Source organism: Streptomyces sp. NPDC018031 (genome assembly GCF_044327625.1).
Classification (GTDB): Bacteria; Actinomycetota; Actinomycetes; order Streptomycetales; family Streptomycetaceae; genus Streptomyces.
Window position 1 is genome coordinate 171,845 of sequence record NZ_JBIRFT010000004.1, and the last position, 56,464, is coordinate 228,308.

General features: G+C 72.7%; 48 protein-coding genes and 1 tRNA gene (2 of these 49 cut by a window edge). 18 read left to right on the plus strand and 31 right to left on the minus strand.

All coding sequences use genetic code 11. The features are described from left to right. Positions 1-1,783, minus strand: the 5' portion of a protein-coding gene (clpB, locus tag ACH4B3_RS13080) for an ATP-dependent chaperone ClpB (RefSeq protein WP_398462888.1). It extends 821 nt beyond the left edge of the window; only the first 1,783 of its 2,604 coding nucleotides appear in the window; its start codon is at positions 1,781-1,783; its stop codon lies off the left edge, out of view. A 222-nt stretch (positions 1,784-2,005) separates the two neighbouring features. Between clpB and ACH4B3_RS13085 the strand changes: the two genes are divergently transcribed. Beyond that, positions 2,006-2,431, plus strand: a complete 426-nt coding sequence (locus tag ACH4B3_RS13085) for a pyridoxamine 5'-phosphate oxidase family protein (RefSeq protein ID WP_398462889.1) — start codon at positions 2,006-2,008, stop codon at positions 2,429-2,431. A 60-nt stretch (positions 2,432-2,491) separates the two neighbouring features. Here the strand turns inward: ACH4B3_RS13085 and ACH4B3_RS13090 are convergent, their stop codons facing one another. After that, positions 2,492-2,785, minus strand: a complete 294-nt coding sequence (locus ACH4B3_RS13090) for a hypothetical protein (protein WP_398462890.1) — start codon at positions 2,783-2,785, stop codon at positions 2,492-2,494. Between the two features lie 3 nt (positions 2,786-2,788). Further along, complete coding sequence (locus ACH4B3_RS13095; RefSeq protein ID WP_398462891.1) at positions 2,789-3,148, minus strand: cupin domain-containing protein; 360 nt, start codon at positions 3,146-3,148, stop codon at positions 2,789-2,791. Positions 3,149-3,502: 354 nt separating this feature from the next. Here ACH4B3_RS13095 and ACH4B3_RS13100 point away from each other — a divergent pair, with 354 nt between their 5' ends. Next, positions 3,503-4,171 (plus strand): hypothetical protein, encoded by a 669-nt coding sequence (locus ACH4B3_RS13100; RefSeq protein WP_398462892.1) that lies wholly within the window; start codon positions 3,503-3,505, stop codon positions 4,169-4,171. Positions 4,172-4,459: 288 nt separating this feature from the next. Here ACH4B3_RS13100 and ACH4B3_RS13105 read toward each other — a convergent pair whose 3' ends face one another. The 4 genes from ACH4B3_RS13105 to dnaK all read right to left on the minus strand — a co-directional run bounded on the left by ACH4B3_RS13105 (position 4,460) and on the right by dnaK (position 8,671). Further along, positions 4,460-4,924, minus strand: a complete 465-nt coding sequence (locus ACH4B3_RS13105; protein WP_398462893.1) for a heat shock protein transcriptional repressor HspR — start codon at positions 4,922-4,924, stop codon at positions 4,460-4,462. A 4-nt stretch (positions 4,925-4,928) separates the two neighbouring features. Further along, complete coding sequence (dnaJ, locus tag ACH4B3_RS13110; protein WP_398462894.1) at positions 4,929-6,098, minus strand: molecular chaperone DnaJ; 1,170 nt, start codon at positions 6,096-6,098, stop codon at positions 4,929-4,931. Positions 6,099-6,167: 69 nt separating this feature from the next. After that, positions 6,168-6,818: a nucleotide exchange factor GrpE gene (gene grpE / locus ACH4B3_RS13115; protein WP_398462895.1), complete on the minus strand. Its 651-nt coding sequence runs from the start codon at positions 6,816-6,818 to the stop codon at positions 6,168-6,170. Further along, complete coding sequence (gene dnaK, locus ACH4B3_RS13120; RefSeq protein WP_398462896.1) at positions 6,815-8,671, minus strand: molecular chaperone DnaK; 1,857 nt, start codon at positions 8,669-8,671, stop codon at positions 6,815-6,817. The genes grpE and dnaK overlap by 4 nt, the downstream gene beginning before the upstream one ends. 312 nt (positions 8,672-8,983) lie before the next feature. Here dnaK and ACH4B3_RS13125 point away from each other — a divergent pair, with 312 nt between their 5' ends. Further along, a complete protein-coding gene (locus ACH4B3_RS13125; RefSeq protein WP_398462897.1) occupies positions 8,984-11,251 on the plus strand; it encodes a (Fe-S)-binding protein in 2,268 nt (755 codons plus the stop codon). 85 nt (positions 11,252-11,336) lie between these two features. On the opposite strand, the gene ACH4B3_RS13130 is transcribed toward ACH4B3_RS13125, so the two are convergent. After that, positions 11,337-14,309 (minus strand): SpoIIE family protein phosphatase, encoded by a 2,973-nt coding sequence (locus ACH4B3_RS13130; protein ID WP_398462898.1) that lies wholly within the window; start codon positions 14,307-14,309, stop codon positions 11,337-11,339. 567 nt (positions 14,310-14,876) lie between these two features. On the opposite strand from ACH4B3_RS13130, the gene ACH4B3_RS13135 reads away from it, so the two are divergent. Then, on the plus strand, positions 14,877-15,893 hold the full coding sequence (locus ACH4B3_RS13135) for a YIP1 family protein (protein WP_398462899.1): 1,017 nt from the start codon (positions 14,877-14,879) through the stop codon (positions 15,891-15,893). A gap of 399 nt (positions 15,894-16,292) precedes the next feature. On the opposite strand, the gene ACH4B3_RS13140 is transcribed toward ACH4B3_RS13135, so the two are convergent. From ACH4B3_RS13140 to ACH4B3_RS13150, 3 genes are read right to left on the minus strand one after another with little or no spacing between them, the layout of a single operon-like run. Continuing rightward, entirely contained in the window at positions 16,293-16,712 is a 420-nt protein-coding gene (locus tag ACH4B3_RS13140) for an arsenate reductase ArsC (RefSeq protein WP_398462900.1), read from the minus strand. Continuing rightward, positions 16,709-17,482: an aquaporin gene (locus ACH4B3_RS13145; protein WP_398463164.1), complete on the minus strand. Its 774-nt coding sequence runs from the start codon at positions 17,480-17,482 to the stop codon at positions 16,709-16,711. Before ACH4B3_RS13145 ends, ACH4B3_RS13140 begins: the two co-directional genes overlap by 4 nt. After that, a complete protein-coding gene (locus ACH4B3_RS13150; RefSeq protein WP_398462901.1) occupies positions 17,482-17,937 on the minus strand; it encodes an ArsR/SmtB family transcription factor in 456 nt (151 codons plus the stop codon). The genes ACH4B3_RS13145 and ACH4B3_RS13150 overlap by 1 nt, the downstream gene beginning before the upstream one ends. Positions 17,938-18,028: 91 nt before the next feature. On the opposite strand from ACH4B3_RS13150, the gene ACH4B3_RS13155 reads away from it, so the two are divergent. Next, entirely contained in the window at positions 18,029-18,538 is a 510-nt protein-coding gene (locus ACH4B3_RS13155) for an ArsI/CadI family heavy metal resistance metalloenzyme (protein WP_398462902.1), read from the plus strand. A 79-nt stretch (positions 18,539-18,617) separates the two neighbouring features. Here ACH4B3_RS13155 and ACH4B3_RS13160 read toward each other — a convergent pair whose 3' ends face one another. The 3 genes from ACH4B3_RS13160 to ACH4B3_RS13170 all read right to left on the minus strand — a co-directional run bounded on the left by ACH4B3_RS13160 (position 18,618) and on the right by ACH4B3_RS13170 (position 20,125). Continuing rightward, positions 18,618-19,127, minus strand: coding sequence for a phosphoribosyltransferase (locus ACH4B3_RS13160; RefSeq protein WP_398462903.1), 510 nt, complete (start codon positions 19,125-19,127; stop codon positions 18,618-18,620). A 2-nt stretch (positions 19,128-19,129) separates the two neighbouring features. Further along, positions 19,130-19,705, minus strand: coding sequence for a dCTP deaminase (gene dcd, locus ACH4B3_RS13165; RefSeq protein ID WP_398462904.1), 576 nt, complete (start codon positions 19,703-19,705; stop codon positions 19,130-19,132). Between the two features lie 255 nt (positions 19,706-19,960). Next, positions 19,961-20,125, minus strand: coding sequence for a hypothetical protein (locus ACH4B3_RS13170; protein ID WP_398462905.1), 165 nt, complete (start codon positions 20,123-20,125; stop codon positions 19,961-19,963). 221 nt (positions 20,126-20,346) lie between these two features. Between ACH4B3_RS13170 and ACH4B3_RS13175 the strand changes: the two genes are divergently transcribed. Next, positions 20,347-20,420 (plus strand) — tRNA-Gly (locus tag ACH4B3_RS13175). 1,403 nt (positions 20,421-21,823) lie between these two features. On the opposite strand, the gene ACH4B3_RS13180 is transcribed toward ACH4B3_RS13175, so the two are convergent. Then, a complete protein-coding gene (locus ACH4B3_RS13180) occupies positions 21,824-22,333 on the minus strand; it encodes a DUF5994 family protein (RefSeq protein ID WP_398462906.1) in 510 nt (169 codons plus the stop codon). A 305-nt stretch (positions 22,334-22,638) separates the two neighbouring features. Between ACH4B3_RS13180 and ACH4B3_RS13185 the strand changes: the two genes are divergently transcribed. The 4 genes from ACH4B3_RS13185 to ACH4B3_RS13200 all read left to right on the plus strand — a co-directional run bounded on the left by ACH4B3_RS13185 (position 22,639) and on the right by ACH4B3_RS13200 (position 24,495). Continuing rightward, positions 22,639-23,202, plus strand: a complete 564-nt coding sequence (locus ACH4B3_RS13185; protein ID WP_398462907.1) for a DUF5994 family protein — start codon at positions 22,639-22,641, stop codon at positions 23,200-23,202. Between the two features lie 5 nt (positions 23,203-23,207). Then, positions 23,208-23,411, plus strand: a complete 204-nt coding sequence (locus ACH4B3_RS13190; RefSeq protein WP_398462908.1) for a hypothetical protein — start codon at positions 23,208-23,210, stop codon at positions 23,409-23,411. 106 nt (positions 23,412-23,517) lie between these two features. Beyond that, positions 23,518-23,781, plus strand: coding sequence for a hypothetical protein (locus tag ACH4B3_RS13195; RefSeq protein WP_398462909.1), 264 nt, complete (start codon positions 23,518-23,520; stop codon positions 23,779-23,781). Between the two features lie 507 nt (positions 23,782-24,288). Next, the gene (locus tag ACH4B3_RS13200) at positions 24,289-24,495 is read left to right on the plus strand and encodes a hypothetical protein (RefSeq protein ID WP_398462910.1); all 207 of its coding nucleotides are present in this window, start codon (positions 24,289-24,291) and stop codon (positions 24,493-24,495) included. A gap of 173 nt (positions 24,496-24,668) precedes the next feature. Here ACH4B3_RS13200 and ACH4B3_RS13205 read toward each other — a convergent pair whose 3' ends face one another. Next, entirely contained in the window at positions 24,669-25,118 is a 450-nt protein-coding gene (locus tag ACH4B3_RS13205) for a DUF5994 family protein (RefSeq protein WP_398463165.1), read from the minus strand. 30 nt (positions 25,119-25,148) lie between these two features. On the opposite strand from ACH4B3_RS13205, the gene ACH4B3_RS13210 reads away from it, so the two are divergent. Further along, a complete protein-coding gene (locus tag ACH4B3_RS13210) occupies positions 25,149-25,301 on the plus strand; it encodes a hypothetical protein (protein ID WP_398462911.1) in 153 nt (50 codons plus the stop codon). On the opposite strand, the gene ACH4B3_RS13215 is transcribed toward ACH4B3_RS13210, so the two are convergent. The 3 genes from ACH4B3_RS13215 to ACH4B3_RS13225 form a co-directional block, all read right to left on the minus strand. Beyond that, the gene (locus ACH4B3_RS13215) at positions 25,298-26,566 is read right to left on the minus strand and encodes an ATP-binding protein (protein ID WP_398462912.1); all 1,269 of its coding nucleotides are present in this window, start codon (positions 26,564-26,566) and stop codon (positions 25,298-25,300) included. The genes ACH4B3_RS13210 and ACH4B3_RS13215 overlap by 4 nt on opposite strands. Before the next feature lie 477 nt (positions 26,567-27,043). Next, positions 27,044-27,217, minus strand: coding sequence for a hypothetical protein (locus ACH4B3_RS13220; protein WP_398462913.1), 174 nt, complete (start codon positions 27,215-27,217; stop codon positions 27,044-27,046). Positions 27,218-27,459: 242 nt separating this feature from the next. Further along, positions 27,460-28,227 carry a GNAT family N-acetyltransferase gene (locus ACH4B3_RS13225; protein ID WP_398462914.1) on the minus strand — a complete coding sequence of 256 codons (768 nt, stop codon included), beginning with the start codon at positions 28,225-28,227 and terminating at the stop codon, positions 27,460-27,462. A gap of 1,071 nt (positions 28,228-29,298) precedes the next feature. Here ACH4B3_RS13225 and ACH4B3_RS13230 point away from each other — a divergent pair. The 3 genes from ACH4B3_RS13230 to ACH4B3_RS13240 all read left to right on the plus strand — a co-directional run bounded on the left by ACH4B3_RS13230 (position 29,299) and on the right by ACH4B3_RS13240 (position 34,405). Further along, positions 29,299-31,512 (plus strand): protein kinase, encoded by a 2,214-nt coding sequence (locus ACH4B3_RS13230; protein WP_398462915.1) that lies wholly within the window; start codon positions 29,299-29,301, stop codon positions 31,510-31,512. A gap of 683 nt (positions 31,513-32,195) precedes the next feature. Beyond that, complete coding sequence (locus ACH4B3_RS13235; protein ID WP_398462916.1) at positions 32,196-33,116, plus strand: aquaporin; 921 nt, start codon at positions 32,196-32,198, stop codon at positions 33,114-33,116. A 548-nt stretch (positions 33,117-33,664) separates the two neighbouring features. Beyond that, positions 33,665-34,405: a PP2C family protein-serine/threonine phosphatase gene (locus tag ACH4B3_RS13240; protein WP_398462917.1), complete on the plus strand. Its 741-nt coding sequence runs from the start codon at positions 33,665-33,667 to the stop codon at positions 34,403-34,405. A gap of 232 nt (positions 34,406-34,637) precedes the next feature. Here the strand turns inward: ACH4B3_RS13240 and ACH4B3_RS13245 are convergent, their stop codons facing one another. Both ACH4B3_RS13245 and ACH4B3_RS13250 read right to left on the minus strand, forming a co-directional pair. Then, positions 34,638-35,084, minus strand: a complete 447-nt coding sequence (locus ACH4B3_RS13245; protein WP_398462918.1) for a putative quinol monooxygenase — start codon at positions 35,082-35,084, stop codon at positions 34,638-34,640. Between the two features lie 123 nt (positions 35,085-35,207). Further along, a complete protein-coding gene (locus ACH4B3_RS13250; protein ID WP_398462919.1) occupies positions 35,208-36,350 on the minus strand; it encodes an amidase domain-containing protein in 1,143 nt (380 codons plus the stop codon). A gap of 189 nt (positions 36,351-36,539) precedes the next feature. On the opposite strand from ACH4B3_RS13250, the gene ACH4B3_RS13255 reads away from it, so the two are divergent. Beyond that, complete coding sequence (locus ACH4B3_RS13255) at positions 36,540-37,091, plus strand: helix-turn-helix domain-containing protein (protein ID WP_398462920.1); 552 nt, start codon at positions 36,540-36,542, stop codon at positions 37,089-37,091. A 372-nt stretch (positions 37,092-37,463) separates the two neighbouring features. Here the strand turns inward: ACH4B3_RS13255 and ACH4B3_RS13260 are convergent, their stop codons facing one another. The 4 genes from ACH4B3_RS13260 to ACH4B3_RS13275 form a co-directional block, all read right to left on the minus strand. After that, on the minus strand, positions 37,464-38,066 hold the full coding sequence (locus ACH4B3_RS13260; protein WP_398462921.1) for a ClpP family protease: 603 nt from the start codon (positions 38,064-38,066) through the stop codon (positions 37,464-37,466). Position 38,067: 1 nt separating this feature from the next. Next, on the minus strand, positions 38,068-38,721 hold the full coding sequence (locus ACH4B3_RS13265; protein ID WP_398462922.1) for an ATP-dependent Clp protease proteolytic subunit: 654 nt from the start codon (positions 38,719-38,721) through the stop codon (positions 38,068-38,070). A gap of 70 nt (positions 38,722-38,791) precedes the next feature. After that, positions 38,792-40,504, minus strand: a complete 1,713-nt coding sequence (locus ACH4B3_RS13270) for a long-chain fatty acid--CoA ligase (RefSeq protein ID WP_398462923.1) — start codon at positions 40,502-40,504, stop codon at positions 38,792-38,794. After that, positions 40,501-42,087 (minus strand): class I adenylate-forming enzyme family protein, encoded by a 1,587-nt coding sequence (locus ACH4B3_RS13275; protein WP_398462924.1) that lies wholly within the window; start codon positions 42,085-42,087, stop codon positions 40,501-40,503. Before ACH4B3_RS13275 ends, ACH4B3_RS13270 begins: the two co-directional genes overlap by 4 nt. 333 nt (positions 42,088-42,420) lie before the next feature. Between ACH4B3_RS13275 and hemA the strand changes: the two genes are divergently transcribed. Continuing rightward, positions 42,421-43,659 (plus strand): 5-aminolevulinate synthase, encoded by a 1,239-nt coding sequence (gene hemA / locus ACH4B3_RS13280; RefSeq protein WP_398462925.1) that lies wholly within the window; start codon positions 42,421-42,423, stop codon positions 43,657-43,659. A 153-nt stretch (positions 43,660-43,812) separates the two neighbouring features. Here the strand turns inward: hemA and ACH4B3_RS13285 are convergent, their stop codons facing one another. Continuing rightward, the gene (locus tag ACH4B3_RS13285; protein WP_398462926.1) at positions 43,813-45,258 is read right to left on the minus strand and encodes an MFS transporter; all 1,446 of its coding nucleotides are present in this window, start codon (positions 45,256-45,258) and stop codon (positions 43,813-43,815) included. A 492-nt stretch (positions 45,259-45,750) separates the two neighbouring features. On the opposite strand from ACH4B3_RS13285, the gene ACH4B3_RS13290 reads away from it, so the two are divergent. Further along, positions 45,751-46,197 (plus strand): DUF4396 domain-containing protein, encoded by a 447-nt coding sequence (locus ACH4B3_RS13290; protein ID WP_398462927.1) that lies wholly within the window; start codon positions 45,751-45,753, stop codon positions 46,195-46,197. Between the two features lie 194 nt (positions 46,198-46,391). Here ACH4B3_RS13290 and ACH4B3_RS13295 read toward each other — a convergent pair whose 3' ends face one another. After that, a complete protein-coding gene (locus tag ACH4B3_RS13295; RefSeq protein ID WP_398462928.1) occupies positions 46,392-47,192 on the minus strand; it encodes a VOC family protein in 801 nt (266 codons plus the stop codon). Positions 47,193-47,488: 296 nt separating this feature from the next. Between ACH4B3_RS13295 and ACH4B3_RS13300 the strand changes: the two genes are divergently transcribed. Next, positions 47,489-48,238 carry a flavodoxin family protein gene (locus ACH4B3_RS13300; RefSeq protein ID WP_398462929.1) on the plus strand — a complete coding sequence of 250 codons (750 nt, stop codon included), beginning with the start codon at positions 47,489-47,491 and terminating at the stop codon, positions 48,236-48,238. A 285-nt stretch (positions 48,239-48,523) separates the two neighbouring features. Here ACH4B3_RS13300 and ACH4B3_RS13305 read toward each other — a convergent pair whose 3' ends face one another. The 4 genes from ACH4B3_RS13305 to ACH4B3_RS13320 form a co-directional block, all read right to left on the minus strand. Continuing rightward, entirely contained in the window at positions 48,524-52,033 is a 3,510-nt protein-coding gene (locus ACH4B3_RS13305; RefSeq protein WP_398462930.1) for a M28 family peptidase, read from the minus strand. Positions 52,034-52,711: 678 nt separating this feature from the next. After that, entirely contained in the window at positions 52,712-54,166 is a 1,455-nt protein-coding gene (locus tag ACH4B3_RS13310; protein ID WP_398462931.1) for a multiprotein-bridging factor 1 family protein, read from the minus strand. 526 nt (positions 54,167-54,692) lie between these two features. Further along, on the minus strand, positions 54,693-55,832 hold the full coding sequence (locus tag ACH4B3_RS13315) for a 2-dehydropantoate 2-reductase (RefSeq protein WP_398462932.1): 1,140 nt from the start codon (positions 55,830-55,832) through the stop codon (positions 54,693-54,695). 286 nt (positions 55,833-56,118) lie between these two features. Continuing rightward, positions 56,119-56,464, minus strand: the 3' end of a protein-coding gene (locus tag ACH4B3_RS13320) for an MFS transporter (protein ID WP_398462933.1). The gene runs 1,094 nt beyond the window's last position; only the last 346 of its 1,440 coding nucleotides appear in the window; its start codon lies off the right edge, out of view — the gene reads right to left on this strand; it ends in the stop codon at positions 56,119-56,121.

The window sequence follows — 56,464 nt, forward strand, 5'->3', positions numbered from 1 at the left end:
GGGTGCGGCGCACCGCGTCCGACACCGCCCGGACCGCCTCGCTCTGGCCGATCAGCCGCTTGCCCAGCTCGTCCTCCATGCGCAGCAGCTTCTGGGTCTCGCCCTCCAGCAGCCGGCCGGCCGGGATGCCGGTCCAGGAGGCGACCACGTCGGCGACGTCGTCCGGGCCGACCTCCTCCTTGACCATGGTCTCCTTCTTGGCCTCCTTGGCCTCCGCCTCGGCCTCCGAGGCGGCCTCCAGCTCCCGCTCCAGGCCGGGGATCTCGCCGTACAGCAGCTTGGACGCGGTGTCGAAGTCGCCGTCGCGCTGGGCGCGCTCGGCCTGGCCGCGCAGGTCGTCCAGGCGCTCCTTGAGCTCACCGACCCGGTTCAGGCCCTGCTTCTCCTTCTCCCAGCGGGCGGTCAGGCCGCGCAGCTCCTCCTCCTTGTCGGCGAGGTCGCGGCGGAGCTTGTCCAGTCGCTGCTTGCTGGCCTCGTCCGACTCGTTCTTCAGCGCCAGCTCCTCCATCTTCAGCCGGTCCACGGCACGCTGGAGCTCGTCGATCTCCACCGGGGAGGAGTCGATCTCCATCCGCAGCCGGGAGGCGGCCTCGTCGACCAGGTCGATGGCCTTGTCGGGGAGGAAGCGGGAGGTGATGTACCGGTCGGACAGGGTCGCCGCGGCCACCAGCGCGCCGTCCGCGATCTGCACCTTGTGGTGGGCCTCGTAGCGGCCCTTGAGGCCGCGCAGGATGGCGACGGTGTCCTCCACGGTCGGCTCCGCCACCAGCACCTGCTGGAAGCGGCGCTCCAGCGCCGGGTCCTTCTCGATCCGCTCGCGGTACTCGTCCAGGGTGGTGGCGCCGACCATGCGCAGTTCGCCGCGGGCCAGCATGGGCTTGAGCATGTTGCCGGCGTCCATCGCGGAGTCACCGCCGGCCCCGGTGCCGACCACGGTGTGCAGTTCGTCGATGAAGGTGATGATCTGGCCGTCGCTGGACTTGATCTCGGCGAGGACGGTCTTCAGCCGCTCCTCGAACTCGCCCCGGTACTTGGCGCCGGCGACCATCGCGCCCAGGTCCAGCGCCACCAGGCGCTTGTTCCGCAGCGACTCGGGCACGTCGCCCTTGACGATGCGCTGGGCCAGCCCCTCCACCACGGCGGTCTTGCCGACGCCCGGCTCGCCGATGAGCACCGGGTTGTTCTTGGTGCGGCGGGAGAGCACCTGCACCACCCGCCGGATCTCCTGGTCCCGGCCGATGACCGGGTCGAGCTTGCCGTCCCGGGCGGCGGCGGTGAAGTCGGTGCCGAACTTCTCCAGCGCCTTGTAGGTGCCCTCCGGGTCCTCGCTGGTGACCCGCTGGGCGCCGCGCCGCTCGCCGAACGCGTCCAGCAGCTTCTTCACCGACGCGCCCTGCTGGTCCAGCAGCTCACCGGCGCGGCCGCCCCGGGCGGCGACGCCGATCAGCAGGTGCTCGGTGGAGACGTAGTCGTCGCCCAGCTTGCGGGCGCGCTCCGCGGCGTCGGCGATCACCGCGAGCAGCTCGCGGTTGGGCTGCGGCGGCGCCACCGTCGTCCCCTGCACGCTGGGCAGCCCGCCGAGCAGCCGCTCCACGCCGGAGCGGACCGCGGCGGCGTCCGCCTCCACGGCGGCGAGCAGGTCCATCAGGTTCTCGTTGTCCTGGCCCTGGAGCAGGGCGAGCAGCAGATGGGCGGGGGTGAGGTCGGCGTGTCCGGCGGACACCGCCCGGTCGTTGGCGGCGCTCAGCGCCTCCCGGCTCTTGTTGGTCAGCTCGGCGTCCACGTCTTGCTGCTCCTCCTCGCGCTCTCGGCAACGGAAACGATCCGCACGGCGGGCCGGACCGGGCGGCCCCGGGGGTGTCCGGGACCGGTCCCCGGGCGGAGTGTGCCCGGCTCGCGTACCCGGGCACCGCCATGGACCAATCCTGCCCTGTTCAACCTCCGATAAGTTGAGTCTATTCCACTCAAGGTTCGCGCGGACAGAGGCCCGGCATAGATTCCCCGCATGGCGATCGACCCCCGGCACCCCGACCCCGCGTACCTCGGCTTCTGGCGCGAGCGTCATGTGTGCACCCTGACCACGCTCCGCCCGGACGGCACCCCGCACGTCGTCCCGGTGGGCGTCACCTACGACCCGGAGGCGGGCCTCGCCCGCGTCATCAGCAGCCGGACCAGCCGCAAGGTCCGCAACGTGCTGGCGGCCGGCGCGGCGGGCGCGCCGACCTCGGTCTGCCAGCTGGCCGACAAGCGGTGGGCCACCCTGGAGGGCCGGGCGCGGGTCCGCACCGAACCGGAGCAGGTCGCCGACGCGGTACGCCGCTACGCCGAGCGCTACGGGCGCACCCCGGCACCCAACCCCGACCGGGTACTGATCGAGATCTCCCTCACCCGCGCCATGGGCCGGGTGACGCCGCCCCGCCCCCGCTCCTGACCGGGCCGGGGCCCCACGGACCGGCAGCCGGATCCGGAAGGGCCCCGGCCGCCCCGCCGGTCACGGCTCCTCGTCGATGACCTCCAGGTTCACGAAACGCGGCTCCCCGTCGCACAGCGCCCGGAACCTCTCGGCGACGCGCACCGTCTCCGGCAGCGCGTTGTTCATCATGGCCTGCTCGTAGGACGGGAACTCCACGATGTCCACGAAGTGGTTCGACTTCTCCCGGTCCCGCGTGTGGTACTCCCGCGTCACCGTCCGCCGCCCCTCGGTGGCCATCATCCACTCGTCCATGAGCTTGGACATCTCCGCTTCCTTGGCGGTCTCGTACTCGATGACCTGTACGAACTTCATGGGTCAGCCTTCCTTGGCGTACTCCTTGGCCATGGCCCCCGCGAAGTCGTACACGACCACCTGCTCGTCGCCGACCACCCACGCGTCGTGACCGGGCGACACCACGAACACGTCGCCGGGCCCGACCTCGGTCTCGCCGCCGTCGTCCATCCGGATGCGCAGCCGCCCGGCGACCACGACACCGTTGTGGTGGACCTCGCAGGTGGCGGTGCCCGCGATCGGTGCCACGGACTCGGTCCACCGCCAGCCCGGCTCGAAGGTGCCCACGGCGAAGTCCAGCCCGCTCAGGTGCAGGGCTTCTAGGTGGCCTCCGGGAAAATCGCGCCGCTCGTCGGGCTTCTCGACCGTCTTGACTTCCAGCATGGCGGTACCTCCTCTGCCGTACTTCCATGGTGCGCCCGGCAGCATCGGCGGTGCACGGCGAACGACCCGCCCGGCCCGGCGGCCGACGCGGTGAACGGGCCGGACCGGCACGGCCTACGCCCGGGCGGGTGCCCCGGACAGGCGAGACGGGCCGGCTCCGGCGGCCGGTCCCGCCGTGGACGAAGGGCATCCCGTCCGCCGGGCCGACAGCCGGGATCCGTCACCCTGGGTGATGGGCCCTTCGCCGAAAATCAGCGAGAAGTCGGGAAAAGTGCCGGGAACCGACGTGATGTTGCCGTACGTCAAGGATCACGTCTGCCCATACGGGTAGTTCCGACCAAGGGGGGAATCACCATGCGTCACGTCCGCCGACGTTCCAGAGCCGGTGCCGTCACCGCCATCGCAGCCGTCGTGCTGCTGGCGGTGACCGGCTGCAACAAGAACGGAGGCAGCACCGACCCGACGGGTTCCGCCACCACCGCCTCGCCGAGCACCACGGACTCCGCCGGACCGTCCGCCGACCCGTCCGCCGGTCCCTCGGGCGAGCCGGACGGCCGGCGGCGGGTCGTGGAGGCCTCGCCGGCCGGCGGCCTGCCCAGACTGACCGGTGACGGGGCACTCTCCGACGTCCCGGTCGACCCCGGGGAGATGCGCGACGGCATGACCCTGGTCGCCGCCCACTACGCCGCGCCCGGCGCCGCCGAGCCGGTGCTCTTCATGGGGGTGGACAACGTGCCCGAGGACACCGGCAAGCGCCGCGAACACCTGTGGCGGGGGATGCTCGACCACGCCGGGTGGGACCACGAGCTGGGGCAGCCCCAGGCGGAGCCGGTCGCCGACGCCGGTGAGCTGGGCGGATCGGTGGAGTGCATGCTCGCCTCGCTGAGCGAGAGCGGCAACGTCATCTGCGGCTGGGCCGACGACGGCACCGCCGGTGTGGCGCTGTTCCCCGACACCACGCTGCCCGAGGCGGGCGAGCTGTTCGTGCGGATGCGGGCCGATCTGGAGAAGACGGGCGGCTGACGCGGCTGACCGGGCCGCGGGCCGCCGGTGGCGGTCCGGCGGCCTGACCGCCGGGGAGGAGACACCCCCGGCCGTCGCGGCACGCGGAGGAACCGCACACGCCCCGCCAGGACCGAAGGCACCGCGCCCCCGCCCCGCCAGGCCGAAGACACCGCGTCCACGTCCCGCCAGGACCGAAGGCACCGCGCCTCCGTCCCGCCGGTGCCGAAGAGACCGCGTCCCCGGCACCGAGGAGCGGGGCCGGGGACGTGCGGAGCCGTTGCCCGAAAGCGGTGTGGGCGGTGGCCGTTATTCGGCGGGCCGCTTGGGCCGCCAGACCACCAGCGCGCTCGCCTGCTGCACGTCCTGGTAGGGGACCAGGTCGCGGCGGTAGGAGGCGTGCACCGCGGCCTCGCGCTGCCGCATCGCCACCGCCGCGCCCTCCACCGCCTGCTGGAGTTCGGCGACCCGCGCCTGGAGCGCGGCCACCTGGTTCTCCAGTTCGATGATGCGCTTGATCCCGGCGAGGTTGATGCCCTCGTCCTGCGACAACTGCTGCACCTGGCGGAGCAGTTCGATGTCGCGGGCCGAGTAGCGGCGGCCACGGCCGGCCGTACGGTCCGGCGAGACCAGGCCCAGACGGTCGTACTGGCGCAGGGTCTGCGGGTGCAGACCCGAGAGCTGCGCCGCCACCGAGATGACGTACACCGGCGTCTCGTCCGTCAGCTCGTAGTACGGGTTGCGCCGCCGTCCGTCCCTGTTCGTCGGGTCCATGGGGTCATGCTCCCTTCGCGGCCTGGAACAGCTCCGCCCGCGGGTCCTCACCCGCGGTGGCCTCACGATAGGACTCCAGCGCCTCGCGGGCCTGGTCGCTGAGGTCCCGGGGAACGGCGATCTCGATGGTGACCAGCAGGTCGCCATGGGTGCCGTCCTTGCGCACCGCGCCCTTGCCCCGGGCGCGCATGGTCCGGCCGCTCGGGGTACCGGCCGGCAGCTTCAAGGTCACCGGCGGGCCGCCCAGGGTCGGCACCTTCACCTCGCCGCCGAGCGCGGCCTCGGTGAACGAGACCGGCACGGTGACGGTGAGGTTGTCGTCCTTGCGGCCGAAGACCGGATGCGCTTCGACATGGACCACGACGTAGAGGTCGCCGGCCGGTCCGCCGGTCTCCCCCGGCCCGCCCTTGCCGCGCAGCCGGATCCGCTGGCCGTCGCTGACGCCCGCCGGGATCCGGACCTGCATGGTGCGCGAGGAGCGGGCGCGCCCGCTGCCCTTGCACACGTCGCAGGGGTTCTCGGCGATCAGGCCGCGGCCCCGGCAGTCCGCGCACGGGTCGGTGAGCGAGAAGCCACCGCCCGCGCCGCGGCTGACCTGGCCGGTGCCGACGCAGGTCGGGCACACCCGGGGGGTGCCGTTCTTGTCGCCGGTGCCCGAGCAGGCCTTGCACGGGGCGGGGCTGGACATGCGCAGCGGGACGGTGGCGCCCTCGACCGCCTCGGTGAAGCTCAGCGTCACCTCGGACTCGATGTCCTGGCCGCGGCGCGGCTGCGCCCGGCCGGCGCCCCGGTTGAACAGGCCGCCGAAGACGTCCCCGAGGCCGCCGCCGAAGCCGCCGGCACCGCCGCCGCCCTGGCCGGCACCCCCGAAGAGGTCGCCCAGGTCGAAGTTGAAGCTGCCGGTGCCGCCCGGACCGGGGCGGAAGCCGCCGTTGCCGAACAGCGCGCGGACCTCGTCGTACTCCTTGCGCCGCTTGGGGTCGCTGAGTACGTCGTTGGCCTCGGAGATCTCCTTGAAGCGCTCCTCCGCCGTGGCGTCGGACTTGTTGGCGTCCGGGTGGAACTCGCGGGCGAGTTTCCGGTACGCCTTCTTGATCTCCGCTTCGGTGGCGTCCTTGGGGACACCGAGGACCTTGTACAGATCCTTCTCCAGTACATCCCGGCTCAGGCTCATCCTCGGTGTCCCTCCTCTCCTGCCGTCACCGCTCCGGCTATACCCGCCGCTCCGGTGTCCGCCGTCACGTCAGCCCTCTTCCGGGCCACCGCTCTCCTCGTCGGCGGCCGCCTCGTCGGACTTGCCCTGGGCGCCGGGCTGGGGTTCGGCGACCGCGACCCGCGCGGGGCGGATGGTGCGCTCGCCGATCCGATACCCCGGCTGCAGAATCTGCACGCACGTGGTCTCGGTGACGTCGGGCGCGTAACTGTGCATCAGCGCCTCGTGGATCAGCGGGTCGAAGGGCTCGCCCTCCTTGCCGAACTGCTGGAGGCCCAGCTTGGCGACCACGGTCTCCAGCGACTCGGCGACCGACTTGAAGCCGCCGACCAGCTCGCCGTGGTCGCGGGCGCGACCGACGTCGTCGAGTACCGGGAGCAGCTCGGTGAGCAGGTTCGCGACCGCGATCTCCTTGACCGTGGCCCGGTCCCGCTCCACCCGGCGGCGGTAGTTCTGGTACTCGGCCTGGAGCCGCTGGAGGTCGCCGGTGCGCTCGTTGAGCGCGGTGCGGACCTGGTCCAGCTGCGCCTGGAGACCGACGTCCCGCAGCTCGTCGCCGGCCGGGGCCGCCGGGCCCTCCTTACCGGAGGTCCCGGCGCCCTGCGCCGTGTCGTCAGAGTCCTTCGCGGCTTCGGGAGAAACGTCGGGCTTCTCCTCAAAGCCCGGTGTCTCCTCGGTCACGCCGCACCGCCCTTGTCGGCCTTCTCGTCGTCGACGATCTCGGCGTCCACCACGTCGTCGTCGGCCTTGGCCTGGCCGGCCCCGGCGGCGCCGGCGGCGTCACCCGCGGCCTGCGCGCCCTGCGCGTCGGCGTAGAGGGCCTGGCCGAGCTTCTGGCTGACCGCGGCGACCTTCTCGGTCGCGGTGCGGATCTCCGCCGAGTCCTCGCCCTTGAGCTTGTCCTTCAGCTCGGTGACGGCGGTCTCCACCTCGGTCTTCACCTCGGCGGGCACCTTGTCCTCGTTGTCCTTGAGGAACTTCTCCGTCTGGTAGACGAGCTGCTCGGCCTGGTTGCGGGTCTCGGCGGCCTCGCGGCGGCGGTGGTCCTCCTCCGCGTACTGCTCGGCCTCCTGGCGCATCCGGTCGACCTCGTCCTTCGGCAGCGAGGAGCCGCCGGTGACGGTCATCTTCTGCTCCTTGCCGGTGCCCAGGTCCTTCGCGGCCACGTGCATGATGCCGTTGGCGTCGATGTCGAAGGTGACCTCGATCTGCGGGACCCCGCGCGGGGCCGGCGGCAGGCCGGTCAGCTCGAACATGCCGAGCTTCTTGTTGTACGCGGCGATCTCGCGCTCGCCCTGGTAGACCTGGATCTGCACCGACGGCTGGTTGTCCTCGGCGGTGGTGAAGATCTCCGAGCGCTTCGTCGGGATGGTGGTGTTGCGCTCGATCAGCTTGGTCATGATGCCGCCCTTGGTCTCGATACCGAGGGACAGCGGGGTGACGTCCAGCAGCAGGACGTCCTTGACCTCGCCCTTGAGCACACCGGCCTGGAGCGAGGCGCCGATGGCGACGACCTCGTCCGGGTTGACGCCCTTGTTGGCGTCCTTGCCGCCGGTCAGCTCCTTGACCAGCTCGGCGACGGCCGGCATACGGGTGGAGCCACCGACCAGGACCACGTGGTCGATCTCGGACAGGGCGATGCCCGCGTCCTTGATGACGTTGTGGAACGGGGTCTTGCAGCGCTCCAGCAGGTCGGCGGTGAGCTGCTGGAACTGGGCGCGGGTGAGCTTCTCGTCCAGGTGCAGCGGGCCCTCGGCGGAGGCCGTGATGTAGGGCAGGTTGATCGAGGTCTCGGTGGACGAGGACAGCTCGATCTTCGCCTTCTCCGCCGCCTCACGCAGACGCTGGAGGGCCATCTTGTCCTTGGACAGGTCCACGCCGTGCCCGGAGTGGAACTGCTTGACCAGGTAGTCCACGACGCGCTGGTCCCAGTCGTCACCACCGAGGTGGTTGTCACCGTTGGTGGCCTTCACCTCGACCACGCCGTCGCCGATCTCCAGCAGCGAGACGTCGAAGGTGCCGCCACCGAGGTCGAAGACGAGGATGGTCTGGTCGTCCTTCTCCAGCCCGTAGGCGAGAGCGGCCGCGGTGGGCTCGTTGACGATGCGCAGGACGTTGAGGCCCGCGATCTCACCGGCCTCCTTGGTGGCCTGACGCTCGGAGTCGTTGAAGTACGCCGGGACGGTGATGACCGCGTCGGTGACCTTCTCGCCCAGGTAGGCCTCGGCATCCCGCTTCAGCTTCTGCAGGATGAAGGCGCTCATCTGCTGCGGGTTGAAGTCCTTGCCGTCGAGGTTGATCTTCCAGTCGGTGCCCATGTGGCGCTTGACCGAGCGGACCGTCCGGTCGACGTTGGTCACGGCCTGGCGCTTGGCGACCTCACCGACCAGCACTTCGCCGTTCTTGGCGAAGGCGACGACGGACGGCGTGGTCCTGGCGCCCTCGGCGTTGGTGATGACGGTGGGCTCACCGCCCTCGAGAACACTGACGACGGAGTTCGTCGTACCCAGGTCGATGCCGACCGCACGTGCCATGTCGAATTCCTCCAGCTACCGCATTGAGTGGAACAGGCTCAAGAGTGCATGATCAACTTTTTGCTGTCAACAGACCTGAGCCGACCCGACTCAGCTTTTATGTTCGCCTTATCCGCAGCGGCACAGCGGGGGACACTGGAGGCAGCCGGGTGCCGCCGCGACGGGCCGGAGCGAGGCGACCCTGAGCGACACAGATCACCGGCCGGGTCGACTGCGCGGGTTCCGATTCCTCGGTAATCTCGGCAGAGACCGGATAAGTTACTGCTTAGTAATCGCTCATCATCACCGCTCTCGCCGTTCGAGGAGCCCCCAATGCAACTCGCCGCGATCATCGTGTCGCTGGTCCTAATCGCGGTCGGCGTCGCGCTGTTCGGCCGTGCCATCCTGCAGATCTACGGTCACATGCGGCTCGGCCAGCCCGTCCCCGCGGGCTCCCGGACCAACGACCCCGTCCAGCGCACCGTCACGGTGGTCAAGGAGTTCCTCGGCCACACCCGCATGAACAAGTGGGGCATCGTCGGCGTCGCGCACTGGTTCGTGGCGGTGGGCTTCTTCTCCCTGCTGCTCACCATCGTCAACGCCATCGGCCAGCTCTTCCAGTCCGACTGGCTGCTGCCGATCATCGGCGGCTGGCTGCCGTGGGAGATGTTCACCGAGTTCATGGGCCTGATGACGGCGCTGGGCATCGTGACCCTGATCGTCATCCGGCAGCTGAACCGGCCGGGCAAGGCGGGCCGCAAGTCCCGCTTCGCGGGCTCCAACACCGGCCAGGCGTACTTCGTCGAGACCGTCATCCTCATCGTCGGCATCTCGATCATGACGCTGCACGCCCTGGAGGGCGCCCAGCACGGCGTCGACGGCTACGAGCCCGCCTTCTTCGCGTCGTACCCGCTGGTGGCGCTCTTCGACGGGATGAGCCTCGGCACGCTGCAGAACCTCACCTACTTCTTCGCGATGCTCAAGATCGCGACGTCCTTCATCTGGATGATCACGGTCTCGCTCAAGACCGACATGGGTGTGGCCTGGCACCGCTTCCTCGCCTTCCCGAACATCTGGTTCAAGCGTGAGGCGGACGGCGACGTGGCGCTCGGCGCCCTGCAGCCGATGACCAGCGGCGGCAAGCCGATCGACTTCGAGGACCCGGGCGAGGACGACGTCTTCGGCGTCTCCCAGATCGAGCAGTTCTCCTGGAAGGGCCTGCTGGACTTCTCCACCTGCACCGAGTGCGGCCGCTGCCAGTCGCAGTGCCCCGCCTGGAACACCGGCAAGCCGCTCTCCCCCAAGCTGCTGATCATGGCGCTGCGGGACCACGCCCACGCCAAGGCGCCCTACCTGCTGGCCGGCGGCGGCAAGACCATGGAGGGCGACGAGAAGGCCACCGAGGAGCAGCTCAAGGACGTGCCCGCGGCGGCCCTCGCGGAGGCCGAGCGCCCGCTGATCGGCACCCTGGAGGAGAACGGCGTCATCGACCCGGACGTCCTGTGGTCCTGCACCACCTGCGGCGCCTGCGTCGAGCAGTGCCCGGTCGACATCGAGCACGTCGACCACATCGTCGACATGCGCCGCTACCAGGTGATGATCGAGTCGTCGTTCCCGTCCGAGGCGGGCACGATGCTCAAGAACCTGGAGAAGAAGGGCAACCCCTGGGGCCTGGCCAAGAAGCAGCGGCTCGCCTGGACCAAGGAGGTCGACTTCGAGGTCCCGGTCGTCGGCAAGGACATCGAGGACCTCACCGAGGTCGACTACCTGTACTGGGTCGGCTGCGCCGGGGCGCTGGAGGACCGCGCCAAGAAGACCACCAAGGCCTTCGCCGAACTGCTCCACATCGCCGGCGTGAAGTTCGCGATCATGGGCGGCGACGAGGCGTGCACCGGTGACTCCGCCCGCCGCCTGGGCAACGAGTTCCTCTTCCAGCAGCTCGGCCAGCAGAACGTCGAGATGCTCAACATGGCCTTCGGCGAGGACGGCGAGGACGAGTCGACCCGGAAGCCGAAGTCCAAGAAGAAGATCGTCGCGACCTGCCCGCACTGCTTCAACACCATCGCCAACGAGTACCCGCAGCTGGGCGGCGAGTACGAGGTCATCCACCACACCCAGCTGCTCCAGCACCTCATCGACGAGGGCCGGCTCATCCCGGTCACCCCGGTCGAGGGTCTGATCACCTACCACGACCCCTGCTACCTGGGCCGCCACAACAAGGTCTACACGCCGCCGCGCGAGATCATCGCCAAGGTGCCGGGCCTGCGGAACGAGGAGATGCACCGCCACAAGGAGCGCGGCTTCTGCTGCGGCGCCGGCGGCGCCCGGATGTGGATGGAGGAGCGGATCGGCAAGCGCATCAACAACGAGCGTGTCGACGAGGCGCTGGCCATCAACCCGGACATCGTCTCCACCGCCTGCCCGTTCTGCCTGGTGATGCTCACCGACTCGGTCAACAGCAAGAAGAACGACGGCAAGGCCAAGGAGTCGCTCCAGGTCGTGGACGTGTCCCAGCTGCTGCTGGAGTCCGTCAAGACCCCGGTCGAGCCGCAGGGCGACGGCGAGACGGCCGCCGACCCGGAGCCCGAGCCGGTGAAGTGACCCCGGCCGGGCCCCGGCCCTGAGAAGCACCGGACGGCCGGTGCCGCGGAGACCCGCGGCACCGGCCGTCGCCGTTCCCACCGCGCTACTTGCCGCCCGGCAGCGCCTGCTCGGTCCAGATCACCTTGCCCTCGGCCGTGTAGCGGGTCCCCCACCGCTCGGCGAACTGCGAGACCAGGAACAGCCCCCGCCCGCCCTCGTCGGTGGAGGCCGCGTACCGCAGGTGCGGCGAGGTGTTGCTGGCGTCCGACACCTCGCAGATCAGCGTCCGGTCGCAGAGCAGCCGCACCCGGATGCGCCCGGTCGCGTGCCGGATGGCGTTGGTGACCAGCTCGCTCAGGATCAGCTCGGTGGTGAACGCCACCTCCGACAGCTCCCACTCGGCCAGCCGGGCCGCCACCGCCGCCCGCATCCGGGCCACCTCGGCCGGCTCCGGCGGCAGCTCCCACTGCGCGATCCGCTCCGGCGGCAGCACCCGGGTACGGGCCACGATCACCGCCACGTCGTCGCTCGGCCGGTTCGGCAGCAGATCGTCCAGCACCACCTGGCAGGTCTGCTCCGGGCTGCGGCCCGGGCACTCCAGGGACCGGCGCAGCAGCTCCAGACCCACGTCGATGTCCCGGTCCCGCCGCTCCACCAGCCCGTCGGTGTACAGCACGATGCTGCTGCCCTCCGGCACCTCGAACTCGGCCGTCTCGAACGGCAGCCCGCCCAGCCCCAGCGGCGGCCCGGTCGGCAGGTCCACGAACTCCACCTCCCCGCCCGGGTGCACCAGAGCGGGCGGCGGATGCCCGGCGCGAGCCATGGTGCAGCGGCGCGAGACCGGGTCGTAGATGGCGTACAGACAGGTCGCCCCGGTGATCGCCTTGACGCCCGCCTCGTCCTCCTCGTCCTCCAGGTCGATGTCCGCGATCAGCTCGTCGAGGTGGGTGAGCAGTTCGTCGGGCGGCAGGTCCAGCGCGGAGAAGTTGTGCACGGCGGTACGGAGCCGGCCCATGGTCGCCGCGGCGTGCAGCCCGTGGCCGACCACGTCGCCGACCACCAGCGCCACCCGGGCACCGGGCAGCGGGATCACGTCGAACCAGTCCCCGCCCACCCCGGCCTGGGCGGGCAGATAGCGGTAGGCGACGTCCAGCGCGTTCTGCTCGGGCAGCACCCGGGGCAGCAGGCTGCGCTGCAACGTCACCGCCATGGTGTGCTCGCGGGTGTAGCGGCGGGCGTTGTCGATGCTCACCGCGGCCCGCGCCACCAGCTCCTCGGCCAGCGACAGGTCCTCGTCCTCGAACGGGGCCTTCTCCGACCGCCAGAAGCTGGCCATGCCCAGGATCACGCCCCGGGCCCGCAGCGGCACCATGATCACGGAGTGGATGCCGAAGTCGACGATCCGCCGGGCCCGCTCCACGTCCTCCTGCTGCCAGCCGTCGAAGGCGGCGAGATCCCGCTCGATGCCCGCCCGGCCGGTCAGATAGGCCCGGCCGCGCGGCGACGACGGGGGCAGCCGGATCAGCCGGCCCAGCGCGTACAGCGGGGTCTCCTTGGTGATCCCGCTCACCGCGGTGCGCCGCAGCCCCCGCTGGTCCACCGGGTCCTCACCGCCGAGCACCGCGTCCGCCAGGTCCACGGTCACGTAGTCGGCGAACCGGGGCACGGCGTACTCCGCCAGCTCCTCGGCGGTCCGCACCACGTCCAGCCCGGTGCCGATCCGCACACTGGCGTCATACAGCAGCTTCAGCCGCTTGCGGGCCAGCTCCACGGTGTCCGACAGGGCGTGCAGCTCGGTGGTGTCGCGCAGGGTGGCGACCCCGCTGCCGGGCGGGCCGCCGTACCCGTCGGTGGGCCGGTGGCTCACCGACAGCAGCCGTTCCCCGGCGGTGTACACCTCGTCGGTGGCGGCCCGACCGGAGGCCAGCAGGGCCGCGGCACGCGGGTCCAGGCCCAGCTCCCACACCCGCCGGCCCTCCGCGTCCGACGGCAGGTCCAGCAACCGCCGCGCCTCGTCGTTGGCGAGCACCAGGCGCGCGTCCTCGCCGACGATCAGCACCCCCTCGCGGACCGCGTGCAGCACCGCGTCGTGGTGCTCGTACATCCGGGTCATCTCGCCCGGGTCCAGGCCGTGCGTCTGCCGCCGCAGCCGTCTGCTGACCAGCGCGGTGCCGCCGGTGGCCAGCAGCAGGGCGGCGATCGCGGCGCAGAACAGCAGCGGCAGCTGCTGCTCGACGACACCGCTGACCTTGTCGATGGTGATCCCGGCGGACACCAGCCCGACCACCCTGCCGTGCTCGTCGGTCACCGGGACGACGGCGCGCACCGACGGACCGAGCGTGCCGGTGAACGTCTCGATCACCCGCCGGCCGTGCCGGGCCGGCTCGGTGGTGCCCCGGAACCGGCCGCCGATCCGGTCCGGCTTGGGATGGGTGTAGCGGATGCCGCCCGGCGTCATCACCACCAGGAAGTCCACCCCGGCCGCGACCCGGGCCGCCTCGGCACGCGGCTGCAGCAGCGCGGTGGGGTCCCGGCTGCGCAGCGCGGCCACCAGCCCGGGCGACTCCGCGAACGTCGCGGCGACGGCCAGCGACCGGTGCCGGGCCTCCCGGGAGCTGTCGTGGCGGGACTGCAGGACCAGGGCCGCCACGGCACCCAGCACGATCAGCAGGACCACCGCCACCTGCAACACGAACACCTGGCCGGCGACGCTCCGCACGCCGCGCGCCGGACGCAGCCGCCGGCTGCGCGGGCCCGGCACCGGAGGGACGGGCCCGGACGGCTCGGCTCCGGACGGCTCCTGACGGCCCGTCTCCGCCCCGCGCGCACCGGGGCCCGGCGGATCCGGCGCGGTCGCACCGGCCCCACGTCCGCGCCGGCGGCGGACGACCCGTGCCGCCAGGGACCGCGGCAACGGCGGCCGGGGCGCCTCCGGGGCCCCGGTCACCTCGACATGAGCGGCACCCGTCCCCGCCGGACCACGCGCGTCCGGTGCGGGACCGGTCTCCGGGCCGCGCCGGTCACCCGGCGTGCCGGAGTCTGCCTCGGCGGGCGGGCGCCCGCGTCCATCCAGCATCGGATTACGCCGCGACCGCTAACCATCGCTCTGCATGCCGATGCCACCGCACATCCAGATCGGACATGACCGTTCCCCCGTTCACTGTCTTTTCGGACATGGCCCCCTGATCTTCACCGCCACGTTCCCTGTATCACAACAGAGTTGACAGCCTCGGCAGCTTCATGTCCACCTCCTGGAAACCGGAACACACCGCGGTGCGGCCGCCCCGGCCGAGGGGCGGGGAGCCTACCACGGCCGACACCGCCCGCTCCGCCGCCGTCACAGCCCGCACACCCCCGGCCGGGTCGCCCTCCGGCACGGCCCCGCCACCCCGGTGCGGCGGCGTCACCCCGCCCCGTCCCGGCGGTCCGCCGGGCCCGCCGGAGCCAACCCCGCGCCGCCGTCCCGGACTTCGCCTCCCGGGCCGCGCGGCCGCACCGGACCACCCGTCACCGGCCGGGTGGCCGCCCCCGCGCGGTGGGGCCAACCCCCCAGGGTCCCCCTGAGGGATGTCACAGCTCGGCCGCAATGCCCGGCTACTTCCCTCACTCGGGCATTGCGGACCTCACGACCAGGTACGTTCGAATGGTGGCTGGATTCAGGATGGGAGGCGGGCCCGACCCCCGCTCCGCGCAACACGGGCCGCAGGGCCGGCCGGGACAGTACCCCGGGCAGCAGGCTCCGTACGGCAGTCGGACGCCATCGACGCCGTACGGTCAGCAGGCGCCCGGACCGTACACGCCCCCGCCCCCGTACGGTCAGGCACAGCACGGGCAGCACGGGCCGTACGGACACCCCGGCGACCCCGGCCCGCACGGCCGCCCGGACCGGCAGTGGCAGCAGCCCCCGAACCACGGCGAGCCGGAGTACTTCGACGGCCACGGCGGGCACGCCCCGCACGGCGGTCACGGCGGCCACCCGAGCGGTGACCCGGGCCACACCCAGCAGTTCAGCCTGGGCGAGGCCCCCGACTACGACCCGTACGGCCAGGACCCCGGCCGTTACGACGACGACCAGGGCGCCACGTACCGGGCCGGGCAGACCACCGCCCCGCCGTCCGGCCCCCGGCTGCACTGGAAGGACCTGCTGAGCGGCATCGTGCTCCGCCCCCAGGCCACCTTCTGGCAGATGCGCGACCACCCCATGTGGGGCCCCGCGCTCACCGTCACCTTCATCTACGGCCTGCTCGCCGTCTTCGGCTTCGACAAGGCCCGCGAGGAGGTGCTGAACGCCTCGCTGTCCAACAGCATCCCGGCGATCCTCAGCACCGGCGTGGCCGTGGTGCTCAGCGGCCTGGTGCTGGGCGCGGTCACCCACACCCTCGCCCGCCAGCTGGGCGGCGACGGCAGCTGGGCGCCGACCATCGGTCTGTCGATGCTGATCACCTCGATCACCGACGCGCCGCGCCTGCTGTTCGCCATGTTCCTCGGCGGCGACGGCATGTTCGTCCAGGCCCTGGGCTGGGGCACCTGGGTGGCGGCCGGCGCGCTGTTCACCTCCATGGTCGGCAAGTCGCACGACCTGCCCTGGCCGAAGGCGCTGGCGGCCTCCGCGATCCAGCTGATCGCCCTGCTGTCGCTGCTGAAGCTCGGCACCATCTGACAACCGTCCGCGGGCCCGCGCCCACCGGCCGGGGGCGCGGCACACCGGACGGGTCCGGGAGCATGGCGGACCGGTCCGGGAGCGTGGCGGACGGGTCCGGGAGCCGGACCGGATGCGCGCCGGGCGGGGGCGGAGCCGGAAGGGACCGGAACGAGCCGGGACCGACCCGGAACGAGCCGGACCGGGGTCTCCGTCCGGCCCCCGCCCGGAAGCCCGCAAACGGGCACCCGGACACGGGGCGGGCACCGGCACACCGGACGGCACGGGACACCGAAGGGCCCGGGTGGAAACCTCCACGGTCTCCACCCGGGCCCTTCACCGTCAGCACCGCCTGCCCGTACCGTCCGTAACGTCCCCACCGCCGCACAGCGGTGACGCGGCCGCCGTTCGGCGTGGCGGTCAGCGAGCCGCCGGAACGCCGAGCTCGTCGAGCAGGCCCCGGACCCGCCGTTCGATGTCGTCGCGGATCGGGCGCACCGCGTCGACGCCCTGCCCGGCGGGGTCGTCGAGCCGCCAGTCGAGATAGCGCTTGCCGGGGAAGTACGGGCAGGCGTCGCCGCATCCCATCGTGATCACCACGTCCGAGGACTGCACGGCCTCCACCGTCAGGACCTTCGGCGTCTCGGCGGAGACGTCGATGCCGACCTCCCGCATCGCCTCGACCACGGCCGGGTTGACGGCGTCCGCGGGTGCCGAGCCGGCGGATCGCACCTGGACCCGGTCGCCCGCCAGGTGGGTGAGGAAGGCGGCGCCCATCTGGGACCGGCCGGCGTTGTGCACGCAGACGAAGAGCACGGACGGGGTGGTGGACGTGGTCATGAGGGCAGGGTCCTTTCCTCGACGGGACGGACGGGGGCGGCGGGCCGTTGCGCACCGTGCGGGACGGCGGTCCCGCCCACGGCCACCGCGGCCGGGCGGCCGAAGGTGACCCGGACCAGCCCCAGGCCGACGGCGGCGCCGGCGAGCTGGGCGGCGAGGAACGGCAGTACCGACGCCGGCGCGATGCCGGCGAAGGTGTCGGTGAAGGCCCGGCCGACCGTGACGGCCGGGTTGGCGAAGCTGGTGGAGGAGGTGAACCAGTACGCCGCGCCGATGTAGGCGGCGACCAGCGACGGCGCGAGGTGGGCGCGGCCGGCGCGGGCCAGGCCGAGGACGAGCCAGACCAGCCCGGCGGTGGCCACCACCTCGCCGAGCCAGAGATGTCCGGCGGACCGGTCGTGGCCGGACCAGTGGACGAGGGGCCGGCCGAACATGGCGTCCGCGAGAACCGCGCCGCCGATCGCGCCCACGGTCTGCGCGGGCAGATAGCCGGCGACGTCCCTCAGGGCGGGTCCGTCACCGGTCCGGCGGCCGGTGAACCAGGCGGCCAGCGTGACCACCGGGTTGAAGTGCGCCCCGGAGACCGGCCCGAGCAGGGCGATCAGCACACCCAGCCCGAAGACCGTCGCCAGTGAGTTGGCCAGCAGCCGGACTCCGGGATCAGAGGTGAGTTCGGTGGCCTGGATGCCGGAGCCGACCACCACCGCGACCAGCGCGGCCGTGCCGAGCCCCTCGACGGCCGCCCGCCGGGCCGGCGACGCCGCCGCGATCACGCCGGGGTCTCCGTGCGGACGGCCGGTGTCTCCGTCTCCGCACGGACGGCCGGGCTCTCCGTGCGGACGGCCGGGCTCTCCGTCTCCGCACGGACGGCCGGGGCCCGGAGCAGGTCCGACAGCTTCGCCAGCGTCGCCGGGATCACCCAGTAGTACACCCAGGTGCCACGCCGCTCGGAACCGACCAGTCCGGCCTCACGGAGCACCTTCAGGTGGTGGGAGATGGTGGGCTGGGAGACCTCGAAGGGGCCGGTCAGGTCGCATACGCACGCCTCACCTCCGTCGTGCGAGGCGATCAGCGAGAGCAGCCGCAGCCGGACCGGGTCCGACAGCGCCTTGAACATGCGCGACGTCTCGGCCGCGGCCTGCTCGCCCAGCGGCTCGCGAACCAGCGGCACGCAGCACACCGCGTCGTCCTGCCCGAGTAGCACCAGCCCGTCTTGTTTCGACATCCCTCTATGTTGACAGCCATCTAATCCGGTGGCAACGTGGGTTGCATCGATAGGCATCGAAACAAGCTCGCTCATCGGATGGGAGACCGCCATGTCACGGGTCCAGCTCGCCCTGCGCGTCGCCGACCTCGAAGGGTCGATCGCCTTCTACTCCAAGCTGTTCGGCACCGAGCCGGCCAAGCGCCGCGAGGGCTACGCCAACTTCGCCATCACCGAGCCGCCGCTGAAGCTCGTCCTCATCGAGGGCGACAGCGGCGAGGACACCCGCCTCGACCACCTCGGCGTCGAGGTCGCCGGCACCGACCAGGTCGCCGCCGCCACCGAGCGCCTGAAGGCGGCGGGGCTCGCCACGTTCGAGGAGAACGACACCTCGTGCTGCTACGCCCTCCAGGACAAGGTGTGGGTGCACGGCCCCGGCCGGGAACCGTGGGAGGTCTACGTCGTCAAGGCCGACGCCGACACCCTGGGCAAGAGCGCCGGGACCGCGCCCGACGCCTGCTGCGGCACCACCGCCTGCTGCACCCCGGACGAGCAGGCCGTCGACTCCGCCCGGACACCGGGCGAGGCCAAGGCGGCCGCCGGCTGCGCATGCGGCGGCTGACACGGCGGAGCGGCTGCCGCCCGGAGAGTCTCCGGACGGCAGCCGCTCCACCAGACGCCGCGCACGGCGCGGCGCGTGGCTACAGGGCTTCCTTGTTGTCCTTGGCCGCCTCGCCGGACTTGTGCACCGGAGGCAGGACGCTCCACGGGAAGTTGATCCAGTCGTCGGTCCGCTTCCACACGTACTCGCACTTCACCAGCGAGTGCGACTTCTCGTAGATCACCGCGGACCGCACCTCGGCGACGTGGTCGAGGCAGAAGTCGTGCACCAGCTTCAGCGTCTTGCCGGTGTCCGCGACGTCGTCGGCGATCAGCACCTTCTTGTTGGAGAAGTCGATCGCGTTCGGCACCGGGGCCAGCATGACCGGCATCTCCAGCGTCTCGCCGACGCCGGTGTAGAACTCCACGTTCACCAGGTGGATGTTCTTGCAGTCCAGCGCATACGCCAGCCCGCCGGCGACGAAGACCCCGCCGCGGGCGATCGACAGCACCACATCGGGCTCGTACCCGTCGTCCGCGATGGTCTGCGCCAGCTCGCGGACCGCGGTGCCGAAGCTCTCGTAGGTGAGGTTCTCCCGCTTCACGCTCATGATCAGACCTGCGTCCGGTGGAAGTTCAGATACGAGCGGGAGGGCGTCGGCCCGCGCTGCCCCTGGTACCGGGAGCCGTACTTGGCCGACCCGTACGGGTGCTCCGCGGGCGAGGTCAGCCGGAACATGCACAGCTGCCCGATCTTCATCCCCGGCCACAGCTTGATCGGCAGGGTCGCCACGTTGGACAGCTCCAGCGTCACGTGGCCCGAGAAGCCGGGGTCGATGAAGCCCGCGGTCGAGTGCGTCAGCAGGCCCAGCCGCCCCAGGCTCGACTTCCCCTCCAGCCGGGAGGCGATGTCGTCGGGCAGCGTGATCACCTCGTAGGTGGAGGCCAGCACGAACTCACCGGGGTGCAGGATGAACGCCTCGTCCCCCTCCGGCTCCACCAGCCGCGTCAGGTCGCCCTGCTCCATGGCCGGGTCGATGTGCGGGTACCGGTGGTTCTCGAACACCCGGAAGAACCGGTCGAGCCGGACATCGATGCTCGAGGGCTGCACCATGGTGGGGTCGTAGGGATCGATCCGCACCCGCCCGGCGTCGATCTCGGTCCGGATGTCCTTGTCAGAGAGAAGCACGGGACGAGGATACGCAAACAACGCGGAGGCCGCGGGCCCGCCCCAACGCGGACACCGCGGCCCCGGGAATCCCGGCCCACCGCCGCTGACCTCCGCCGCGACCTCCACCGCTTCCGCGGACCCGGATGTTCCGGCCCACCGGGCCCGGCACCCACCGCGTCGGCGGCCCGCGATCCGCGGCGGCCCGGCGGGCACGGTCGGCCATGCCCGCCGGTCCGGTCCGGCAGCCCGGACCTCCCGCTACCGCTTCTGCCGCTACCGCTTCTGCAACATCACCGGCACCGCATGCCGCAGCCGCGCACAGCGCGGGCAGCGAAGCAGCCGCCCGGGACCGATCCGATCGGCGCCCAGATGCTGCATCGGGAACGAAGCGGTGCTGAACACATGCCCTTCGGCACAACGGACGACGGTGCGCTCCATCGAGTCCCTTCCCCGAGAACGTGAAAGACAAAAGCCACATTAGGGGATGAACAGGTCGCCGCTCCACGCGCCGCACCGCCCCCCACCGTACGCCCCAACTCCCGCCCCAGCGCAGGCGCGTCCCCACCCCGGACAACGGAAAACCCCACGACGCCTGCGCCGGGAGGCGGTCATGGGGTACAGTGTGCAACGATGAGGCCGAGCAAGATCAGCGCCTCACTGCGGGTGTAGTTTAATGGTAGAACATGAGCTTCCCAAGCTCAGAGCGCGAGTTCGATTCTCGTCACCCGCTCCATAGCGAAGGCCCAGATCAGTGATCTGGGCCTCGTTTGTTGTCTCACCCCCTCGGGGGCCGACGCGCCCTCCGTGTCGCCTCAACTCGCGCGAACGCCCTGCCCGGAGAAGCCCTGGCGCGCCATCCCGCCCTCCCAGCGGGCCCTCGTCCCGGTGACGATCCAGCTCCTGCGGGACGTCACTTCTGGGCCACCGTGTTGCGCTCCCCGTGCCGGTGAGCGGGTGAGCGCGTACTGCGACGGCGCTTGGCGCTCGGGTCCCCCGGGGCGCCCCGAAGCTGCCGGCATCACCGGAGAGGCCGCCACCCCGTCCGGTGGGACCGGCGCACGGCGATACGCGGGCGGTCAGCGGCGCGCGAGTTGCCTCTCGCCACCTGCTGGCAGGTCATGTCGTGGTACCGGCAGACCGCTTGCTCTGACCCGGCGGGCAGGATGTCGTCCATGCCGACCGAGGGCGCCTTCTTCACCAGCGCCCTGGCATAGAAGACCTCGAGGTGGTCCGGCCCGAGGATCGCGTCGTCCAGGGGCGCGAAGGCCAGGCGGTGTGAGCCGTCGGCACAGGCAGTCGCAGCCCGCCCGGACCGGCCGCCCGTGCCCCTTCCCGGCTATCCGGGAACCCGCGCGTCGCCGTGTTCGCGCGGTGACCGCATCGACCGTGGTGGTCGACGGGCATGCCGATGAAGTCATCCGGTGCAGCAGGCCGCCCCTCCCCGTTCGGACGGCTACGCGACGCGATCGGCCATTCACCAGTGGGACGCGGATGGCGGCGGATCAGAGATCTGGAGCTGTGGCGACGTTCCTGGGCTTCGCGGCGCTGCGGTCCCTCACGCTGGTGCCGCTGCTGGTCATCGTCTCCTCGGGCGATCCGGAGAACGGGCGGGGGCTCGCGCAGTGGCTGGGGGAAGGGCTCGGCGTGTCGGCGGACCCCAGAGAACAGGTGCAGCATCTGTTCACCCGGCCCGGCCAGGCACTGCGGACCACGACCGCGTTCGGCATTGCCGCCCCTCGCCGTCTTCGGTCTGACCTTCGGGGCGGCGGTGCAGACCGGCTACGAGAAGATCTGGGATCTGCCGCCGGCCCGCTGGTGGGCCAGGTGGCGACACGTGGTGTGGCTCGGCGTACTCACCGACCACCTCTTCGTCTCCGCGACCACCACACTGCGGCGAGAGTCCCCGGCGGGCGCTTTCGCCGCCGCGCTGAGCGCCGTCGTGTTCTTCTGGTGGTCGCAGCGCCTGCCGCTCGGTGGGCGGATCGCCTGGCGCGCTCTGTCTCCCGGCGCGGTGGCCACCGTGATCGGGCTGCTCGGCCTCAGGGTCTTCTCCAGGCTCGTGCACGGGCATGGGCCGGGCGGGGTCAGCGTGGGGAGAACGCGTCCATGGGCACGAGGTGCGGTCCGAATCGCCGCTCACTCGTCCGCCTGTGTGCGTTCCACGGGACCCGGGTGTGCGGGGTTGGTCCCGGTGTCGATGAGGATCTGCTCGGCTGGGGTGATGTTGTCGGCTCGCACCGCCTGGGCCATCGCGGCGCGTGCCGCGTCGAGCGTCGCCTGCGGAGGCACCACCAGCAGTGAGAAGTGATCCTTGTCGCCCCGGGTGATCAGGACGGTGTCGTCACCGACCGGGAAGGAGTCGAGGCGGACGGCCCGGTCGTCGATGATCAGTCGCGTCGGCAGTTCCTCCCAGGCACTCGCGTCCAGTCCGACGCGGGTGATCGGGCCGAGGTGCCGACTCAACGCGGAGATCAAGTGGGGTAGTTCGGCGGCGATGTCACGGGAGCGAGGCCACCACGCACCATCGAGGATGCCCTCGCGCAGCCGTGTCGTCTCGAGCCTCAGCAGCGCTGTCCCGGGCTTCACTGCCTCGTGGATCCCGTCCGGCAGGAGCCTGGAGGGACGGGGGGTGCCGGAGTCGGCCATGGTGAACTCCGCTCGACGGGGGTCGGCATCTTCACTGGATGGCCCGTGGCGGAACCGCCCTGGTCGCCACAGTGAAGGGTCCAGGGCTTCACCGTACTCCGCGTGCCGGCCCGCAACCCTCTCCGCGCATCCGGGTACGGGCTCGCATCCCAGAGAAAGCGCTGGTAGCAGAGGCATACGGGCCGTGGGCCGGAGTAGTGTGAAGACACCGGGAGTACTTCGCACACCGGCTCCCGTGCCGGTGCCGTTCCCGGCGAGTAACAACACCGGGCAGTCCAAGACGGTCCCGGAGGCGGATTCGCGTCATGACCATGACTATCGAACGCACGACGACCGCTGAGCGCGTCTCCTCGCCACCGGCCCGCTTGGCCCTGACGCCCGCGGGCGCACCTCCAGGTCTCCTGGACGGCGCCTGGTGGCCCCGGTCCCGCGACCTCTTCCGCGAGCTCCCCGCTCTGACAGACAGGCTGGACAGGTGCTGGGGCCGGATCACCCACGTCACGGTGAACCCGACCCACTGGCCGGTGATCCCCACGAAGGTGCCCGTCACCGGGCACACGGTGCACGTGGGCTGGTTCACGGATGAGCAGGACCCGCACAAACTGATACTGCTCTCCTACAGCGCCGGACGCTGGGACCTGCTGGTGATCCCGCCGGAAGCCGGTGCGGCCTCCGCCGCCCGGCTGATGTCCGCCGCAGCCACCCCCGGCAGCCTCCTCACCGCGAGCAGACTGATGGACGACGAGGATGCGATCCGCGCCGCGGCCGGGGACCGCGGCCGGGAATCGGAGTGGGACACCGAGGGCGGAGCCGCGCCCCCGCCGCTCAGGGCCCCCATCGGGCTCCCGCCCCTCGCCCCGGAGAGGTGAGGACAGTGGAGACAGTCATCACCACCGCGGTGATCCTCGCCATGATCGCCCTGGGAATTCTGCTGATCCATCTGCTCAACGCCCAGCACGGCCAGAGGATCGCGGCCTTCCGCTACAGCGAAGTCCTGCCGGGGCGCGGCAGGAGGAGCCGGAAGCCGCGACGGCCGACCGGCGGGGCCGCAGGGCGCCACGACGGGGACCGCGGATGACACCGACTCTTCTCTGACCGGGGGCGGTGGGTGCGACGCCGAGGCGGCGCGCCCACCGGCACGTCACCTGGATGCCTCGCATGCCACCTGAATGAATGAGGACACCATGAGAACAGCGGAACCAGTGCCCTCGGCCGGACACGCCGAGGTTCGCATCGTCGCCGCGTCCCCGGAGACGGCACGCCAGGTCGCGGAGGTTCTCCGGCGCTGCTTCGCCTCCACGGAACAACGCAGCTACCCCGCGGGCCACGACGGCGGGACCCGTCTCCACTTCACCGTTGACACCACCCACGCCGCCGAGCCCGCCCGCTCCTGGCTGCTGTCCACCAAGTCGTCGGACGACGACCGAACGCAGTCGGACGAGGTCTGAGGCACCGGCCGCGACGGTGCTCGGCGACGCGCCGGACGGCTGGGCAGGGCGCCAGCCGCCCCGCGCGCCCTGGCAACGGGATGCATCCGAAAAGTTCGCTATGCCGGGATGGTGCCTCGAGCGATAGCATGGGCCCTGGGTGGGTGCACTCTCACGTGCAACCGCCCGGAAGGGCAGCCCCGGTGTGTATACGCCGGGGCTGTGGCACAGGCTGGATGCTCTGCAGCATCCAGCTCTGGAGCGCCGCCGGGGAGGATCCGCCCGCTCCCCCTTCCGCACTGGCGCTCGCTGGGGCACACGGCGAGACGCAATACCCCTCAGTCGACACTGAGGGGCGGCACCGGTCTGGCCCACCCCATGCACAGCATCGCCTTCTGCTGTGAGGCCGACGGGCGAGGCGTCATCCGCGTGCCTCGCTTCGCCGTCGCCATCATGCGGACCTTCGCTGTGCGTGGCAGCGTGATCCGAGAGGGGTCCGTGCCCGCACGCGTCGAGAGGAGCGCAGTCATGGACGGTACGCAGGACAAACGTCAGGAGCCGGGCAAGGGCCGGGGCCGCGAGGCGCGGGAACACCACCGCCCCGGCGACCCCGCGCAGCCCCGGCCGGGCAGGCAGGCCCGTGAGCAGGGACGGAAGCCCGGGCGGACGGAGACCTCGCGCCGCCGCGAGGACGACCTGCTGCGCGAGGAGGACCTGCACGACGAGGGGCTCTGACCAGGGCGCCGCACGCTCGGAGCCCGGCCGGTACGCAGCACTCCAAGCCGGGCTCTGTCGCATCCCGCCCGATGCCGAAGGAGACCGGGCCGCCCGCCACGGCGGCGCCGCGCTCTCGGCTGGCTCGGCCGCCGTCGATTCGGGGTCAGCCTTCCGCATCGGCGGCGCTGCCCTCAGGCCCGTGTGTGGTGGCGAGGAGGATCTGAGCGGCCTGCGTGACGTTGTCGGCGCGGTGGGCGCGGGCCATCGCTTCGCGGGCGGCGTCGGCGGTGGTGGTCCGGGGGAACCGCCAGGAGGGCGAAGTGGTCGTCGTGGCCGCGCGTGACGAGGACGGGGCCGTCGCGGACGGGCTCGGATTCGAGGTGCACGACCTGACCGTCGATGACCAGGCGGGGCGGGATGCCATCCCAGGCGGACGCGTCCACGCCCAAGCGAGTGATCGGGCCGAGGTGCCCGGTCAGCACTCTGATCAGCGCCGGCAGCCCGGTTCCGATGTCGCGGGTACGCGGCCACCAAGCGCCGTCGAGGAGCCCCTCCCGGGATCGCGTGGTCTCCAGCCGCACCGCGGCCGCGCCGCTCCGGCTCCTGTACGAAGCCATAGAGGGCAACCGCCTCCCCGGCATCACCGGAGCACGCTGCGGCGCGGCCTCCACGTGCCGGAACAGGACCTGGCCGCCGCCCGCACCTACCTGGCCGGTGAAGGACTGGTCACCGTCGACCGGGAACCCGGTAACACCCCGGCGGTGATCACTCTCACCCACGAGGGAGTCCGGCGCCTGGAGGCCGAGGAGGAAGAGACGGCCTAGATGCGGGCGAACTGCTCGGTCTGGTGAACGAGTTCCCGAGCCATGGCGGCGCTGACCGTGGGCCTGGTCTCGCCGATCGTGCGCAGGTAGTCCTCGGTGGTGGGGCGGGCCCGCGCTCCGGTGTCGAAGGTGCGCTCGAACTGGGCTTGGGAGACGGTGCGCGCCACATGGGCGATGTCCGCAGGCGTGAACCCCTCGCTGGCGGACGCCAGCACCGTGCTGTCGGCCTCCGCGGACGCTCGGGTCAGATAGCTCTCCCACAGCGCGGTCCTCGCGCGGTCGTCGGGCGGGCCGATCGGCAGCACGTAGTCGAAACGACCGTGCCGCAGGAACGCGGAGTCGAGCGTGGTCACGTCGTTCGTGGCGCAGACGAGCAGCCGCCCGTCCTGGCCCCGGAACCGGACGATCGCCTTGAGCAGTTCGTTGACGACACCGACCGCGGTCGCGTCCGCATCGCTCCGGGTTCCCGCGATCTCCTCGACCTCGTCGATGAAGACCAGGACGTGGTCGAGCCGGGCGATCTCGTCGAAGCGCCGGTTCAGCCCGCTGGCCAGCCCGTACTCTGCGGCCAGCCGGGCGGGGAACAGTTCGAGGAACGGCCATCCCAGACGGCTGGCGATCGCGTGTGCGAACGTGCTCTTCCCCGTCCCGGGCGGACCGAACAGCATCACCGCCCGCGGCAGCTCCACTCCGTGCTGGGCGGCCAGTTCGGGATGGGCCAGCGGCAGTACCAGACGCCGCTCGATCAGCTTCTTCTCCCTCTGCATGCCCGCGACCTTCTGCCACAGTCCTCCAGGCGGCAGCTCCGCTCCCAGCGACGCGAGCAAGCTGACCGCCTGGGGGGTCACCCGCGCGTGCTTCTCGAAGAAGACCAGGCCCGGACGGGCGCCGAAGCCGCAGTTGTGCAGGGCGGTGGCACCGGCCTCGCCGTCGGGCAGGACCGCGTGCACCGTTCGGACGCCGCCCGCGAACAATCGGTGCTCCAGGGCCGTGATCAGGTCGCTGCCCAGCCCCTGGTGCCGCCAGGCAGGCGCCATGCTGATGCGCAGGATCCACGCCTGGTCATCCTCCACCCTGCTCACCGCGGCGCCGACCACCTCCTCGTATGCGGTGGCCACCACCGCCGGGTGGAGGGCCTGGAGGGCCGCCACGGCGTCCGAGAGAGGAAAGAGCGGTGACTCTTCGGCCGTGCTGCTCTCCGCGTCGACTCGGAGCACCGCTTCGAGATCGTCCTGGGTGTAGTCCCTGACATGCCACCCGGTCATGGTCAGCTCCGCGTGTTCGGCCGTACTCCCATCATCAGCCGATGTGAGCCGGGGCGCGCGGCAGCGACCGCGCGCCCCGGCGCCGTGCCGTTGCGGCGGGGCAGGAAAGCCGTATGGCGTGTCCGGATCGGCCGGGGAGCATCCTGGCGGCCACGCCGCCGGTGCCTCCAACCGGGCGCCGGCCCGCCGCCCGGTTGGAGGCACCAGGATGACCACGGGAAGGCACGGGGGCCCGGACCGCTCGGAGAGCTTCGGGGAGGGACTGCTCGGGGTGCTCCTGGACCGGGCACACGAGCTGCCACCTCATCTGGTCGGCCCGCTGGTCGCGGAGACGGTGGCCCGGATGGGGGTCCGCGACCCCACCTCCTGCTTCAGGACTACGGGCAGCAGTATCTGGTCCCGCCGCCCAGTGCGGGAAGAGCCGCCGGTGTTCCGCGGCTCACCGACCGTTCCGAAGCCGGCCGGTGCTTCGTGGAGTCACACCCCGTCGAAGTCCTGACGCGCGACGGCGTACGGGTCCGCCTGCCCCTGCTGGACGCCGGCGATCAAGCGGTCACTGTGGACGGGATCGACGACGACGCCCGTCGGCTCCTGCGCAGGATCGCCGGCCTGGCGGCCGACCTGCTGCAGACCAAGAACGGCTGCACCCACCTCTTCTTCCGGACCCGCCGCAGCGACGCGGTCAGAGAAGGTAAGGACGGACCCTTCAGACAGCTCCCTCAGCAAGCTGTTTTCGCAGGTCGGAGACGCACAGACGCCCTGCGTGTCGTGATTCCCAAGCTCAGAGCGCGAGTTCGATTCCCGTCACCCGCTCCATGACGAAGCCCCAGCTCAGTGACCTGAGGCTTCGTCGTTGGCCCGTCATTTCGAAACCGGCGGGCTCTACCGCGGCGTCACTGAGAGGCCCACCAGGTCGAGGGCGCCGCGACGGTGTAACCCAGCGACTCGTACAGCGGCCTGCCCAGCGTCGAAGCGGTGAGCGTGACCGGCAGGTCCGCCAGGTGGGCGAGGGAGCCGAGCATGACGGCCCGCCCCACGCCACGCGACCGGAAAGCCGGCGAAGTGCCGACCCAGTAATGACCGCCGACCCCGTCGTCCACGACGACGACACCGGCTCCCGCGGGCACGCTGTCGTGCGTGGCGACGAACACGTCCACGCCCGGCTGCTCGATCAGCGACGTCGGGAACAGCTCGCCGGGGCGGTAGGGCGTGAATCCGGTCAGCTCGAAGCCCTCGATCACGATCCGCTCGGCCGCCTGAAGGTCCTCGGGCCGCCGAACCCGGATCACGTCCAGCGTCGGCTCGCCGACCGGCCCGGGCGGGCGCAGCATGATCGGCATCTGCCAGCTGCGCATGCCCAGGTGGCTCAGGTCGGTCGAGCTGAACGGATCCTCGGCGTTCACCGGGCCCTCGGCCCGGCGTACCAGCTCGCTCAACTCGGTCAGTTCGCCCGGGTCGAGGACCGGCTCTTGGATCAGGATCCGCAGGCCGGCGCGCACGTCGCCGTCGACCGCGACGAATCCGTGGCGCCGGATGACCTCATGCCCCCGGGATCGGCCGGTCGCGGTCCACAAGGCGGCGGAGTTACGGGCCTGCCGCACCGGCGCCTCGGCCACGGCTACGGATATGGGCTGGGCGGCCGACGTAGATCGTGTTGTCATTGCGCCTACGGTACTGGGCAGTTGCCCCAGTCCAGGGGCCAATTTCATGCGAGCTGACTGGGCCACCCGCACGGCCGGACCACCTGACGAGCACGAGCGGATCCATGGTCCGTCTCGACCGTCGCCGCTGCGCCGCGTTCACCCGCCCAGGCCGAGGTGCCCGGCGACCGACGACCGTCACGAGCTGTGCCACGACGCGTGCCGGCAGGGATGGCGATCAGCGGTCGACGGCAGGCACGGGAAGACGGTTGCGGGCCCCGCAGCTGATGGCCTCCTCCGCAGTTCAGAGACGGTCTGAGCGCGCAGGTGCCGGGCGATTCCCGCGCCCGGAGCGCGAGTTCGATCCTCGTCACCAGCTCCACGACGGTGGCCCAGGTCGGCGACCTGGGCCTTGTTCGTTGCGGCTGCCGCCCCGCAGCCGGGAAAGCGCCGCCCAGGGTGGGACCGACACAGCCACCCCCACCTCTGTGGGCACAGCCGGAACGCTGACCCCACGCCGAGCCGGCGGACCCTGCGGCCTCCCGGCCGCCTCCCTGCCCGCCGATGACGGGCTACCCTCAGAACAGCTCTCTCCCTGAGCCGAGCACCCGCCAAGGGCCTTCACCAGCACCGGGGCCCCGCCTCCCGGGGCTCTTGCCTCTCTACAGAGGGTTGATACCGACGTGCCACCTATGTCGCAATTCCCAGTAGTAAGCAAAAACAGCTGCCCGGCGCTCTGAAAGCGCAGGTCGCGGCCTGTGCTCCCCGCGCATGCGGGGTTGGTCCGTCGATCCACGCCAACGCCTCACCCAACCCACGGTGCTCCCCGCGCATGCGGGGTTGTGCCCGGGACTTGTATAGCGGCGGAATTCCTGGACATGTGCTCTCGGCGCGTGCGGGGCTGTTCCCACCGGCGCCAGGATGTACGCCACCTGCCAGGGGTGTTCCGGGCCGGCTGCCGGAACGCGGCGCGACACCCGGGCCCTGGGCCCGGAGCGCATCGTCGGTGTGTTCAACGACGTCTATCCTGAGCGGAGTTCGGCGACGACCTGCCGGGCGACCACACGGGGGCGATCGGGGGATCAGCCGGGCATGCGCAGCGACGGCAACCGGGACGACGACGGGAGCGGCATAGAGCCGCTGGCGCCCACCGACCCACCGCGGATCGGTCCGTACGCGCTGCTGGGCCGGCTCGGTTCCGGGGGCATGGGGCGGGTCTTCCTGGCCCGCTCCGAGGGCGGACGCACGGTGGCCGTGAAGGTGGTGCACGAGGAGCACACCGCGAACGGGGAGTTCCGCGCCCGGTTCCGCCGGGAGATCTCGGCGGCCCGCCGGGTCGGCGAGCGCTTCACCGCTCCGGTGCTGGACGCGGATCCGGATGCCGCGCAGCCGTGGGTGGCCACCGGCTATGTGCCCGGCCCCTCGCTGGAGCAGGTGGTCAGGGAGAACGGGCCGCTGCCCGCCCGGTCCGTCCACGCACTGGCCGACGGGCTGCTGCGGGCGCTCCGCGGCATCCACCGGGCCGGGATCGTGCACCGCGACCTCAAGCCGTCCAATGTGCTGCTCACCGTCGAGGGGCCGCGGGTCATCGACTTCGGCATCGCCCGCGCCCTGCAGCCCTCGGTGGAGTCGCTGCTGACCGGTACCGGCAGGGTCATCGGCTCCCCGGGGTTCATGGCTCCCGAACAGATCCTGGGCGAGGCCACCGGGCCCGAGGCGGACGTGTTCGCGCTCGGGTGCGTGCTGATGTACGCGGTGTCGGGCCGGCTGCCGTTCGGGCGGGGCGCGAAGAACCAGCACGCCGTGATGTACCAGATCGTCAACTCCGAGCCGCAACTGACCGGGGTCGACGACCCCGCGCTGCGGTCGCTGATCGCCCGCTGCCTCGCCAAGGACCCGGTGGACCGGCCGGGGGTGGGGGTGCTGCTGACGAACGCCACCGGGCCGTTGGGGGCGGTGGCCGCCGGGCAGTGGCTGCCGCCGGACGTGCTGGCCCGGCTCGCGCGGCAGGCGGCCAGGCTGCTCGACGCGGAGGCCCCGACGGCTCCGGCCACGGAGCGGGCAGCGGAGGAGGCGGGCGCGGACGCCCCGGCGGCACCCGGCTCTCCGCACCCGGACTCGGGCACCGCCCCGGATGTGGCCCAGGGCCCGGTCCCGGAGTCGGCCCAGGGCCCGGTCCCTGAGTCAGCGCGGGGCTCCGGCACGGCCACGGTCGGCCTCGGTGCGAAATCCACCCCGGAACCGGCCGCGGTGGGACCGGATGCGAAGTCCGTCCCGGACTCGGCCACGGTCGGCCTTGGTGCGAAGTCCGGCCGGGGGTCGGCCGCGGTCGGCCCGGATGCCGAAGCCCCGGGCTCGGCTGCGGGGGGAGCGGACGCGGCATCCGCCTCGGAACCGGACGCGGGGGGACCGGACGGCACGTCCGCTCCGGCGGGCGCGCCCGGGCCGGAGCAGGCGGCCCCGGCCGCGCCGGAGTCCACGGACCGCGCCACCAGCCACCCGGCCGACGGTGCCGGCGCTGCCCGCCCCGGTTCGCGCCAGCGGCGTGCCTGGCTCGTCGCCGGGGCCGTGGCCGCCGTGCTGGCCGTGGCCGGCACCCTGGCCGTCCTGCTCCCGGGCGGCGGGGATCCGGAGGCCCGGGGCAAGGACCGTGCCGCGTCGCCGTCCGGGACCGCGGCCGGGCCGTCCCCCGCGCCCTCCGGGTCGAAGGGCAAGGGCTCCGACGACGCCGCGGGCGAGGACGGCAAGGACAAGCGGAAGGACAAGGGGCAGAAGGACAAGGAGACGGGCGAGGGGACGGACAGCGGCAGGGAGGGCGGCGCGGACGGTGATCGGCCGGACCCGGACCGCGACTCCCCTGGCGATACGGGCAAGACCGCCTCCCCCTCTCCCGACGGGGACCCGCCGTCCGGCGGCGGGGACTCCGGCTCCGACGGCGACGACCCGCCGTCGAGTCCTTCCTCGGGCAACCGGGTCCCGCAGCGCTTCGTCGGCGTCTGGGAGCGCGGAGCCGCGCAGTCCGGCCCCGAGCCGGCGCGGGTGGTGGTCTACTCCGCGGCCCCCGGCCAGCGCGCGGTGACCATGGTGCTGGACAGCGGCACCCGCTGCGAGTTCGAGTCGCGCCTGATCGCGATGGAGGACGGCGGGAAGCGGATGTCCGTGGGACCGGCCCGGGTGGTCCCGTCGGGGTCGACCGGCTACTGCGTGGACGGCGCGGCCTCCACCTTCACCCTCGACAGCTCGGGCCGCCTGTACCGGGAGTTCTCCGGCCGGGTGTCGACGCACCCGTACACCCGCGTCGGCTGACCGGGCCGGCGGACCGGTCCCGCGGGGCCCCGCCTCCGGCGGCACCGGCGGCCACCACCACCGGTGCGGCCGTCGGTCAGCGGGTCCGCGGGCCGGACACTCGGCAGCCCCGTCCACCGCCGGATCCGTCGGGCGCCCGCCGGCGACGGTCGGTCGGTGGGCCGGCGGGGGCGCGGTCGGCGCTCGGTGTCGGCGGCACTTCGCCGACGGTCGGTCAGCGGGGCGGCTCACGAGCGGAATTGGACGCTTCTGCGGGGCGGCGGGCCCGGCGTCCAACCTGTACCCATGTCGAACTCAGTACACGAGGCCGATCCGACGGCCTCCGGGCGGCCCGGGAGCCCGGCCGTCCCCCGTCCGCGTCTCCACTCTTGGTTCCGTTCCCGGACCGACGCGCAAGGATTCCGTTGCCGGGCCGACACCCATCGTTTCCGTCCCCGGCCCGACGCCCATCGGTTCCGTCCCCGGCCCGACGCCCATCGGTTCCGTTCCCGGGCCGACGGCTGCCGGCTGCGTTCCCGGGCCGACGGGGCAGCGGTGGTCGCCCGCCGGCCGGCGGTCCGCACGTCCCCGGTCTCCGAGGCGGTCTGCCGGGCCGGCAGACCCGGCGCACCCCTGGCTCGTACGGCCCCGGCGGGCGCGGTGCGTGCCGTGGCGGTGCCGGCTCCGGGTACCGGAGGTGCCGCATGAGCGCATCCGTGCCGCCGGCCCGGGCGGTGGCCGCCGAGTTCGTGGGGACGGCCGCGCTGGCGGCGGTCGTGGTCGGCTCCGGCATCCAGGCCGCGGCACTCTCCGCGGATGTGGGGGTGCGGCTGCTGGCCAACTCGCTGGCGACGGTGTTCGGGCTGGGTGGGCTGATCGCCCTGCTCGGGCCGGTCTCGGGGGCCCACTTCAACCCGGTGGTCACGCTCGCGGCCTGGTGGAGCGGCCGCCGGGGCGGCGACGGCCCGGGCCTGCGCGAGGTGGCCGCCTACCTGCCCGCGCAGACCGCCGGGGCGGTGTGCGGCGCCGAGCTGGCCGACGCGATGTTCGCCGAGCCGCTCGCCCGCTTCGCCACCCAGGACCGGTTCGCGGGGCATCTGTGGCTGGGCGAGGCGGTGGCGACCTGCGGTCTGGTGCTGATGGCCCTCGGACTGGCCCGGGCCGGCCTGGCGCGGCTCGTGCCGGTCGTGGTGGCCGGGTACATCGGGGCGGCGATCTGGTTCACCTCCTCGGGCAGCTTCGCGAACCCGGCGCTGACCGTCGGCCGGTCGTTCACCGACACGTTCACCGGTATCGCGCCCGGTTCGGTGGCTCCGTTCGTCGCCGCCCAGTTCGCCGGGGCGCTGGCGGGGGTCGCGCTCGTCGCCCTGCTGTTCGGCCGGCCGGCGGCCGGAGACGCAGGCGGGGAAGGGCCGGCGGACCCGAGGGGTGGGGACGCCCTGCGGGCCGGGGGCGGCCGCCGTGTCCCCGGGGTGCTGCCCGTGGCACCGCGGACCCTCCGCACCGGCCGTGCCGGCCACACCGACCGCGCCGGCCATCCCGGACGCACCGGACGCACTGACCGCACTGGCCGCACCGGACGCACTGACCGCACTGGCCGCGCTCACGGGCTGACGTCCGGGTAGCGCGCCCGGTCGTCCATCGGGTGTCCCGGGCGTCCGCCGGGTGCCCTGTTCGTCCACCGGATGCCTGGATGCCCCGGCCCTTCGCCGGGTGTCCCGTTACCCGGCCGTCCACCGGGCGTTCCGGCCGTCCGCCGGGTGTGCTGGTCGTCCGCCGGGTGTGCTGGTCGTTCACCACGTGTCCCGGCCGTTCGCCGCAGCGCGACCGGAGGGCACACGCACCGCGTCGGGGTCCGTCCACCCCGATCGCCCCCACCGTATCGGGGCCCGTCCGCCCCGAACACCCACTACCCGTCGGGGTCGGTCCGCCCCGGTCACCCACCACATCGGAGCCCGTCCGCCCCGGTCACCCGCCGCATCGCGGAACGTCCGCCCCGACCACCCACACCCGGCGGGGACCAGCCGCCCCGATCACCCACCCCCGGCGGGGACCGTCCGCCCCGGTCTCCGGTCGGTGTCCCGGCAGCGTCCGCCCGGGCGCGTCACAATGGTGGTGAGGACGGCCCACCGTCACGCGGGGGCCGGAGCCGCCACCCCTTCCGGGACCATCCATGCCGTACATCGCCGTCACCGCTCTCAGCCATGCCGGCCTGGTCCGTGAGCACAACGAGGACAGCCTCGTCGCCGGGCCGTGGACCCTGTGCGGCACGGTGACGGAGAACCCCCAGACGCTGCTGTTCCCGCTCGGCACGCCGCTCCTGGTCGCGGTCGCCGACGGGCTCGGCGGGCAGCCGGCCGGCGAAGTGGCCAGCGCGCTCGTCGTCCGCCGCCTCGCCGAGCTGGGCCCGTCACTCACCGACGAGGACGCGCTGCGCGACGCCGTGGATCTGTGCAACCACTCGGTGTACGCGGCCGCCGGCGACGATCCCGGGCTGGTCACCATGGGCACCACCGTCGCGGGCGCGGTCGTCATGCCGGAGTCGCTGCTGGCCTTCAACGTGGGTGACAGCAAGGTGTACGACGCGGGCCGGGACGGGCTGCGCCAGGTGAGCGTGGACGACAACCCGCCGCTGGAGCCGGGCCGGCGCACCACCTCGGTGGTCACCCAGACACTGGGCGGCAGCCGGACCTTCCGCCCGGTCACGACACATCTGGCCAGTTCCGCGTCGGCCCCCGGCGACCGCTGCCTGATCTGCACCGACGGGCTCACCGATCCGGTGCCGGACGGGGTGCTGGACAGCCTGCTGCGGGTGTACGACGACGGCCGGGCCGCCTTCGAACTGTGGAAGGCCGCGATCGAGGCGGGCGGCCCGGACAACATCACCCTGGCGGTGGTGCGCATCGGCGAGTAGCGCGGGGCGGCGCGGCCCCACCCCACGCCGGCCCCGCCCCGGGGAACGGCTCGGACCCTCCCGAGGATGGCCCCCCCGCCCCAAACTGACGGCCCGGCCCCGCCCCGGGGAACGGCTCGGACCTTCCCGAGGGGGCCCCGCCCCAAACTGACGGCCCCGCCGCGCCCCGGGACGGCCCCGCCCCAAGATGACGGCACAGGTCCCCGGGGTGACGGCGCGGCCGCGCCCCGGGTCAGTCGGCCGCCGGGTAGCGGCTCACCATGGTGCCGGCGTACGCCTCGGGCGCCTCGGCCAGGTAGTCCGCGATGTTGTCCAGGAAGGCGCGGAGCGGCGGGTGCGCGTTGTGCCGGTCCAGGTCCTCCTGGGAGCGCCACACCTCGTAGAGGAAGAGCCGGCCGTCGTCGTGCTCGTGGAGGTGGTACTCCAGGTTGCCCTCCTCCGCCCGGGTGGACTCGACCAGGCTGGCGAGGAGTCGTCTGACCTCGTCGGCGCGTTCCGGCCGGGGCCGCAGGAAGCCGTAGAGGGACAGCGGCGCGGGGGGCGCCGGGGTCTCGGGGGCCGCCCGGTCCGCGCCGGTCGCCGGCGGCTGGGCCGCGCCGGCCGCCGGGGCCGCTTGGGTGGTCAGCGCCGGGCCGGTCGTCCCGGCCGCTCGGGTCGTCGTCGCTCGGGTCGTCGTCATGCGACCGACCGTAGGAGGTGACACCGGTGTGAACCTCAACCGCACTCGCGGTGGCCTGGGTCACATGACGGCGAAGACCCCGGGCCGAGGGGCCCGGGGCCGGTCGTCCGCGGGGGCGGACGGTCAGGTGCGGTAGGCGTAGTAGTACGCGTTGGGGTTGGACGCGATGATGCTCGCCACCGACTTCCGGTACGTGTTGACCGAGTGGTAGGTCAGGTACGGGACGCCGCTGCTGCTCCGGTAAGTGACGATCATGGAGTGGTCCTTCGAACCGTCCCGGTTGAAGTCCATCTGCATGATGTCGCCGATGCCCATGTAGTACACGTTGGACAGGTTCGTGGCCCGCTTGTGGTGCAGCGTGAACCACGACCATTCGTCGGCACCGACCCAGGACGAGGTCTGGTAAGAGGAGTCGTACCACCAGTTGCGGTAGTCCGAGTACACGCCCGAGTCGTGCTTCCAACCGCCCGCCTTCAGGGACTGGCTGACGAAGTTGGTGCAGTCCCCGCCGGCGTCGTTGAACTTCCGGTACGCGGGGTTGTAGTTCTTCCAGTACTTCTCCGCGTAGGACGCCATGGCCTTGTAGTTGTAGCCGGTGGTGCCCGTGGGCTTCTGCTGCTGACGCGAGGGGCGCGTGGTGGACGCGCGGGTCGCGTTCGGGTGCGCGGTCGCCACGCCCTGGACGGCGGTCGCCTCGGGCTGGTTGATCTGCCGGAGGCCGTCGTCCTTGGGCGTGATGCCGGTCAGCTCCCAGCCGCCGTCCGCCCTGGCCGTGAAGTTCAGCTCGTGGTGGGCCTGGAAGCCGGTGGTCGCGGGCTCGTCGCCGTGGATCTTCTTGTACTTCAGGGTGGTGGTCTCGGTGACCTGGACCGTGGCCCGACCGTCCTTGACGCGGGTCCGGTCGACACTCACCCGGGTGTCGGCGGAGGTGTACGCCTCACCGAGGCTCGCCAGCCGGGCCTTGCGGCCCCGGAGCGAGGACAGCGCGCCGTCCTCCACCCGCGACTGGCGCGCCGAGAGGCGCACGTTGCGGTCCTTCAGCGGCGCTATTCGCCCCACCTGCCGGCTGTCCAGAAGCGCCGCCGTGCGTTCGGTGAGCACGGCGTCGGCGACCCGGCCGAAGGAGGTGGTGGTCGCGCTGTCCACCGTCGCGGTTCCGGACGCCTTGCCCCCGGCGGCGCTCGCCGCCGTGGCCGGCAGGACCACGGCCGAGAGGGCGACCGTCAGCACCGCTCCGACGGTGGATCTGAACGTCGTTGGTTTCACGAAGTTTCCCCTTGTCACCCGGTCCCCTCGGACCAGGGGACGGAATCTTCGCACGAACCTCCGTTATGTGGTGAGGGTGTGGGGGAAACGGGTACGGAGACCTGGGCCACGGGCCGGGCACCGGGCGATTTCCCTCAGGGCGGAAACCGGCCCGCTGCCGCGGCGGGGGAACGCTTCTACTCTGGTGGAGTGAGCAACCACGTGCCGAACCACCCCCGTGCCCGTGTCATTTCGCTGCGCCCCGCGACCGCCGCGTCGTCGGCCCCGGCGCCCGGATCCGCCGCGCGGGACGCCGCCCGCGAACGCACCGCGGAGCGGGCCCCGGCGCCCGCCCGTCCGGCCGGCCCGGCGGCCCCGGAGGTGCGCGAGCCGCTGTGGCGGGACGTCGTGGGCGACGTCCTGCGGCGGGAACGGCTGGCCCAGGAACGCACCCTGAAGGACGTGGCCGAGGCCGCCCGCATCTCGATGCCCTACCTGTCCGAGGTGGAGCGCGGCCGCAAGGAGGCGTCGTCCGAGGTCCTCGCGGCCGCGGCGCAGGCCCTGGGGCTGGGGCTGGCCGATCTGCTCGGCCTGGTCCAGGGGGAGCTGGCCGAGCACGCCCGGGCGGCCCACCGGCGCCGCGCCCGGCGGGCCGCGGTCACCTCGGTCACCTCGATGTCCCGGGTCACGTCGGTCGGCTCCGGGCGGCACGGCGGGGCGCCGGCGGGCACCCGGCACGACGGGGTGTGCCTGGCGGCCTGACCCGCCGTCCGACCGGCTCGCCCCGCCCGGCCGACTCTCCCCGTCCGGTCCGACCCACGGTCCGGCCGGCCCCCGCTCGGTCTGCCCCCCATCCGGTCTGCTCCCAGTCCGGTCTGACCCGCGGTCCGGTCCGACCCACGGTCCGGCCGACCGCCGTCCGGCCCGACCGCGATTACGGCCTGACCGCGCGTACGGCCGGCCCCCGTCCGGCCCGACGTGCAACGCGGCCTGACTTACCGTCCGACGGCGGGGTGCCCTCCGGCCAGGGGCGTCCTCCGGCCGGGGGCGTCCTCCGGCCCGGGGATCCCGGCCGGGCGGGGGCGCCCGGCCGGCCGGGGGCGCCCGGCCGGGCGGCGGTCCGGGCCGTACCGGTCAGACGGCCAGCGCCCGTCGGCTGAGCACCTCGTCGGCCAGTCCGTAGGCCACCGCCTCCGGCGCGGTGAAGACCTTGTCGCGGTCCATGTCGGCGCGCAGCGTGGCGGCGGAGTGGGGCGTGTGGCGGGCGAGCACCTCCTCGACCTGGGAGCGGATGCGGAGCATCTCCTTGGCCTGGAGGGTGAGGTCGGAGACCGTGCCCTGCTGGCCGCCCGCGGCCGGCTGGCCGAGCAGCACCCGGGCGTGTTCCAGGATGAAGCGCCGCCCGGGGTCGCCGCCGGCCAGCAGCACGGCCGCGGTGGAGGCCGCCTGCCCGACGCAGAACGTCGAGATGGGCGAGGAGATGAACGTCATGGTGTCGTAGATCGCCATGAGCGAGGTGAACGAGCCGCCGGGCGAGTTGAGGTAGAGGGAGATCTCGCTCTCCTGGCTGGACGACTCCAGGTGCAGCAGCTGGGCGATGACGACGTTGGCGACGCCGTCGTCGATCTCGGTGCCGAGGAAGATGATGCGCTCGGAGAGCAGCCGGCTGTAGATGTCGTACGCCCGCTCCCCCATCGGGGTGCGCTCGACGACGGTCGGGATCGTGTACTGGCCCATGTCAGATCCCCACCCGTCGCCGCGAACCGGCCGGCCGCACGTCGTCGAGCGACTCCACGACCCGGTCGACCATGCCGTACTCCCTGGCCTGCTCGGCCGTGAACCACCGGTCCCGGTCGCTGTCCCGGGAGATCGTCTCCTCGGGCTGGCCGGTGTGGTGCGCGATCAGCCGCTCCATGGTCTTCTTGGTGAACTCGAGGTTCTCCGCCTGGATCGCGATGTCCGCGGCGGTGCCCCCGATGCCGGCCGACGGCTGGTGCATCATGATGCGCGCGTTGGGCAGCGCGTAGCGCTTGCCGGCCGTGCCGACGGAGAGCAGGAACTGACCCATGCTGGCGGCGAACCCCATGGCGAGCGTGGAGACGTCGTTGGGGATCAGCCGCATGGTGTCGTAGATCGCCAGGCCGGCCGTCACCGAGCCGCCGGGGCTGTTGATGCAGAGGCTGATGTCGGTGCGCGGGTCCTCCGCGGAGAGCAGCAGCAGCTGCGCGCAGACCCGGTTCGCGGAGACCTCGTCGACCTGGGTGCCGAGGAAGACGATCCGCTGGGAGAGGAGCTGGGCGGCGAGGTGGTCGTCGAACCGGGTGGGTTCGGTGTCGCCGTCGGCGGCCCGTGGCGCCGTCGGCCGGGTCGTGCCTGCCATGAATCCTGCCATCGGTCCTCCTTGCGTGGCGCGGCTGCGGTGGCCGCGTGTCCTCCACTGTCGGACCGATGGCGGGGGCGGATCAGCTTTCTCGGCCGGGAGCAGATTCGCCGACGGCAGAGGAGCCGGCGGCGGATTCGCCGACGGCAGAGGGACCGGCGGCGGATTCGCCGACGGCCGGGGAGCCGGCGCCACCTTCGCCGACGGCCGGGGAGCCGACGGCCGGGGAGCCGACGGCCGGGTCGGGGGCACGGCCGCCCGGGCCGGCGAAACGGCCGGCCAGCTCGCGCTTGAGGACCTTGCCGCTGGGCCCGAGCGGGAAGTCGTCGACGAACTCCACCCGGCGCGGGTACTTGTACGCGGCGACGCGCTCCTTGCTCCAGGCCACGATGCCCGCGGCCAGGGCCGCGTCCGGCACGGCGCCGGGGCGGGCCCTGACCACCGCGCAGACCTCCTCGCCGTACTTCTCGTCCGGCACCCCGATGACGGCGACCTGGGCGATGTCCGGGTGGCGCATCAGGACGTCCTCGACCTCGCGGGGGTACACGTTGTACCCGCCGCGCAGCACCATGTCCTTCTTCCGGTCCACGATGGTGAGGTAGCCCTCGGCGTCCTTGGTGCCGAGGTCGCCGGAGCGGAACCAGCCGTCGACCAGCACCTCGGCGGTGGCGTCCGGGCGGTTGAGGTAGCCGGCCATCACGTTGTGGCCGCGGATGACGATCTCGCCGACCCGGCCCGCGGGCAGCAGCTCGATGCGGTCGGCCACGTCGGCGGCGGCGATCTCCGCCTCCACGCCCCAGATCGGCCGCCCCACGGTGCCCGGCCTGCACGGCCACGCCTTCTGGTTGTACGCGACCACCGGGGAGGCCTCGGTCAGCCCGTACCCCTCGTAGATGGGGCAGCCGAAGACCTCCTGGAAGTCCTCCAGCACCGCGACCGGCAGCGCCGAGCCGCCGGAGAAGGCCCGGTCGAGGGCGGGGCGGCGGGGGTCCCGGGCGGCCGCGTCGAGCAGCGCGAGGTACATGGTGGGGACGCCCATGAAGACGGTGCAGCCCTCGGTGACCATGAGGTCCAGCGCCTGCGGCCCGTCGAACCGGCTCATCAGCACCATGGTGCCCCCGGCCAGGAAGCAGGTGCTCATCCCGCAGGTCTGGCCGAAGGTGTGGAACAGCGGCAGGCAGCCGAGGAGCACGTCGTCCGGTCCCATGTCGAACGGCGAGCGCATCGTGGTGCTGATGTTCATCACCAGGTTGAGGTGCGTGATCATCGCGCCCTTGGGCCGGCCGGTGGTGCCGGAGGTGTACAGGATTACGGCGAGGTCCCCGGGCTCGCGCGGCACCGGGCCGGCGACGGGCGCGGCCCGTTCGGCGAGCGCGTCCAGCCGCGGCAGGCCGCCGTCCCGCTCCTCCAGCACGGTGATCACCGGCACCCCGGCGATCTCCGCGCCCTTGGCGCCCTCCCCCAGCATCGGCGCGCCGCAGACCAGCGCCGCCGCCCCGGAGTCGCGCAGCACGTGGACGATCTCGTCCGCGCGCAGCAGACCGTGCACGGGCACCGCGACGGCCCCGAGCGCCAGCACGCCGTAGTACACCATCGGGAAGTGCGGCGTGTTGGGCAGCAGCAGCGCGACCCGGTCGCCGGGGCCGATGCCGCGGTCCCGGAGGACCGCCGCGTACCGCCGGGTGGCGTCCCACAGCTCGCGGTAGGTGATGCGCTGCGGGCCGAAGACCACCGCGGGGTGGTCCGGGCGCCGCAGCGCGGTCTCGGCGAGTACGGACGCCGCCGTCAGGGTCATGCCGCGCCGGTCCCCTGCGTGCCGTGGGCGCCGCCGTCCGCTGCCGCGGCTTCCCTGAGCCGCTGCTTGTCGGGCTTGCCGGCGCCGGTGAGGGGCAGTTCGTCGTGGAAGGTGACGGTGGCGGGCACGTGCTTGGGCGACAGCCCGGCCGCGACGTGGTCGCGGAGCCGGCCGGCGTCGGCGGTGGCGCCGGGGCGGAGGGCCACGGCGGCGTGGATGTGCTCCACCCGGTCCTCGTCGACCACGCAGTACACCGCGGCCTGGGCGACCTCGGGGTGGGTCAGCAGCGCGTTCTCGACGGCGGCGGGGTGCACCTTGATGCCGTTGGTCTTCATCACCTCGCCCATCCGGCCGTGCAGCCGGAGGTAGCCGCGCTCGTCGACGGAGCCGAGGTCACCGGTGTGCATCCAGCCGTCGCGGACCACCTCGGCGGTCAGCTCCGGCTCGCGCCAGTAGCCGAGCATGGCGAACGGGGAGCGCACGCAGACCTCGCCGATCTCGCCGGGCGGCAGGTCGCGGTGGGTCTCCGGGTCGCGGACGGCCACCTCGGCGGTGACCCGCCCGGCGGTCCCGCGCAGCTCCGGGTCGAGGTGGTCGGGCGGCATCAGCAGGCTGATCCCGCTGGTCTCGGTGGTCCCGTAGAACTGGAGCAGCCGCGGGCCGAACACGCCGACCGCCTCCTCCAGCCGGGCCGGGGAGACCGGGCAGCCGCCGTAGGTGATCATCTGGAGGCTGGACGTGTCGGTGGTGCGCACGTCGGGGTGGTCCAGCAGCTGGTAGAGGTGCGGCGGGGTGATGGTGAGCACGTTGATGCGGTGCCGGGCGACCGCGCTCAGCACCGCCCCGGCCGTGAAGCCGTCGTGCAGGACGACGGTGCCGCCGGAGGCGAGGGCGAGGTCCACCCCGGAGCTGTTGGTGTGGCTGACCGGCAGGGTCGACAGGAAGACGGTCGGCGCCGGGGACTGGAGCCCGGGGAGGATGTGCAGGGTGCGGACCCGGAAGGGCTGGGTGACGCCCTTCGGCCGGCCGGTGCTGCCACTGGTGTAGAGGACCACGGCGGGCCGCTCGGCGTCGGTCTCCACCGCGGACAGGTCGAAGGCGCCGGCGTCCCCGGTGGTGAGGTCCAGGACGTCGGGGCCGAGGGCGCCGAGCGCGGCGAGCCGGGGGGCGTCCGGCAGCCGGTCGCACAGTTCGCGGGCGAGGTCGGCGTGCTCCTTGTCGACGGCGAGGAACGTCGCGCCGGTGGCCTTGAGGATGTCGTACCGGGCCTCGGTGGCCAACTGGTCCGACGGGTCGACCGCGTTGGTGGAGTGCAGGTGCACCACGGTGCCGCCGACGAGGTTCGCCGCGTACCGGAGAATGACGGTGGCCGGGGTGTTGGTGACGGTCAGCACGGCAATAACCGGAATTTCTCCGTCCGGCGTGTGCCGACGCAGGGATTCCGCCGCGGAGAGCACGGTGGCGGTGAACTCACCGGCGGTTATCTCCACATCGTCCCGCACCAGGGCGACCCGCTCCGGATCGCCCGATTGCGCCTCGAGTATCCGACGGACGTAATTGTCGTTCGGAGGCATCTGAGGCATCGCAACTCCCCGTTCGCAGGTGCTGTTTTCTCGGCGCAGCTTCGCACGCGCCGTCAGGCCGTGGCAAGCTTGATGATCTCTCGTCACATACGCGGCGCGGGGTTCGAGTTGGCTGCCCGGAACCGGGCGGGAACAGGGCGGTGGCCAGCGGATTGGACGCCGAAGCGGGGAGTATGCTGCCCACGCGGCTTGGGTTACCCGTCGTCCCCGCCGAGGGTCGCGAGCCGTGTTTTCCCACGCGACGCCGCCGCTACCCGGGCATGCCGGGGCAGCCAGGGCATCTCTTCATGTGGTGACGCAGTCTCTTGTAACCTAAAAGCGAAGCGAGTGGACGTGACGACCCAATATCTGGACCTCTTTTCGCGCCTCACCGAGGGTTCCGACAGCGGAAAGCGGGAGTTTCTGGAGATCGGACGGCTCGCCGGTCAGTTCCCCGCGGCCAGCGTACGCGAGGACGGCGACGGGGATGTCTCCGAAATCAGCGTCTGGTGCAGCAACGACTACCTCGGTATGGGGCAGCATCCGGCGGTCCTCGACGCCATGAAGGGCGCGGTGGACAAGTACGGTGCGGGCGCCGGTGGTTCACGGAACATCGGCGGTACCAACCACTATCACGTGCTCCTGGAGAAGGAAGTCGCCGAACTCCACGGCAAGGAGGACGCCCTCCTGTTCACCTCCGGATACACCGCCAACGACGGGGCGCTCTCCGTCATAGCGGGCCGTATGGAGGACTGCGTCGTCTTCTCCGACGCGCTGAACCACGCTTCCATCATCGACGGGCTGCGCCACAGCAAGGCCCGGAAGCAGATATTCCGGCACAACGACACGGCGCACCTCGAGGAGCTGGTCGCCGCCGCCGACCCGGACGTGCCCAAGCTCATCGTCGCCGAGTCCGTCTACTCGATGAACGGCGACATCGCCCCGCTCGCGGAGATCGCCGACATCGCCAAGCGGTACGGCGCGATGACCTTCATCGACGAGGTGCACGCGGTCGGCATGTACGGCCCGCAGGGCGCCGGTATCGCGGCCCGGGACGGACTGGCCGACGACTTCACGGTGGTCATGGGCACCCTCGCCAAGGGGTTCGGCACCACCGGCGGCTACATCGCCGGGCCCAAGGCCGTGATCGACGCGGTGCGGATGTTCTCCCGCTCCTTCATCTTCACCACCGCGCTGCCCCCGGCGGTGGCCGCCGCCGCGCTCGCCGCGGTCCGGCACCTGCGCTCCTCCGACGTCGAGCGGGAGCGGCTGCGGGAGAACGCCCAGCTGATGCACCGGCTGCTGAGGGAGCGCCGGATCCCCTTCATTTCGGACCAGACGCACATCGTCTCCGTCCTGGTCCGGGACGACACCCTGTGCAAGCAGGCGTCGGCGCTGCTGCTGGAGCGGCACCGCGCCTACGTCCAGCCGATCAACGCGCCGAGCGTGCCGGCCGGCCAGGAGATCCTGCGCGTCGCGCCGGGCGCCGTGCACTCCCCGGCGGAGGTGGAGGGGTTCGTCGCGGCGCTGGACCAGGTCTGGGAGGAGCTGGGCATCGAGCGCGCCCCGCACCAGGCGGACCAGGAGGGCTGACCGCCCGCGGCCGCGGCGCGCCGGGTACGGCGGGCCGCGGGCCGGCGGCGGTGAACCGAAGCGGGGCCGGCACCGGGCCGGCCCCGCTTCGGTGTCTCCCGGCGCCCGGCGGCGCCGGCCGGAAGCGCCGGGGCCCGCCCGGCGTCCGGCGGGTCAGACGGACACCGACTCGCCGCGCGCCGCCCCCGGCTGCTCCCCGGCGGGCGCCGCCCCGGGCTTCCCGCCGCGCATCAGCAGCGCGGTGAGCAGGGCCCCGGCGCCGGCGATCGCCGCGGCGGCGACGAACGCGGCGCTGAAGCCGTCGGTCAGCGCGGGCAGGTCACCGAGTTCGCCGGCCCCCTGGGAGGTGGCGAGGGCGGTGAGCGCGGCCAGACCGAGCGCGGAACCCACCTGGTAGGTGGTGTTGACGATGCCGGAGGCCAGGCCCGCCTGCTCCTGCGGGACACCGGAGATGGCCGTCATCATCGCCGGGATGTAGGCCAGCGACATGCCCAGCGCGGCGACCAGCGAGGCGGGCAGGACGTCCACCAGGAAGGTGCCGGTCGGCTCGACCGCCGAGAGCCACACCAGGCCCAGCGCCAGCGCCAGCAGCCCGCCGACGATCAGCGGCTTGGCGCCCAGCCGGCCGAGCAGCTTCGCGGTGAGCGTGGTCATGAAGATCATCAGCAGTACGGTCATGGGCAGCAGCGCGGCGCCGCTGGCGAACGACCGGTAGCCGAGGACCTGCTGCAGGTACAGGTTGAGGAAGTACCACATCGGGATCCAGGCGGCGCCCAGCAGCGCCATGGCCAGGTTGGAGATGCCGAGCCCCGGCGTCCGCCACACCGCGAGCGGCATCAGCGGGGCCTTGACCGACCGCTGGAGGATCAGGAACAGGGCGAGCAGCACCACGGCCCCGGCGAGCCCGAGCACCGTCTCGGTCGCGCCCCAGCCGACCTCGGGGGCGCGGACCACGGCGAACACGGCGAGCGCGAGACCGGCGGTGACCGCGGTCGCGCCGAGCAGGTCGACCGAACCCCGGCGCCGCTCCACGGCCGGCAGCAGCCCGGTGGCGAGCAGCGTCGCGATGCCGATCGGCACGTAGATGATGAACACCCACTGCCAGCTCATCCACTCGGTGAAGACGCCGCCGAGGAAGACGCCGGCGGTGCCGCCGGCCGGGGCCGCGGCGCCGTAGAGCGCCATGGCCTTGCCGAGTTCCCGGGGGTCGTGGCTGAAGAGGATCATCAGCAGGGTCATCGAGGCGGGGGCGATGAGCGCGCCGCCGACGCCCTGCACGGCGCGGCCCGCCACCTCCACCCACGCCGTCTGGGCGGCTGCCGCGACCACCGAGCCGGCGATCAGCACCACCCAGCCGCCCACGAAGACGCGGCGGGCGCCGAGCAGGTCGGACAGGCGTCCGCCGAGCAGCAGCAGACCGCCGAAGGCGATGACGTACGCGTTGAACACCCACTGCAGATCACCCTGGGAGAACCCCAGGTCCTGCTGCATCTCGGGAAGGGCCACCCCGATGATCGAGGTGTCCATGATCACCATGAACTGGGCCGCCGCGAGCACCAGAAGTGCCCACCAGCGACGTGGATCGACCGTGGTCGACATGCTCTCTCCCCTTTCTTGGATACCCCTGAGGGGTATCGGACGACGGTGAAGATAGCAGTACCCCTAGGGGGTATGGAAGCCCGAGTGTCGACGCCGAAGGGGAGGGCGGGGCGGCAACCCGCACCGCTCCCGGGAAACCTCTTGTCGGAATACCCCTGGGGGGTATAGCGTTCTTGTTGTCGGGCAGCGGGCCCGCGACACGAAGGGACGGGATTCGTCATGCGACACTCAGGCGGTCACCCCGGGGCATCGGCCCACCACGGTCAGCACGGCACCCACGCGTCGCACGCCGACCACGGCACGCACGGGGACCACGGCACCCACGGGGACCACCCGGCTCACCACGGTCAGCACGCCCGGCACGGGGCCGCCGACGCCCACGGCGGCCACTCGGAACACGGCCCACACACCGGCCATGCCCACCACGGCAGACACACGGCGCACGGCGGCGCCCACGCGGGTCACGGCGGCCACGCGGGGCACACGGGTCACATGGGACAGGGAGCGACGTCCTGGCGGACCGCGGCGCAGGCCACCCTGCACTGCCTCACCGGCTGCGCCATCGGCGAGATCCTGGGCATGATCATCGGTACCGCCCTCGGGCTGTCGGCCGGCGCGACCATCGCGCTCGCCGTCGCGCTGGCCTTCGTCTTCGGCTACGCGCTCACCATGCGCGGCGTGCTCAAGGCCGGCCTCCCCGTGCGGCAGGCCCTCAAGGTCGCGCTGGCCGCCGACACCGTCTCGATCCTCGTCATGGAGATCATCGACAACTCGGTGATGATCGCCGTCCCGGGCGCGATGGACGCGGGCCTGGCCAGCTGGCTGTTCTGGGGCGCACTGGCCTTCGCGCTCGCCGCCGCCTTCGTGCTCACCGTGCCGATCAACCGCTGGCTCATCTCGCGCGGCAAGGGCCACGCCGTGGTCCACGCCTACCACTGACCGGCGGCCGGCGCCCGGCTGACCGCCGTCGCACGCCGGCCCGCTGACACCCCGCGGCCGTCTCCGGTACCCCCGTCGCCCGGAGACGGCCGCGGGGTCGCCCGTGTTCACCCGCGTTCACCCGCGTTCACCCGCGTTCACCCGCGTTCAGCCGGCGCGCCACCGCAGGGGCCGCGGCGCCCGTCGCCGGCCGGTCAGGAGGCGTCGACGATGGTGGGCATCTCACCCTTGGTGGTGGACATGTCGATCACCGCGAAGGCGGCGCCCTGCGGGTCGCCGACCGCCGCGAACCGGCCGAACGGGCTGTCCATCGGCCCGAAGTTCAGCCGGCCGCCGCGTTCGGTCGCCTTGGCCACCGCCGCGTCGCAGTCCGGCACGCCGAAGTACACGTTGACGTACGGGGGGATCTCCGGCGGGAACTCCTCCGTCATCTTCATCCGCCCCAGCACCGCGTCCTCGCCGACCTGGTAGATCGTGAAGTCGACGTGCTCGTCCTCGATGCGCTTGACCCGGTACGGGAAGACGCCGGGGAAGAACGCGTCGGCCTTCTCCGGGGCCCGGGTGAACACCTCGGCCCAGGCGTAGGCACCCGGTTCACCGCGCTTCCCGAAGCCCTCGTGCCGGTTCGCCTGCCAGACGCCGAAAACGGCGCCGGACGGGTCCCGGGCGAGCAGCATCGAGCCGAACTCCCCCACCTGCATCGGCTCCAGCAGCACCTCACCGCCGTGGTCGCGGACCTTGCCCGCGGTGGCCGCGACGTCCGGGGAGGCGAGGTACAGGCACCAGGCGGAGGAGGTGTCGTCCTGCCCCGGCATCGGTGGGGCGAGGGCGGCCACGGCCTTCCCGCCGGAGTACGCCTGGGTGTAGCCGCCGTACTCCTCGGCGCTCTCGCCGAAGGTCCAGCCGAGGACGTCGCCGTAGAAACTCTTGGCCCCCTCCAGGTCGGCGAACGTCGCGTCGGCCCAGCAGGGGGTGCCTTCCGGTTGCGCAGCCATGGCCTTGACTCCCTCACGCCCGCTTCTGTGTCGGCTCGTGCCGGTGGCGGTCCGGATCGGTGCCACCTCGATCGGAGGACGAGTTCTGTTTTCACGCTAGCCACTTCCTCGTCCGGTCGCACCAGCAGCCACGGACCACCCCGCACGCCCCACCTGCACCAGCACCACGCGCCGCGCACCCGGCACCTCCGGCACCTCCGGCACCACGCACCGCGAGGCCCTCATTACCGACAAACCAGCACAACTGAGGTGATCATGGGGTTCCGCCGCCCGTCGCCCCGTACCGAAGGACCCCGATGGCCTCCGATCCCCCCGCCGCCCCGCCCGCCCCGACGCCGGGCGCCGCCCGCTACGACGAGCTGCGGGCGCTGTTCGTCAACTGCACGCTCAAGCGGTCCCCCGAGCCCAGCAACACCGAGGGGCTCATCGAGCGCAGCCGGGCCGTGATGACGGCCCAGGGCGTCACCACCGAGACGCTGCGCGCCGCCGACCACGACATCGCCACCGGGGTCTGGCCGGACATGACGGAACACGGCTGGGCCGCCGACGCCTGGCCGGAGCTGTACCGCAAGGTGCTGGCCGCCGACATCCTGGTGCTCGGCGGCCCGATCTGGCTGGGCGACAACAGCTCGGTGATGAAGCGGGTGATCGAGCGGCTCTACTCGTGTTCCAGCCTGCTCAACGACCGGGGGCAGTACGCCTACTACGGCCGGGTGGGCGGCTGCCTGATCACCGGCAACGAGGACGGCGTCAAGCACTGCGCCATGAACGTGCTCTACAGCCTCCAGCACCTGGGGTACACCGTGCCGCCGCAGGCGGACGCCGGCTGGATCGGCGAGGCGGGGCCGGGCCCGTCGTACCTCGATCCGGGTTCCGGCGGCCCGGAGAACGACTTCACCAACCGCAACGCGACCTTCATGGCCTGGAACCTGATGCACCTGGCGGCGCTGCTGAAGGGGGCGGGCGGGGTCCCGGCGTACGGCAACCAGCGCTCGGAGTGGGACGCCGGGTGCCGCTTCGACTTCCCCAACCCCGAGCACCGGTAGCGGAGGACCCCGAAGACCCCGAAGACCCCGAAGAACCCAGCAGGACCCGGCAGGAACCGGCAGGAACTGGCAGGCCCCGAAGCGCCGAAGGGCCCCGAAGCACCCGGCGGGACCCGGCAGGACCCGGCAGGCCCCGAAGCGCCGAAGGGCCCCGAAGCACCCGGCGGGACCCGGCAGGCCCCGGCGGGGCCGGCGGGACACGGAAGGGGCGGGGACCGGCCCCGGTCCCCGCCCCCGCGTGCCGCCGGGCCCCGTGTCTGCGGGCCCGGCGGCGCGTCGTTCACCTCAGCTGACCCGCAGCTCCGCGTCGTCCACGACGAAGCTGGTCTGCAGGCTGGCGTCCTCGGTGGCCGTGAAGGTCACCGTGATCTGCTGCCCGACGTACGAGCTGAGATCCACCGTGCGCTGGCTGTAGCCGCTCGCCGCGTCGGTGTTGGACAGGGTGGCCAGGGTGGTGTTGCCGACCTTGACCTTGAAGCTGTCGTAGGCGACGTCCTCGGTCTCGTCGGTGTCGACGTGCAGCCAGTAGGTCAGCGTGGCCTTGGCGCAGCCGGCGGGGACCGTCACCGTCTGGTTGATGGTGTCGGTGGCCGCGTAGCCGTAGCCGCCCAGCCAGGCGAACCGGGTGCCGCTGTGCGCGCTCTGTCCGGAGTGCGCACCGATCGCCCCGGTGCTCCCGGTCCACGCCGTGGTGCCGTTCTCGAAGCCACCGTTGGTGATCAGCTGGCCGGCCTGGCAGCCGCCCGCGCCCTTCACGGTGAGGGTGTAGGTGCTGGTGTGGGTGGTGCTGCCGGTACCGGTGACGGTGATGGTGTAGGTGCCGGGCGCGGCCGAGGCCGTGGTGGCGACCGTCATCGTGGAGCTGTTGCCGGAGGTCACCGACGCCGGGCTGAAGGACACCGTCACACCCGCCGGGGCACCCGACGCCGACAGGTTCACCGTCTGCGCGGAACCACTGGTGGTGGCGGTGGAGACGGTGCTGGTGGCACTGGCGCCGGGGTCGACGCTGCCCGATGCGGGGCTGGTCGACAGCGAGAAGTCGTTGACCGGCGTGGAGCCGCCGACGGCCTGCTTCCACAGGGTGTAGGCGATGCCGTCCGTGCTGCGGTTGAGCCCGGTGGCGTTGATGTTGCTGGTGGTGTCACAGGACTGGTGGTAGCAGGGGTCGTACGCGCTGTTCGCGGTACCGCCCCACTTGCTCGCCTGCGCCGAGGTCTTCCGGGCGCTGGCGCCCATCGCGTACCCGGAGGTGGCGATGCCCACCTGCTCGAAGGAGTAGTCGTCGGAGCGCCCGGCGCCCTCGGTGTTCTCCTCCGGCTGCAGTCCGAGCGAGTCCCAGTACGCCTTCATCGGCTGGGCGGCGGCGGAGGTGATGTGGTTGATGAAGTAGCCGCCGTTGGTGGAGGCGATCATGTCGAAGTTGTAGTACGCCTTGATCTGCGACCGCTGGGTGGCGGAGAGCGAGCGGACGTAGAAGTCCGAGCCGTTGAGGCCCTGCTCCTCGTCGGTCCACCAGCCGAACCGGACCCGGTTGAGCATCGTCGGGTTCTTCTCGGCCAGCACCAGCGCGGTCTCCAGCAGCGCGGCGGAGCCGGAGGCGTTGTCGTTCATCCCGGGCCCGGCCGAGACGCTGTCCAGGTGGGCGCCGAACATGTACACGTTGCCGGCGTCGCCCTTGGGCCACTCGGCGATCAGGTTGGGACCGGCGCCGCTGGTGCAGCCGGAGGTGCACGGCTGCTCGGTGACGGTGTAGCCGGCGGCCTGCAGCTTGCCCTTCACATAGGCCACGGAGTCCTTGTAGCCCTGGCCGGTGGCCCGGCGGTTGCCGCCGTTGCGGGTGGCGATCGCCTGGAACTCGGTCAGGTGCGCCTGGACCTTGGCCACGTCGATGTCCGGGGCGGTCCCGCCGCCCGGGGTGCCGGGGCCGACGGTCAGCGTGTACTGCGCGGTGTGGGTGGTGCTGCCGGTACCGGTGACGGTGATGGTGTAGGTGCCGGGCGCGGCCGAGGCCGTGGTGGCGACCGTCATCGTGGAGCTGCTGCCGGAGGTCACCGACGCCGGGCTGAAGGACACCGTCACACCCGCCGGGGCACCCGACGCCGACAGGTTCACCGTCTGCGCGGAACCACTGGTCGTGGTGGTGGACACCGTGGTGGTGACCGAGGAGCCCGGGTTGGCGCTGCCGGAGGCCGGGCCGACCGCCAGCGAGAAGTCCGCGGCCGGGGTGCCGGTGCAGGTCGGGTCACCGGTCTGGGCGGGAACGCTGACGGCGTCCCAGGCGGCCTTGGTCCGGTTGAACAGGTTGCAGGTCGAGTCGAGGTTCTTCGCCGCGGTCAGCGTCGCGGTGCGGTACTTCTTGTGGGTCATGCCGCTGGTCTTCAGCAGCATCCCGCCGTAGAAGATCTTGCCCGCGTTCTGGATGCCGACGCCGGTGACCGTGGAGTTGTTGCAGGTCGGGCTGGTCGGCTTGCCGCCGCCGGGGTTGGACCCCTCGGAGAGCAGGTAGAACCAGTGGTTCAGCGGCCCGGCCGCCGCGTGCACCTCGGTGTTGGGGATCGACGCCGAGTAGCAGTTGGGGTCGTCGAGCCGCGAGGGGTCGTACATGTTGCGGATCGGGCCGTTGCCGGTGAGGTTGATCATCTCGCCGACCAGGTAGTCGCCCGGGGTGTCGTACGGGGCGGGCTGGTTGGCGTACGCCTCGGTCAGCGCGCCGAAGATGTCACCGGTGGCCTCGCCCAGGCCGTTCTCGTTGTTCGCACCGCCCGGGGTGTTCTGGTCGATGCCGTGGCCGTACTCGTGGGCCACCACGTCCATCCCGGCGATCCACTCGTTGGCCTGGTTGTGGCCGATGGTGATGCTGGAGCCGTTCCAGTACGCGTTGAGTTCGTTGAGCCCGACGCGGGTCGGCCAGCTGCCGCCGTTGCCGTTGTGGCCGTTGCGGCCGAGCCAGTTCTTGAGCATGTCCCACTGCTTCTGGGCCGCGAACATGGCGTCGACGCAGCCGGTCTCCTTGCTGGTGGGATTGCCGTTGCCCCAGCTGTCGGACGACTTGGTGAAGACGCTGCCGGTGCTGTAGTCGGCGCAGCTCAGACCGGGCCGGCCCGGGTCCTTGAGCTGGTACTGGCCGCCCGAGGAGGTGGTGTCGATGGTCAGCGGGCTGGGGCCGTTCCACTTGCTGGTGCCGCTGCCGGCGCGGACGTCGTCGTAGGTGTCGATCACCTTGCCGGTGGTCGCGTCCACGTAGACGTACAGGTGGCTGGGGGCCTTGGCGGTGGCACCGGTGAGGACCGTCTCCCAGGCCAGCCGGGCCTTGCCGTCCTGCATCTTGACGACCAGGCGGCGGGAGTCGGTCTTCTGGACCTTCTTCAGCTTGGCGCGGCTGGTCTTCTCCGCCGCCGCGCCGCTGATCTTGGGCGTGGTCCGCACGGAGATCTTCGTTCTGGCGGCCGACTGCACCGCGCGCACCGCGCCCTTGCCGTCGGCGAGGACCACCGCGTCGCCGCCGACGACCGGCAGACCGCGGTAGGTGCGGTCGTACGCGACCGAGTACAGGCCGTTCACCCAGGGGGTGACCATCGTGCGGTCGTACCGCTCCTCCGGGCCCTTGGCCAGGGCGTCCAGACCGCTGGCGGCGGCCTTGTCGGCGGCGGATATGGCCCGGGCGACCGGACTGACGGGCTTCGGGGGCGAGTCGGCCCTGGGGGTGGCGGAGGCCGTCGACAGAGCGGGCAGCGTGGCCGCTCCGAGGGTGACGGCCACGGAGAGGCCGGCCACCGTGAGTCTTCGTAGCACCATGGCTCCTTGTGGGGGTTGGCGTCTCCTCGCGCGGATCGTCTGCGCGAGGTGGTGCACGCGTCGTCGTGCGACGTTCGCGCGTGGTCGCGCGGGGTGGTGCGCACGCCGATGCGCTTCAGGTGCGGGTGGATCGCCGTGCCACGGCCGTGCCCCCGGTGCGCCGCCGACCCCGGTGGTCCGGGTCGCACATCGACGGCACCCAAGCGGCATGTCCATGACGTAGCGGCCGAACAGTCACATCCCGGCACCCACGACGTCAACGGAAGTCAGGCCGCGATCCGCATTTGTCAAAATCCGGCAAGCCCGGACCGATATCCGGACCGTCACCCGGGGCGGCACCCGGGACCGACCGGTAACGGCCTCCGGGTCGGCGTCCGGGACGCACCGGCAACGGCACCCGGGTCGGCGTCCGGGACGCACCGACAACGACACCCGGGTCGGCGTCCGGGACGCACCGACAACGACACCCGGGACGAGGTCCGGGACGCACCGACAACGACACCCGGGACGAGGTCCGGGACGCACCCGCAACGGCACCCGGGACGAGGTCCGGGACGCACCCGCAACGGCACCGGAACGACACCCGGACGGCATCCGAGACGCACCCGTGACGACCCCCGGGGCGGGCCCCGGTACGGCATCCGGGCAGGCCGTGGGCCCGGCCCGGCGGGACGCGGGTCAGTCCGCCGTCAGCGCGGCCCACCGCTCGCGGAACTCCCGCACCTCCCGCAGCTCGCCCCAGCCGCCGGTCAACCGGTCGCCGAGCCCCCGCAGTTCCCGGGCGACGGTCAGCCGCCGGGCCGGCCCCGCCTCGTCCAGCACCGAAGCGGCCAGCGCCAGCGCCGCGTCCGGGTCACCGGCGCAGGCGTGGCAGTCCGCCAGCCGCAGCGTCAGCAGCAGCCGCGCGGGCAGCATGCCCGCCGGCAGCCGGCCCAGGGCGCGGCTGGTGGCCTCCACCGCGCGCCGGGCGGTGGCCCGGTCCCCGGCCGCCGCGGCCAGGTCCCGCAGCGCCCCGCCGGCCGCCGACTCCATGCGCAGGTCCCCGCCGCCGCCCAGCAGCCAGGGGGCCTCCTCCAGGTCGCGGCGGTCCAGCCGGGCGAGCCCGCGCCGGGCCAGCGTGAGCTGCCGGCGGCTCTCGGTGCCCTCGCTCAGCAGCGCCAGCCCCCGGGCCTGGTACATGTGCGTCAGCATCGCGACCCAGCCGCGCCGCCCGTCCACCGCGCCCAGCGCCTGCGCATAGCCGAGCGCCGACGCCCCGTCGCCGTCCAGCCGTGCCAGCACGCTCATGTCCACCAGCACGGTGGCCCGCACCGCCACGTCCCCGCCCGCTTCCGCCCAGCGCAGCGCGTGGCCGAACCAGGCCATGGCGATGGCGCTCTGACCGCGGTGCATCCGCAGCCGCCCGGCCAGTTGCGCGTAGGACGAGCCGAGCCGCAGCTGCTCCCACGGCGGCCGGCCCGCCGCGTTGACCACCTCCGCCCAGGCCACCACCGACCGGAGCGCCTGCTCCACGGTGCCGAGGACGGCGGTCGAGGTGGTGTGCGTGGTGACGTGGCAGCAGTGGTCCAGCAGTGCGGTCAGACCGTGGACGACGTCCGGGTCGGTCGCGACCGGCACCCGCGCCGTGCCCGCCGCGTGCACTTCGGCCAGCAGCGCCGGCAGGTCCGTCAGGGCCGGCACCGGGCAGTCGGCGGGCCCGTGCAGCGGGCACGGGGTCCGGAGCGGCGAGAGCCGGGCGGGCCAGTCGTCCACGGCGGGCGCCCGGGGCGGCGGGGGCGGCTCGCCCACGGCGCGGCGCGCCGCGGGCAACGGCGTGAACAGGCCCGGTTCCAGCGGCGTGGCCGACCGCGGGGAACTCGCTCCGGTGGCCGCCCCGGCCACCATCGCCGACAGCTCGCCGCCGGTCGCCAGCACCGAGTCCAGGTGCCGCACCAGCCCGGCGGGCAGTTCCCGCAGGCCGCTCTCCCACTTGCTGATCAGCGTGTGGTGGTAGCCCAGCCGCAGACCGAGCTGGTGCTGGGTGAGCCCGGCCCGCCGGCGGTGGTACTTCAGCCGCCGTCCGAACTCGGCCCATCGCGGCGCGAGTTCCGGGTCCCGGGCGGGTTCCTGCGGTCTGACCCCTTGCACGGGCATGGCCACCCCTGTCGAGTTCCCCTCCAGCCGGTCGGCAGCTCAACCGCCCGGCCGACCGCCCTCCGTGACGCCCTGCCGCGCCGCGCTCAGGCGCGCTCGGAGGTTAACCGTTCATCGATTTCCGCGTATATGCGCTTTACCCAAAGCTGGTACGCGGCCGGGTCGTCGGCCGGGACCGTCCGAGCGGCCCGTCGGCGTCCGGCGCGGGCGGCGGCGCAGCACCATCGCCGCGGCGATCCGGTGCGGCTGCTCCGCCGCCGCGGACCGCCGGCGTCCGGCGGCGCGCCCCCGGCGGTACCTCCCGGGACAGCCACGCGCGTCCCATCGGCGGCGCGTGTCCGATCGGCAGCCCGTGCCCGGGTCGGCGGCGCGTCCCCCCGCGGTGCCTCCCGGGGCAGCCGCGCGCGTCCGATCGGCGGCGCTTGCCGGGCCGACGGCACGTCACCGGGCGACGGCACCCGCCCGGTCGGCGGTACTCCGCCGGGTCGCCGGGCCGCGCCCCCGGGAGCCGTGGCCGCCCGGCGCGTCACCGGGCGCGGCCGCCCGGGACCGCACCGGCGGCGGTGAGTTCGGCCAGCAGCTGCGGACCGGTCCAGGTCCGCGCCCGGTCCGCGCCCGCCGCCTCGGCCTGCCGGATCAGGGCGACCAGGCGGGTGTTGGCGGGGGCCGCCAGGCCATGGCGTCCGGCCAGCGCGACGATCTCCCCCTGCAGGCTGTCGATCTCGGTGGGCCGGCCGCGCCGGAGGTCCTCCCAGGTGGACGAGCGCGCCTCGGCGTCGAAGGCGAGCATGGCGGCGGCCAGCCGGCGGAAGACACCGTCGGGCAGGTGCAGCAGCCGGGGCGTCCAGGTGGCGGGCACCGGACCGAGCCGGGCCGGCCGCACCCCCTCGGCGCGGTACACCGCCAGCGCCTCGCGCTGGCAGAGTGCCAGGCACCGCCGGAAGTCCCGCAGTCCGAGCTGGTCCCGCAACGGCAGCCCGGACAGCGCGTTGATGGCGTTGTTGAGGTTGAGCATCAGCTTCGCGTACTGGACCTCCCGCATGTCGGAGCGGGTCTCGATCCGCACACCGGCCGCGCCGAGCGCCCGCGTCAGCGGGACAGCGGCCGGGTCGTCGTCGGTCATCAGGACGCCGCCGGTGCCCTGGTGGTACCGGCCCGGCTCCATCCGCAGCACGTTGTACGGGACCATCCCCGCCAGCACCCGCCGGCCCGGCCCGGCGCCCGGGCCGCCCCCGGCCCCGGTCTCCGTTCCGGCGGCCGTCCCGGTGCCGTGCCGCGCCCCGGCCGGTACGCCCAGTTCGGTCCGGATCACCTCCGCGTTGCGCAGCCCGTTCTGGAAGCTCACCACCACCGCTCCGGGGGCCAGGTGCGGGGCCAGCTCCCGGGCCGCGTCCCGGGTCGCCGCGGACTTCACGGTGAGCAGCACGAAGTCGGCGCCGGCCGCGGCGTCCGGGGTGGTGGCGAACCGCACCGCCGCGGGCTCCACCCGGACCGCCGGGCGATTGCCCCCGGTCAGCGTGAGGCCCACGGCCCGCAGGGTGTCCATCGCCGCCGGCCGCCCGATCAGCGTGACATCGGCGCCCGCCGCCAGATGCCCGCCCAGGTGGCAGCCGATGCTTCCGGCGCCGAACACGGCGATACGGGGGCGCGGTGCGGAGTGCGGCATGACGACTCCTGACGGTGGACGGAGTGGCGCGGGACGGTCTCGCTGCGCGGGGCGTCGCGGTGCGGACCGGCGGCCGGAGCCGCCGCCCGCACCACCCGCCCGTCCCGGCCGGGGTGCCCGCCGGGGCCGGGCCGGGTCCTGCGGGGTGTGATCCTCCAGATCCTCCAGCAGATCCGCCCGTCGGCCAAGAGGTCCGGCGGCCGGTCCCGCGGAACGCCCGGCCGCACCCGGGGCCCGCCGATCGGCCGCCCGGACCGCCGCAGCACCACCGCCCCGGGCCCGCGGGTCACCCCACCCGGCCCGCCACCACCGGGGACGCCTCCACCACCGGGGACGCCTCCGCCACCGGGGACGAGTCGGCCGCCGGAGACGCGTCACCCAGCGAGGACCGGTCGGCCGCCGAGGACCGGTCGGCCGCCGGCCGGCGGCGCTCGGCCCAGCGGGCCGCCGGGCCCATCGCGTACCCGGCGGCCAGGAACAGCCCGCCCAGCAGCAACCAGCCCGGCACCCCCCAGGTCACCAGCAGGGTGGTCAGCAGCAGCGGCCCGAGAGTGCGCGCCACCGGCACGCCGGTGCCGAAGAAGCCCTGGTACTGCCCGATCCGGTGTGCCGGGGCCAACTCGAAGCCGAGG

Bases quoted from the DNA above. Each gene is read 5' to 3' on its own strand.
- ACH4B3_RS13240 (WP_398462917.1), top strand. From the start codon at position 33,665: ATGCCGTACATCGCCGTCACCGCTCTCAGCCATGCCGGCCTGGTCCGT.
- ACH4B3_RS13305 (WP_398462930.1), bottom strand. From the start codon at position 52,033: ATGGTGCTACGAAGACTCACGGTGGCCGGCCTCTCCGTGGCCGTCACC.
- ACH4B3_RS13155 (WP_398462902.1), top strand. From the start codon at position 18,029: ATGTCACGGGTCCAGCTCGCCCTGCGCGTCGCCGACCTCGAAGGGTCG.
- ACH4B3_RS13215 (WP_398462912.1), bottom strand. From the start codon at position 26,566: ATGACCGGGTGGCATGTCAGGGACTACACCCAGGACGATCTCGAAGCG.
- ACH4B3_RS13135 (WP_398462899.1), top strand. From the start codon at position 14,877: ATGGTGGCTGGATTCAGGATGGGAGGCGGGCCCGACCCCCGCTCCGCG.
- ACH4B3_RS13085 (WP_398462889.1), top strand. From the start codon at position 2,006: ATGGCGATCGACCCCCGGCACCCCGACCCCGCGTACCTCGGCTTCTGG.
- ACH4B3_RS13205 (WP_398463165.1), bottom strand. From the start codon at position 25,118: ATGCCGGGGAGGCGGTTGCCCTCTATGGCTTCGTACAGGAGCCGGAGC.
- ACH4B3_RS13270 (WP_398462923.1), bottom strand. From the start codon at position 40,504: ATGACCCTGACGGCGGCGTCCGTACTCGCCGAGACCGCGCTGCGGCGC.
- ACH4B3_RS13105 (WP_398462893.1), bottom strand. From the start codon at position 4,924: ATGGACCCGACGAACAGGGACGGACGGCGGCGCAACCCGTACTACGAG.
- ACH4B3_RS13315 (WP_398462932.1), bottom strand. From the start codon at position 55,832: ATGCCGCACTCCGCACCGCGCCCCCGTATCGCCGTGTTCGGCGCCGGA.
- ACH4B3_RS13125 (WP_398462897.1), top strand. From the start codon at position 8,984: ATGCAACTCGCCGCGATCATCGTGTCGCTGGTCCTAATCGCGGTCGGC.
- ACH4B3_RS13130 (WP_398462898.1), bottom strand. From the start codon at position 14,309: ATGCTGGATGGACGCGGGCGCCCGCCCGCCGAGGCAGACTCCGGCACG.
- ACH4B3_RS13245 (WP_398462918.1), bottom strand. From the start codon at position 35,084: ATGACGACGACCCGAGCGACGACGACCCGAGCGGCCGGGACGACCGGC.
- ACH4B3_RS13180 (WP_398462906.1), bottom strand. From the start codon at position 22,333: ATGGCCGACTCCGGCACCCCCCGTCCCTCCAGGCTCCTGCCGGACGGG.
- ACH4B3_RS13265 (WP_398462922.1), bottom strand. From the start codon at position 38,721: ATGGCAGGATTCATGGCAGGCACGACCCGGCCGACGGCGCCACGGGCC.
- ACH4B3_RS13170 (WP_398462905.1), bottom strand. From the start codon at position 20,125: ATGGAGCGCACCGTCGTCCGTTGTGCCGAAGGGCATGTGTTCAGCACC.
- ACH4B3_RS13230 (WP_398462915.1), top strand. From the start codon at position 29,299: ATGCGCAGCGACGGCAACCGGGACGACGACGGGAGCGGCATAGAGCCG.
- ACH4B3_RS13295 (WP_398462928.1), bottom strand. From the start codon at position 47,192: ATGGCTGCGCAACCGGAAGGCACCCCCTGCTGGGCCGACGCGACGTTC.
- ACH4B3_RS13140 (WP_398462900.1), bottom strand. From the start codon at position 16,712: ATGACCACGTCCACCACCCCGTCCGTGCTCTTCGTCTGCGTGCACAAC.
- ACH4B3_RS13235 (WP_398462916.1), top strand. From the start codon at position 32,196: ATGAGCGCATCCGTGCCGCCGGCCCGGGCGGTGGCCGCCGAGTTCGTG.
- ACH4B3_RS13275 (WP_398462924.1), bottom strand. From the start codon at position 42,087: ATGCCTCAGATGCCTCCGAACGACAATTACGTCCGTCGGATACTCGAG.
- ACH4B3_RS13095 (WP_398462891.1), bottom strand. From the start codon at position 3,148: ATGCTGGAAGTCAAGACGGTCGAGAAGCCCGACGAGCGGCGCGATTTT.
- ACH4B3_RS13260 (WP_398462921.1), bottom strand. From the start codon at position 38,066: ATGGGCCAGTACACGATCCCGACCGTCGTCGAGCGCACCCCGATGGGG.
- ACH4B3_RS13285 (WP_398462926.1), bottom strand. From the start codon at position 45,258: ATGTCGACCACGGTCGATCCACGTCGCTGGTGGGCACTTCTGGTGCTC.
- ACH4B3_RS13150 (WP_398462901.1), bottom strand. From the start codon at position 17,937: ATGTCGAAACAAGACGGGCTGGTGCTACTCGGGCAGGACGACGCGGTG.
- dnaJ (WP_398462894.1), bottom strand. From the start codon at position 6,098: ATGAGCCTGAGCCGGGATGTACTGGAGAAGGATCTGTACAAGGTCCTC.
- dnaK (WP_398462896.1), bottom strand. From the start codon at position 8,671: ATGGCACGTGCGGTCGGCATCGACCTGGGTACGACGAACTCCGTCGTC.
- ACH4B3_RS13185 (WP_398462907.1), top strand. From the start codon at position 22,639: ATGACCATGACTATCGAACGCACGACGACCGCTGAGCGCGTCTCCTCG.
- ACH4B3_RS13300 (WP_398462929.1), top strand. From the start codon at position 47,489: ATGGCCTCCGATCCCCCCGCCGCCCCGCCCGCCCCGACGCCGGGCGCC.
- ACH4B3_RS13225 (WP_398462914.1), bottom strand. From the start codon at position 28,227: ATGACAACACGATCTACGTCGGCCGCCCAGCCCATATCCGTAGCCGTG.
- ACH4B3_RS13310 (WP_398462931.1), bottom strand. From the start codon at position 54,166: ATGCCCGTGCAAGGGGTCAGACCGCAGGAACCCGCCCGGGACCCGGAA.
- ACH4B3_RS13200 (WP_398462910.1), top strand. From the start codon at position 24,289: ATGGACGGTACGCAGGACAAACGTCAGGAGCCGGGCAAGGGCCGGGGC.
- ACH4B3_RS13090 (WP_398462890.1), bottom strand. From the start codon at position 2,785: ATGAAGTTCGTACAGGTCATCGAGTACGAGACCGCCAAGGAAGCGGAG.
- ACH4B3_RS13195 (WP_398462909.1), top strand. From the start codon at position 23,518: ATGAGAACAGCGGAACCAGTGCCCTCGGCCGGACACGCCGAGGTTCGC.
- ACH4B3_RS13290 (WP_398462927.1), top strand. From the start codon at position 45,751: ATGGGACAGGGAGCGACGTCCTGGCGGACCGCGGCGCAGGCCACCCTG.
- ACH4B3_RS13160 (WP_398462903.1), bottom strand. From the start codon at position 19,127: ATGAGCGTGAAGCGGGAGAACCTCACCTACGAGAGCTTCGGCACCGCG.
- ACH4B3_RS13100 (WP_398462892.1), top strand. From the start codon at position 3,503: ATGCGTCACGTCCGCCGACGTTCCAGAGCCGGTGCCGTCACCGCCATC.